This window comes from Streptomyces sp. NPDC033221 (genome assembly GCF_055577005.1).
The window spans coordinates 115,343-173,013 of record NZ_JBVIQN010000018.1 but is presented as its reverse complement, the minus strand read 5'-3'; the positions used below and the strand labels follow the sequence as shown (position 1 = coordinate 173,013).

The 57,671-nt window shown below is 72.3% G+C and carries 40 protein-coding genes and 2 pseudogenes (1 of these 42 cut by a window edge); 26 read left to right on the top strand and 16 right to left on the bottom strand.

The window, feature by feature from the left end; all coding sequences use genetic code 11:
• A protein-coding gene (locus tag ACZ53K_RS23760; protein WP_468840045.1) for a LysR family transcriptional regulator crosses the window boundary here: on the bottom strand, positions 1 to 403 show its beginning. 503 nt of this gene lie to the left of the window's left edge; the window shows 403 of its 906 coding nt (coding positions 1-403); the start codon lies at positions 401 to 403; the stop codon falls past the left edge of the window.
• A gap of 155 nt (positions 404 to 558) precedes the next feature.
• On the opposite strand from ACZ53K_RS23760, the gene ACZ53K_RS23755 reads away from it, so the two are divergent.
• Positions 559 to 1,560 (top strand): NADP-dependent oxidoreductase, encoded by a 1,002-nt coding sequence (locus ACZ53K_RS23755; protein ID WP_468840043.1) that lies wholly within the window; start codon positions 559 to 561, stop codon positions 1,558 to 1,560.
• 16 nt (positions 1,561 to 1,576) lie between these two features.
• Here ACZ53K_RS23755 and ACZ53K_RS23750 read toward each other — a convergent pair whose 3' ends face one another.
• Positions 1,577 to 3,112, bottom strand: coding sequence for an ABC1 kinase family protein (locus ACZ53K_RS23750; RefSeq protein ID WP_468840041.1), 1,536 nt, complete (start codon positions 3,110 to 3,112; stop codon positions 1,577 to 1,579).
• A 675-nt stretch (positions 3,113 to 3,787) separates the two neighbouring features.
• Between ACZ53K_RS23750 and ACZ53K_RS23745 the strand changes: the two genes are divergently transcribed.
• From ACZ53K_RS23745 to ACZ53K_RS23725, 5 genes are all read left to right on the top strand, one after another.
• A complete protein-coding gene (locus ACZ53K_RS23745; protein ID WP_468840039.1) occupies positions 3,788 to 4,072 on the top strand; it encodes a hypothetical protein in 285 nt (94 codons plus the stop codon).
• Positions 4,073 to 4,090: 18 nt separating this feature from the next.
• Positions 4,091 to 10,063 (top strand): SDR family NAD(P)-dependent oxidoreductase, encoded by a 5,973-nt coding sequence (locus ACZ53K_RS23740; RefSeq protein WP_468840036.1) that lies wholly within the window; start codon positions 4,091 to 4,093, stop codon positions 10,061 to 10,063.
• A 38-nt stretch (positions 10,064 to 10,101) separates the two neighbouring features.
• On the top strand, positions 10,102 to 12,360 hold the full coding sequence (locus tag ACZ53K_RS23735; RefSeq protein ID WP_468840033.1) for a 3-hydroxyacyl-ACP dehydratase: 2,259 nt from the start codon (positions 10,102 to 10,104) through the stop codon (positions 12,358 to 12,360).
• Positions 12,357 to 13,955: a PfaD family polyunsaturated fatty acid/polyketide biosynthesis protein gene (locus ACZ53K_RS23730; protein WP_468840031.1), complete on the top strand. Its 1,599-nt coding sequence runs from the start codon at positions 12,357 to 12,359 to the stop codon at positions 13,953 to 13,955. The genes ACZ53K_RS23735 and ACZ53K_RS23730 overlap by 4 nt, the downstream gene beginning before the upstream one ends.
• Positions 13,956 to 14,056: 101 nt before the next feature.
• Positions 14,057 to 15,274: an aldehyde dehydrogenase family protein gene (locus tag ACZ53K_RS23725; RefSeq protein WP_468840028.1), complete on the top strand. Its 1,218-nt coding sequence runs from the start codon at positions 14,057 to 14,059 to the stop codon at positions 15,272 to 15,274.
• On the opposite strand, the gene ACZ53K_RS23720 is transcribed toward ACZ53K_RS23725, so the two are convergent.
• Positions 15,228 to 15,740, bottom strand: a complete 513-nt coding sequence (locus ACZ53K_RS23720; protein WP_468840025.1) for a class I SAM-dependent methyltransferase — start codon at positions 15,738 to 15,740, stop codon at positions 15,228 to 15,230. The genes ACZ53K_RS23725 and ACZ53K_RS23720 overlap by 47 nt on opposite strands.
• Before the next feature lie 114 nt (positions 15,741 to 15,854).
• Here ACZ53K_RS23720 and ACZ53K_RS23715 point away from each other — a divergent pair, with 114 nt between their 5' ends.
• Positions 15,855 to 16,619 (top strand): AraC family transcriptional regulator, encoded by a 765-nt coding sequence (locus ACZ53K_RS23715; protein ID WP_468840022.1) that lies wholly within the window; start codon positions 15,855 to 15,857, stop codon positions 16,617 to 16,619.
• Between the two features lie 63 nt (positions 16,620 to 16,682).
• Here the strand turns inward: ACZ53K_RS23715 and ACZ53K_RS23710 are convergent, their stop codons facing one another.
• Positions 16,683 to 19,340, bottom strand: coding sequence for a SpoIIE family protein phosphatase (locus ACZ53K_RS23710; RefSeq protein WP_468840019.1), 2,658 nt, complete (start codon positions 19,338 to 19,340; stop codon positions 16,683 to 16,685).
• Positions 19,341 to 19,489: 149 nt separating this feature from the next.
• Positions 19,490 to 20,305 carry an ANTAR domain-containing protein gene (locus ACZ53K_RS23705; RefSeq protein WP_468840017.1) on the bottom strand — a complete coding sequence of 272 codons (816 nt, stop codon included), beginning with the start codon at positions 20,303 to 20,305 and terminating at the stop codon, positions 19,490 to 19,492.
• Positions 20,306 to 20,441: 136 nt separating this feature from the next.
• Here ACZ53K_RS23705 and ACZ53K_RS23700 point away from each other — a divergent pair, with 136 nt between their 5' ends.
• Positions 20,442 to 20,810, top strand: a complete 369-nt coding sequence (locus ACZ53K_RS23700) for a helix-turn-helix transcriptional regulator (RefSeq protein ID WP_468840014.1) — start codon at positions 20,442 to 20,444, stop codon at positions 20,808 to 20,810.
• A gap of 49 nt (positions 20,811 to 20,859) precedes the next feature.
• Here ACZ53K_RS23700 and ACZ53K_RS23695 read toward each other — a convergent pair whose 3' ends face one another.
• Together ACZ53K_RS23695 and ACZ53K_RS23690 are read right to left on the bottom strand one after the other, a co-directional pair.
• Entirely contained in the window at positions 20,860 to 21,459 is a 600-nt protein-coding gene (locus ACZ53K_RS23695) for a TetR/AcrR family transcriptional regulator (protein WP_468840011.1), read from the bottom strand.
• Between the two features lie 37 nt (positions 21,460 to 21,496).
• A complete protein-coding gene (locus ACZ53K_RS23690; protein WP_468840008.1) occupies positions 21,497 to 22,459 on the bottom strand; it encodes a quinone oxidoreductase family protein in 963 nt (320 codons plus the stop codon).
• A gap of 387 nt (positions 22,460 to 22,846) precedes the next feature.
• Between ACZ53K_RS23690 and abc-f the strand changes: the two genes are divergently transcribed.
• The 5 genes and pseudogenes from abc-f to ACZ53K_RS23665 all read left to right on the top strand — a co-directional run bounded on the left by abc-f (position 22,847) and on the right by ACZ53K_RS23665 (position 28,446).
• The gene (abc-f, locus tag ACZ53K_RS23685) at positions 22,847 to 24,481 is read left to right on the top strand and encodes a ribosomal protection-like ABC-F family protein (RefSeq protein WP_468840005.1); all 1,635 of its coding nucleotides are present in this window, start codon (positions 22,847 to 22,849) and stop codon (positions 24,479 to 24,481) included.
• Between the two features lie 78 nt (positions 24,482 to 24,559).
• Positions 24,560 to 26,310, top strand: a pseudogene (locus ACZ53K_RS23680) (ABC-F family ATP-binding cassette domain-containing protein).
• Positions 26,311 to 26,352: 42 nt separating this feature from the next.
• Positions 26,353 to 26,907 carry a CGNR zinc finger domain-containing protein gene (locus tag ACZ53K_RS23675; RefSeq protein ID WP_468840002.1) on the top strand — a complete coding sequence of 185 codons (555 nt, stop codon included), beginning with the start codon at positions 26,353 to 26,355 and terminating at the stop codon, positions 26,905 to 26,907.
• Positions 26,908 to 27,108: 201 nt separating this feature from the next.
• Positions 27,109 to 27,303 carry a hypothetical protein gene (locus ACZ53K_RS23670; protein ID WP_468839999.1) on the top strand — a complete coding sequence of 65 codons (195 nt, stop codon included), beginning with the start codon at positions 27,109 to 27,111 and terminating at the stop codon, positions 27,301 to 27,303.
• 156 nt (positions 27,304 to 27,459) lie between these two features.
• Complete coding sequence (locus ACZ53K_RS23665; protein WP_468839996.1) at positions 27,460 to 28,446, top strand: alpha/beta hydrolase family protein; 987 nt, start codon at positions 27,460 to 27,462, stop codon at positions 28,444 to 28,446.
• On the opposite strand, the gene ACZ53K_RS23660 is transcribed toward ACZ53K_RS23665, so the two are convergent.
• The 3 genes and pseudogenes from ACZ53K_RS23660 to ACZ53K_RS23650 all read right to left on the bottom strand — a co-directional run bounded on the left by ACZ53K_RS23660 (position 28,430) and on the right by ACZ53K_RS23650 (position 30,784).
• Positions 28,430 to 29,284: a hypothetical protein gene (locus ACZ53K_RS23660; RefSeq protein WP_468839993.1), complete on the bottom strand. Its 855-nt coding sequence runs from the start codon at positions 29,282 to 29,284 to the stop codon at positions 28,430 to 28,432. The genes ACZ53K_RS23665 and ACZ53K_RS23660 overlap by 17 nt on opposite strands.
• Positions 29,281 to 30,079 (bottom strand): annotated as a pseudogene (locus tag ACZ53K_RS23655) (MerR family transcriptional regulator). The gene ACZ53K_RS23660 and the pseudogene ACZ53K_RS23655 overlap by 4 nt, the downstream one beginning before the upstream one ends.
• A gap of 84 nt (positions 30,080 to 30,163) precedes the next feature.
• Positions 30,164 to 30,784, bottom strand: coding sequence for a 2'-5' RNA ligase family protein (locus ACZ53K_RS23650; protein WP_468839990.1), 621 nt, complete (start codon positions 30,782 to 30,784; stop codon positions 30,164 to 30,166).
• A gap of 142 nt (positions 30,785 to 30,926) precedes the next feature.
• Here ACZ53K_RS23650 and ACZ53K_RS23645 point away from each other — a divergent pair, with 142 nt between their 5' ends.
• From ACZ53K_RS23645 to ACZ53K_RS23635, 3 genes are all read left to right on the top strand, one after another.
• A complete protein-coding gene (locus tag ACZ53K_RS23645) occupies positions 30,927 to 31,121 on the top strand; it encodes a YxD-tail cyclophane-containing RiPP peptide (protein ID WP_468839988.1) in 195 nt (64 codons plus the stop codon).
• Positions 31,114 to 32,304, top strand: a complete 1,191-nt coding sequence (locus tag ACZ53K_RS23640; protein WP_468839985.1) for an FxsB family cyclophane-forming radical SAM/SPASM peptide maturase — start codon at positions 31,114 to 31,116, stop codon at positions 32,302 to 32,304. Before ACZ53K_RS23645 ends, ACZ53K_RS23640 begins: the two co-directional genes overlap by 8 nt.
• A gap of 92 nt (positions 32,305 to 32,396) precedes the next feature.
• Positions 32,397 to 32,819 carry a DinB family protein gene (locus ACZ53K_RS23635; RefSeq protein WP_468839982.1) on the top strand — a complete coding sequence of 141 codons (423 nt, stop codon included), beginning with the start codon at positions 32,397 to 32,399 and terminating at the stop codon, positions 32,817 to 32,819.
• Here ACZ53K_RS23635 and ACZ53K_RS23630 read toward each other — a convergent pair.
• Entirely contained in the window at positions 32,780 to 33,067 is a 288-nt protein-coding gene (locus ACZ53K_RS23630; RefSeq protein WP_468839979.1) for a hypothetical protein, read from the bottom strand. The two genes, ACZ53K_RS23635 and ACZ53K_RS23630, sit on opposite strands and share 40 nt — an antisense overlap.
• Positions 33,068 to 33,307: 240 nt before the next feature.
• A complete protein-coding gene (locus ACZ53K_RS23625) occupies positions 33,308 to 33,640 on the bottom strand; it encodes a hypothetical protein (RefSeq protein WP_468839976.1) in 333 nt (110 codons plus the stop codon).
• Positions 33,641 to 33,893: 253 nt separating this feature from the next.
• On the opposite strand from ACZ53K_RS23625, the gene ACZ53K_RS23620 reads away from it, so the two are divergent.
• Positions 33,894 to 36,830 (top strand): AfsR/SARP family transcriptional regulator, encoded by a 2,937-nt coding sequence (locus tag ACZ53K_RS23620; protein ID WP_468839973.1) that lies wholly within the window; start codon positions 33,894 to 33,896, stop codon positions 36,828 to 36,830.
• 521 nt (positions 36,831 to 37,351) lie between these two features.
• Here ACZ53K_RS23620 and lanKC read toward each other — a convergent pair.
• From lanKC to ACZ53K_RS23605, 3 genes are all read right to left on the bottom strand, one after another.
• A complete protein-coding gene (gene lanKC, locus ACZ53K_RS23615) occupies positions 37,352 to 39,901 on the bottom strand; it encodes a class III lanthionine synthetase LanKC (protein ID WP_468839970.1) in 2,550 nt (849 codons plus the stop codon).
• 12 nt (positions 39,902 to 39,913) lie between these two features.
• Positions 39,914 to 41,131, bottom strand: coding sequence for a S1 family peptidase (locus tag ACZ53K_RS23610; RefSeq protein ID WP_468839968.1), 1,218 nt, complete (start codon positions 41,129 to 41,131; stop codon positions 39,914 to 39,916).
• 521 nt (positions 41,132 to 41,652) lie between these two features.
• Complete coding sequence (locus tag ACZ53K_RS23605) at positions 41,653 to 44,916, bottom strand: BTAD domain-containing putative transcriptional regulator (RefSeq protein WP_468839965.1); 3,264 nt, start codon at positions 44,914 to 44,916, stop codon at positions 41,653 to 41,655.
• A 230-nt stretch (positions 44,917 to 45,146) separates the two neighbouring features.
• Between ACZ53K_RS23605 and ACZ53K_RS23600 the strand changes: the two genes are divergently transcribed.
• From ACZ53K_RS23600 to ACZ53K_RS23580, 5 genes are all read left to right on the top strand, one after another.
• The gene (locus tag ACZ53K_RS23600) at positions 45,147 to 46,703 is read left to right on the top strand and encodes an FAD-dependent monooxygenase (RefSeq protein ID WP_468839962.1); all 1,557 of its coding nucleotides are present in this window, start codon (positions 45,147 to 45,149) and stop codon (positions 46,701 to 46,703) included.
• A 68-nt stretch (positions 46,704 to 46,771) separates the two neighbouring features.
• The gene (locus tag ACZ53K_RS23595) at positions 46,772 to 47,434 is read left to right on the top strand and encodes an SGNH/GDSL hydrolase family protein (protein WP_468839959.1); all 663 of its coding nucleotides are present in this window, start codon (positions 46,772 to 46,774) and stop codon (positions 47,432 to 47,434) included.
• A 275-nt stretch (positions 47,435 to 47,709) separates the two neighbouring features.
• The gene (locus ACZ53K_RS23590) at positions 47,710 to 48,411 is read left to right on the top strand and encodes a helix-turn-helix transcriptional regulator (protein WP_468839956.1); all 702 of its coding nucleotides are present in this window, start codon (positions 47,710 to 47,712) and stop codon (positions 48,409 to 48,411) included.
• A 163-nt stretch (positions 48,412 to 48,574) separates the two neighbouring features.
• Complete coding sequence (locus ACZ53K_RS23585; RefSeq protein WP_468839953.1) at positions 48,575 to 49,282, top strand: Pvc16 family protein; 708 nt, start codon at positions 48,575 to 48,577, stop codon at positions 49,280 to 49,282.
• Complete coding sequence (locus ACZ53K_RS23580) at positions 49,279 to 51,336, top strand: ATP-binding protein (protein WP_468839951.1); 2,058 nt, start codon at positions 49,279 to 49,281, stop codon at positions 51,334 to 51,336. Before ACZ53K_RS23585 ends, ACZ53K_RS23580 begins: the two co-directional genes overlap by 4 nt.
• A 30-nt stretch (positions 51,337 to 51,366) precedes the next feature.
• Here the strand turns inward: ACZ53K_RS23580 and ACZ53K_RS23575 are convergent, their stop codons facing one another.
• Positions 51,367 to 52,761, bottom strand: coding sequence for a hydrolase (locus ACZ53K_RS23575; protein ID WP_468839948.1), 1,395 nt, complete (start codon positions 52,759 to 52,761; stop codon positions 51,367 to 51,369).
• Positions 52,762 to 53,070: 309 nt separating this feature from the next.
• On the opposite strand from ACZ53K_RS23575, the gene ACZ53K_RS23570 reads away from it, so the two are divergent.
• The 4 genes from ACZ53K_RS23570 (at position 53,071) to ACZ53K_RS23555 (ending at position 55,829) form a co-directional block, all read left to right on the top strand.
• Positions 53,071 to 54,666: a phage tail sheath subtilisin-like domain-containing protein gene (locus ACZ53K_RS23570; RefSeq protein ID WP_468839946.1), complete on the top strand. Its 1,596-nt coding sequence runs from the start codon at positions 53,071 to 53,073 to the stop codon at positions 54,664 to 54,666.
• A 64-nt stretch (positions 54,667 to 54,730) separates the two neighbouring features.
• A complete protein-coding gene (locus tag ACZ53K_RS23565; protein WP_360136505.1) occupies positions 54,731 to 55,174 on the top strand; it encodes a phage tail protein in 444 nt (147 codons plus the stop codon).
• Positions 55,174 to 55,674 (top strand): hypothetical protein, encoded by a 501-nt coding sequence (locus ACZ53K_RS23560; RefSeq protein WP_468839943.1) that lies wholly within the window; start codon positions 55,174 to 55,176, stop codon positions 55,672 to 55,674. The genes ACZ53K_RS23565 and ACZ53K_RS23560 overlap by 1 nt, the downstream gene beginning before the upstream one ends.
• The gene (locus ACZ53K_RS23555; protein WP_468839941.1) at positions 55,671 to 55,829 is read left to right on the top strand and encodes a DUF6760 family protein; all 159 of its coding nucleotides are present in this window, start codon (positions 55,671 to 55,673) and stop codon (positions 55,827 to 55,829) included. The genes ACZ53K_RS23560 and ACZ53K_RS23555 overlap by 4 nt, the downstream gene beginning before the upstream one ends.
• The last annotated feature ends 1,842 nt before the right edge of the window (positions 55,830 to 57,671 follow it).

Here is a 57,671-nt window from a genome sequence, read left to right as displayed (position 1 = left end):
CGATCTCCCGTACGATCCGCACCTCGGGCGTGAGACCGGGGTGGCGGGCGGCCAGCCGCTCCAGGACGGCGGGCAGCAGGTGGGCGGCCGCGCTGCGGAACGCCGCGATGCGCAGGGGGCCCGTGACAGCTCCGTCCCGCGCGCCGCGCACCTCCGCGCCCATCGCCTCCGTCAGCCGTACGATCCGCCGGGCGTAGGCGACTGCCCGTTCGCCGGCCGCCGTCGGCCGGGCGCCGTGCCGGCCACGGTCGAAGAGTACGGCGCCGAGTTTGCGTTCACAGGTCCGTACGGCATGCGAGACGGCGGACTGGGTCATGCCCAGGCTGGTGGCCGCCGCGGTGAACCCCCGCTCCCGCTCGACGGCGATCAGGATGCGCAGTTCGTGCGGCGCGAGGTCGTTCATGCGACGGAAGTATTCCATGAGCAGTTTTCATGGAAGGCGGGTTTCCATCGACGGCGGCCCCTGCCCGGGCCGCCGGGCGCCTCCTACGGTGATCACATCGCGGCAGGTGATCATCTGCGTACCGCCGCGCCACACCTTCACTCCCAGGAGTACCGATGTCCGGCACGGCCGCCCGCTTCGTCCACCAGACCGCCCGACCCGACGGCTTCCCGACCGCCGCGGACTTCACCTTCGTCGAGGAGCATCTGCCCGACCCGGCACCCGGCCAGGCCCTGGTGGAGAACATCCACCTCTCCGTCGACCCGTACATGCGGGAGCTGATGGACGGCGGCTGGGACCTGCACGCGCCGCTGGAAGGCCGGTCCATCGGGCGCGTCACCGCGTCCCGCACGCCGGACCTGGCCGAAGGCACGCTCGTCTTCCACCGCAAGGGCTGGCGCACCCACGCCCTGGTGACACCGGACGAGGTACGCGTCCTGCCCCGCCACCGCGGCGTTCAGGCCCGCTCCTACCTGGGCGTCCTCGGCGGTACGGGGCTGACCGCCTATGTCGCCCTGACGCGTACGGTGCGTCTGCAACCCGGCGAGAGCGTCTTCGTCTCCGCGGCGGCCGGCGGAGTGGGCAGCGCGGCGGGTCAGTTCGCCCGGCTGCTGGGCGCGGGCCGCGTGGTCGGCAGCGCCGGCTCGCCGGCCAAGGTCCGCCGTCTGACCGGGGAACTGGGCTTCGACGCGGCCTTCGACTACCACGACGGCCCGGTGGGTGAGCTGCTGGCCGAGGCCGCGCCGGACGGAGTCGACGTCTATCTCGACAACGTCGGCGGCGATCACCTCGAAGGCGCCATCCAGGGACTGCGCGAGTTCGGGCGGATCGCATGGATCGGCGCGATCGCGCAGTACCACAGTGCCCAGCCGCCCGCCGCGCCCCGCAATCTCTTCGACATCGTCGAGAAGAGTCTGCGCCTGGAGGGCGTTCTCGTACGCAACCACCGCGATGTCCAGGGCGAGCTGGAGGACTTTCTCATCCCCCACCTCCAGGCGGGCCGCGTCGTGGACGCGCAGACGGTGGTGCACGGTTTCGACGGCGTGGTGGACGCCTTCCTCGGCATGCTGGGCGGCGGCAACACCGGCAAGATGGTCGTGCAGGTGGGGGCGGAGTAGCCGTACGGGAAAGGGTTCACCGGCCTCCGGGCCGACGGCGGTTCAGCATCCACAGCAGGGCCGCCGCGCCCAGCAGCCCCCGTTCGAGGCGCCGGGTGCGGGCGTCCGCCCGGTGGTCGACCAGGGAGAACGGGCGGGTGACGGCCGCGTGCTGGACGGTCAGGCCGCCGCCGGCGAGGCCCCGCCCCACGGCGCGGGCCTGGGGCAGCATGGTCTCCAGGCCGGAGAGCAGCTGCAGAGCGGTGTAGGCCAACTGCGGTTCGGACAACGTCTGCCGCGCGTTCTCGGCCAGCACCCGCCGGCTCTGGCGCACCAGGACCTCGGTCACCGACAGGTGCGGGGCCAGGTAGCGTACGGCGCCCTCCATGTTGGCGAAGGACTTGCCCAGGATGCCGATCATGGGGTTGATCCGGATGCCACGCCGGCTGGAGAGCCGCAGCAGGGTGGCCAGGGACGTGCCGAACTGCAGCCGCTCCAGCGGGACCGAGGCGATGCACGGCACCACGGCGGCCATGTCCTGTTCGAACCCGCCGATGTCCGCCCAGGCGGTGGGCCGGCCCATCTCGGGCCAGGTGTGGGCGACCGCGTGGGCGTCGTTGTTGGCGAGGGCGAGCAGCGTCATCATCAGCGTGAGGCCCAGGTGCCGGTCGATGCGGCCGACCATGCCCCAGTCGATCAGCGTGGTCGGTCCGCCGGGGCAGACGAAGACGTTGCCCGGGTGGGGGTCGGCGTGGAAGCGGTGGTCGATGAAGTAGCCCTGGTACATGACCGTCAGCAGGTCGGTGCCGATGCGCTCGCGCTCGTCGTCCTCGAAGTCTTCGGGTTTCGCGTCGCGGATGCTGGTGCCGGGGGCGCGACGCTGGATCAGTACGTGCCGCGTCGCGTGCAGCACTTCCGGTACCTCGACGTCCGGCATGGCCGCGACGGCGGCCCGCGCCTCGTCCATGTTCGCCGCCTCCAGGGTGAAGTCAAGCTCATGGCGCATCGCTTCGAAGATCACGCCCAGCATGGCGTCGAACCCGGTGGTCTCGCTCAGGACCGGCGTCCGCCTGGCGAGCGTCCGGCTCATCCCGCGCACCAGCCGCATGTCGGTGGCCATCAGGGCGGTGATGCCGGGGCGCTGGACCTTCACGACGACGGGCCGGCCGTCGGAGAGGGTGGCCACGTACGCCTGGGCCAGGGACGCGCAGCCCAGCGGCCGCCGGGTGTCGAAGTCGCGGAAGCGCTCGCGCCAGCCGGGGCCGAGGTCCGCTTCCAGTACGGTCGCCATGCGGTCGAAGGGGCAGACCTCCGCCCGGTCGTGCAGCTGCTCCAACTCCTGCGCCAGAGCGGCCGGGACCATGTCCTGCCGTGTGGAGAGCACCTGGCCGACCTTGATGTAAAGGGGGCCGAGCCGCTCCAGGGCCGTACGGATGCGTACCGCGCGCTCCTCCTGCGATCTCGTGCTCCCTTCCGGGCCGGGTGGCCCGCCCCGCCGCCCGGCGAAGCGGGCTTCCTGGGCCAGCAGGTTCGCAGCGACGGTGAACAGTAGTCGGCCACGCTCAGCGAGCACCGGCACCTCCAGTGAGCAGCGAACGCCCGGCCCGCCGGACGGGTGCGGGGGACGGTGCGCCCGTGCGGTGCGGGCGGCTTCGTCCACGTGGGGAACCGGAATGGCGCGTCGGTGCGCCTCTGGGGAGATGTGCGACGGGTCGGGGCCGGACATCCCCTAGGTAGCTGCTCGCACCTCCGGTGTTGAAACCTGGTGAACCACTGATATGCGTACGCTGAACATTGCCTGGCGCACGGGTGGCCATACCGCGTGTGAAACCACTCGTACGGGCACTGTGGACGTGCATTTACGCGGTCGTCGGAATGGCGCCCGCAGCGCACTTCCCGCGCATTTCCCGCGGGTCTGCCGCATATGACGGAGCAGGGGCGCTCACAGGGCGTGCACGAACGCTCCGCGCACCAATCGCGTGTCGCGAGGTCTTGCGCACATCCCGCCGCGCGGTTCACCGTGAATGGGTCGGACAGCGGCAACCGGTCCGAGACAGCGGGACGGCGCACGGCTCTCCCGAAGGCACCACGCGGACCGGCCCCGCGCAGGAGGCACGGCACCGCATACCGACGCCCGGCCGATGGCGGCCCGGCAGCTCAGCGGTCCTTCCGTCGCCGTGATCCTCCCGCCCCGCACGCCGATCCCCCACTCGCTCCGAACCGGACACGGGAAGGACCCTGACGCGCCATGCCCATGCATCAATTGGGACGTATTCTGCACGAACTCGTCTCGGAAACAGCGGATTTCCTGGACGACGTCATTACCGCGTTCGAGAAGTACGAAGGCGTCGGCGCGGCCACCACCACCTCCGGCGACACGGCCCGGACGCCCGCGGCGGCCGAGGCGGACGACCGGCGGGCCGACCGGCTCGACAAGCTCCGCGCCGAACTGGACCGGTTGCGTGCCGCCGTCGAAGAGGCCGCCGCACAACCGGCGTCGGGCACACCGGCGGCCACCGCCGACCATTCCTGAGATCCGAGGTACTCCGTGGTGGATTCACCGTCTTTCCGACTGGCCGGGAGTCCCGTCGCCATCATCGGCCTGGCCGGAATGTTCCCGCAGGCCGCAGACGCCAGGGAGTTCTGGCGCAACATCGTGGCGGGCCGCGACTGCGTCACCGACGTTCCGGAGAGCTCCTGGAGCCTCGCCGACCATTACGACCCCGACGTACGGGCCGAGGACAAGACGTACGCCCGGCGGGGAGGCTTCCTTCCGCCCGCCGTTTTCGACCCGTCGGAATTCTCCATGCCGCCGTCGACGGTGAATTCCACCGGCCTGGTGCAGCTGCTGAGCCTCCAGGTGGCACGGGCCGTTCTCGACGACGCCCGGTGCCGGGAATCGGCGTGGTACGACCCGCGGCGGACCGGCGTCATTCTCGGGGTGTGCGGCCAGAACAGCACGCTGTTCCCGCTCGCGGCCCGCTTGGTGGCTCCCGACGTCCATCAGGCGGCGCTGAGCTGCGGGCTCCCCGAGCAGGACGCGGAACGGATCGCCCGCAGGTTCGCCTCGGCGTATCCGGCCTGGACGGAGGACAGCTTTCCGGGAATCCTTTCGAACGTCGTCGCAGGGCGTATCGCCAACCGGTTCGGGCTCGGCGCCGCCAACTGCACGGTCGATGCCGCGTGCGCCAGTTCGCTGGCGGCCCTGCGGATGGCGGTGAGCGAACTGGTCGAGCACCGCGCGGACCTCATGATCACCGGTGGCTGTGACGCGGACAACTCGGTCTCCACGTTCGTGTGCTTCAGCAAGACCCCGGCCCTGTCCTTCAGCGGAAACGTTAAGCCCTTCGACCGCGACGCCGACGGCACCCTGCTCGGCGAGGGCATCGGCATGCTCGCCCTGAAACGGCTGGCCGACGCCGAACGGGACGGCGACCGCGTCTACGCCGTACTGCGTGGCCTCGGGGACTCCAGCGACGGGCGGACCGGCAGCGTCTACGCACCGAACGCGGACGGGCAGGTCACCGCGCTGCGCCGCGCGTACACAGACGCGGACGTGGCCCCCGGGTCGGTCGGACTGATCGAGGCCCACGGCACAGGCACCCGTACGGGCGACACCGCCGAACTCCAGGCACTGCGCACCGTGCTGGGCCCGGCCGGAAACGGGCCGCGGACCGCGATCGGCAGTGTGAAGTCCCAGATCGGCCACACCAAAGCAGCGGCCGGGGCGGCCGGCCTGATCAAGACCGCGCTGGCGCTGCACCACAAACTCCTGCCGCCCAGCATCAACGTCGACACCGTGACCGACGCGGCCCACGACAGCGGTGTGTACGTGAACACCCGCGCCCGGCCCTGGGTCCGCGACCCTCGGCAGACCGCGCGCCGGGGCGGTGTGTCCTCCTTCGGGTTCGGTGGCGTGAACTTCCACGCCGTACTGGAAGAGCACCCGCCGTCCGACCCGCACGCCCGGCCGCTGCACCGCACCCCGCAGGCGCTGCTGTGGCACGCCCCCGCCCCCGACACACTGCTGGCCGTGTTGCGGGACGGCACGGCGCCCGCCGACGGCGGCCCGGTCCCGGAGGGCCACGCCCGTCTCGGCATCCTGGCGGAGGACCCGGCGGACCGCGACACACTCCTTTCCGAAGCCGTGGCACGACTCGCAGAAGGGCCCTCCGAGGACAGCTGGAGCCTGCGCGGGCGGGTGCACTACCGGCGTACGGGACTGCCCTCCGGGACGAAGGCCGCGGTCCTGTTCGCCGGGCAGGGCAGCCAGTACGTGGACATGGGCCTCGACGCCCTCCTCGGTATACCCCCGGTCCGCCGCGCCTTCGACGACGCGAACGCCCTGTGGGCGGACGAGGAGGACACACTCGCCGAGGTGGTCTACCCGGAACCGGGGCGCCGGGACCCGGCCACCGACACGGCCCGGCTGCGGCGCACCACGTACGCCCAGCCCGCGGTGGGCGCACTGGCCATGGGACAGTACGCCTTCCTCAGCGCGCTCGGCTTCGTGCCGGACGCGGCGCTCGGCCACAGCTCCGGCGAGGTCACGGCTCTCTGGGCCGCAGGGAGCCTCTCCGACGCGGACTGCCTGCTGCTCACCCGGCGGCGCGGCCAGGCCATGCAACCGCCGCCGGGCGCCGAGGGCGCCGGGGCGATGGCAGCCGTACGGGCCACCGCAGAGGAGTGGCGGGAACAGGCGCCCGCGCACCGCGAACTGACGCTCTGCAACATCAACGCGCCGGACGAGCTGGTGGTCGGCGGCCCGGTGCGGGCCGTCGAAGCCCTGGTCGCCGAGTCCCTGCGGTGTGGCGGACCGACCGTACACCGGCTGCCGGTCGCCACCGCCTTCCACACGCCCCTCGTCTCCCACGCGGTGGACGTCTTCGCCGAAGCCCTGGCACAGGCCGACATCCGGCCGCCGGTCATCCGGGTGCCGGCCAACACTCCGGGCGCTGCCTACGGTACGGACGCCGATGCCAACCGGCGCGTGCTGGCGCAGCAGATCGTGCGGCCGGTGGACTTCGCCGGCCGGGTGCGGGAACTGTACGCCGACGGCTTCCGGGTGTTCGTGGAATGCGGTCCCAAGCAGGTGCTGAGCCGTCTGGTACTGCGCACCCTGGGCGACGACGCCGTGACGGCCGTGACGGCCGACACCGGCCCCGGCACCAGCAGTGCGACGGCCCTGAAGAACGCCGCGCTGCGGCTCGCCGTGCTGGGCTTCCCCATCGAGGGCATCAACCGCCACGACGCTCCGCCGCCCGCTCCGCGTCCCGAACCGTCCTCTGTGGCGCGGCTGCTGGAGGGCCCGTCGTTCGCCGTGGCGGCGCGGCGGGCGGCCTGCGAGGCGGAGCGCGCGATGTCCGGCACCGATGCGCGAGCTTCCGATCCGCAGGCCCCCGTCACGCAGGCTTACGACCCGCCTCCCGCCGCAGGCACAGCGCCTCCCCCGCCCGCGCTCACCGCTCCCGCGACCACCGCCCCCGGGGCGCTGGCCAGCGCCGCAGCCGCCCAGCTCGACCTGCACAGTCAGTTCCTCACCGGCCAGTTGGCGACCGCCCGGAGCCTGGCGCAGGCGCTGGCCCGGGACGACGGGCAGCCGCCGGGCCCGGCCCTGCTCGCCTGCGTCGAGGCCGTACGGGAGCACAGTGCCGCGCTCGGCCGGGCCCACATCCGCAGTCAGGAGATCCTCCTCGAACTGGCCCGTACGGGGCTGGATGAGGGTCGGCCACCGGCTCCCGAACCGGACCTCACACCCACCCCCACCTCTGCCGCCACTTTCACCTCCCCCTCCCCCTCCCCCTCCCCCTCCCCCTCCGTCTCCGAAGACACCACCCCTCCGGACCCACCCGCCCCGACACCGACCGCCCTCTCCGCGCCGCCGACGGACGCGGCGGAAGTCGAGCGCATCCTGCGGGAGCTGGTCGCGGAGAAGACCGGCTACACGGTCGACATGGTCGATCCGTCCCTCGACATCCAGACGGATCTCGGCATCGACTCGCTCAAGCAGGTTGAGATCGCTTCCGAGGCGTGGCGCCGTTACCCGTTCCTGCCTCGCGAGGAGATCTACCGTTTCGCCCAGGCGCGGACCGTCGGGGAACTCGCCGGGCTGATCACCAGCGTGGACGTCGCGCCGGCCGACCAGCGGGCGGAACGGACCCCGGTGGCCTCGGGCCGGGCCTGCTTCGGTCTGCGTACGCTGCCCGCCGTCGACGTACTCGCCGACGCCTACGCGCCCCGGCCCGTCGCGCTCCTGCTGGACGACGGCACGGCGCTGGCGGACGCCCTGGCCGGCTCCCTGCGGAACGAGGGCTGGGCCGTCCAGCGGCTCGCGCTGCCGGGCGTGACCGTCCGCGAGCCGGCCGGACAGTTGGCGGACTGGCGCGAGGAGACACTACGGGACCGGATCGGCGAGGCCCTGCGGCCGGCCGGCCGGCTCGACCTCTGCCTGATCGTCGCCGGTCACGGGCCCGGCCCGGACGCCGGCACCGCCTCGGCCACGGCCGCCGCCCGCCTCGGCCACGCCGTGCTCGTCGCCAAGCACACCGTCCCCTCGCTCAAGGCGGCTGCCGGAGCCGGGCACCGGGCGGGTTTCGTCGCCGTCACCCGGATGGACGGTTCGCTGGGGCTCGCCGGGTCCGGTGGCCACCCCGGCCAGGCGCTGTACGGAGGACTCGGCGGCCTGGTCAAAGCGGTCGGCGTGGAGGAACCGGACCTGTTCTGCCGGGCCGTCGACATCGCTCCGGACCTTGGTCCCGTACCGGCGGCCGAGCAGGTGCTCCGCGAGGCCGCGGACGCGGCCCCCGAGCGGGAGATCGCCTGGGACGGCGCGGTACGCCGCACACCGACACTGGCCCCGGACCCGGCCGGCCTGCTGCCGACCGGTCTCGCCACCGCTCCCCCGGGCTCCGACGACCTGCTGCTCGTCACCGGCGGAGCGCGCGGTATCACCGCCTGGTGCCTGACCGCGCTCGCCACCCGATATCCGTGCCGGTTCCTGCTGCTGGGGCGCACGCCGCTGGAGGAGCTCCCGGCCGGCGAAGCCGTCGAGGCGCACGCCCAACGGCTCGACCGGCAGCGGGAGATGCACGAGACGCTGCGGACGCTGCGCCGGCTCGGTGCCGGAGCCGAATACGTCAGTGCCGATGTCGGCGACGCCGACGCGGTGCGCGCGGCCCTCGCCCCGTACCGGGCCCGGGTCACGGGGGTCGTCCACGGCGCCGGTGTCCTGGCCGACCAGCCGCTCGCGGCCAAGGGCCCGCGGGACATCGAGCTCGTGATCGGCACCAAACTCACCGGTCTGCACCACGTGCTGGACGCCCTCCCGGCCGACCGGCTGCGCCATCTGGTGCTGTTCACCTCGGTGTCGGGTATCTACGGCAACGGCCGTCAGTCGGATTACGCGACGGCCAACGAGGCCCTGAACCGTTTCGCCTGCGCCTGGAAGGCGGCGCACCCCACCACCCGGGTCGCCGCGCTCGCGTGGGGCCCCTGGCGCGGCGGCATGGCGTCCGGGCGCGCCCAGGAACTCTTCCAGCAGATGGGGGTGCCGCTGCTGACCCGCGCGGAGGGCTGCGCCCACTTCGTCGGGCAGTTCGCCCCGGAACGCAGTGACGACCTGGTCACCGTGCTCGGTCCGCTCTCTCCGGTCCTTCCGCTCAATCCGCTGCCCGCCGGCGGGGCCGTGCTGCTGCGGGACCTGTCCGGTCTCGCCGGCGAACCGCTCCTCGGCGACCACCGTATCGACGGCATGCCCGTGCTCCCCATGGCCGCGGCCATCGGCTGGGGTGTCCACACCGTGGAACGTACCGGCGCGGGCCGGCCGGTGACGGAGGTACGGAATTTCAGCGTCCGCAAGGGCCTCGTGCTGAATGGCGCCCACCCGGCCCGCGCCCGGGCGGTCCTGCGGGCACGGCCCGACGGCGGTGTCGCCGTGGCCGTGCACGATGACGGCGCGGCTCAGAGCGCTCCCCGTTACGAGGGTGTGTTCGGCACCGATCCGGACGTGTGCGGTACATACGAGCCGCTCCCGATCCCGGCCGCCGCTCCGCCCCCGTACCGGCGCCATCCCGCGTACGACGACGGCTTCCTCTTCCACGGCCCCCTGCTCCAAGGCCTCGGCCCGGTGCTGTACGAGGACGACAGCCGTCTGACCGTCATGGCGCAGATGCCCGATCCGCCGTTCGCCCACGGTGCCTACGCGGGGGCACGTTACAGCGCGGCTCTCGCCGACCTGCTCCTCCAAGTCGCGGCCGTGCTGAGCCGGCGCGTCTGCGGTCACCGGTGCCTGCCCGTGGCGGTGGAACGCGTCGAACTCCTTAGCCCGCTCCCCGATGACGAGCCCTTCGTCATCGCCGCGGAACTCCGTGACCACAGCCCGCTGGAGCTGATCTGCACCGTGGTGGCCTGCCGCCCCGACGGCTCCGTCCTCCAGCGCTGGTCCGGCCTGAAGGGCATCGTGGCCGCTCCACAGCTCGGCAGCCGGGCCGCGTGGCCCGCCGAAGCTCCGGGCACCACCCGGTGACGGCCCCGCACTCATCCGCCCCGGAACGGACGGCAGCCATGGACGACCTCGCATTCGACGGCCCGGCCGGTGTCATCCCGTGGTGGCCCGAGGAGGCGCCCGGCCCCGCCACGACGGCGACGGCCGACGCCCCTCCGCCTACGGTGGCTCCGGGCGGCGGCGTCCCCTCTCCCGACCTCGCCGAACTGACCCACGCGGCGCACCGAGCCACCCTCCGCGCCCACCAGATGCTGCAGAACTGGATGCTGGCGGGCACCGGACAGCCCACCGGGAATGGCGTCGGGCCGCCCACCACTGATCACCTGCCCACCGGTACAGCGACAGCGGCCCTCGACGCCGGTGAACGCGCCGTCGCGCTGAGCGATCCGGCGCAGCCCGGGCCCGTACGCATCCGGCTGACCTGGCACCAGGAGCCGCCAAGGACCGCGGACAGCCTCCAGGTCCGGCCCCGTTCCGGCCCGGTGTCGCCCGGTTGGGCCATGCGGCGGGACGGCAGCCTCCTCGCCGAGGCACACCGGACAGCCGTCCCGGAGACGGACGACCAGCTGCCCTCCCCCGCTTGCCCTCCGCAGTGGCGGCCACTGGCCCGTACCTCCCGCCACCGCCTGACCCGCGCATATCTGACGGCGCTCGCGTCGGGGCGGATCGCCGAGGTCTTCGGTGCCGCCCACGGGCCGGAGGATCCGGCCGTCCACGCGGGCTGGTGCGAACTGACCGGGCTGCACCTGCTCGGCGAAACCGTCCTGTCGGGCACCGGGACCGGCCGCCACGGCCTCGGGCACATCACGGCCGCCGTCCCCCCTGCCCGCGGCACGGTCCGGAGCTGGGCCGACCTGGCCGGTGCCGCCTGGCAAGCCTTGCAGGTGCACGCCCTGCACGAGGGTCTGCACCTGTGCCTGCCCGCTCCGTACGTCCATCCGCTGCTCGGCGCGCCGGCCGACGTCCGGATCACGGACCCCGCCGGGCTCGCCGGACCGCTCACGCTGGAGGCCGATGTCACCGCGGTCGGGCTCGTCCCGCGTCCCCACCTCGTGGCCGATGTCCGGCTGACCGGCACGCCCGGCGCCGTGGCCGAGGTGCGCGGCGCAGGGGTGTCCCTCCGGGAAGCGCCGGGCTCCGCCGTCACTCCTACGGGCACCGCCGGTTCCGGCCGGCGTTCCAGTCTCGGCGAGCCGACGTACGCGCATGAGCTGCACATGGCGCACTCTTCCGACGGCGACCTGGCCGTCGCGTACGGGCCCGCCGCCCGGTCTTCCGCCGCACGGGTGCGTCCGCGCCTGCCGCGCGGCGACATGCTGATGCTCGACCGCCTGGTGACCGTACCGCCGCCCACGGGCAGTTACCCGGTCGGTACGGCCTGCGTCACCGAGTACGACGTTCCCGGAATCCCTTGGTACGTACGGGAGAACGGCGGCGCCTTCCCCTGGTTCGCCCACATGGAGAGCGCCCTGCAGGCGGCGGCGTTCTTCGGGGCCGCGCTGGGGGCCGGGCTGGCACACCCCGGCGAGGATTTCACCGTCCGCAACCTCGACGGGCACAGCCGCCTGCTGCACCCGGTCGAACTGTGCGGACGCACCGTACGCCAGCGCACCACCCTGCTCGCGCACACGCCGGTGCCCGGAGCGGTGCTCCAGCGGTACGCCTTCGAGCAGGAGGTGGCGGGTGAGGTCTTCCAGCGCGGGGAGACCGTGCACGGCTTCCTCACCCTGCCGTTCCTCGCGGAACAGCAGGGGCTGGACGGCGGTCAGCGGGTCGGACCATGGCTGTCCGGCCGGGAAGCGCCTCCTCCGGGAGCACGGCACCTGGACGCGGGGGCCGGGGCGCGCCCGGCGCACGGCCGTCTCGCGCTGCTGGCCGGTGCCACCTGCACCCTGGTCCCGGACGGCGGACTGCACGGGCTCGGCTACCTCCACCTGACCAAGGCCGTGGACGCGGACGACTGGTACTTCGGGCAGCACTTCCGTGACGACCCCGTGCTGCCCGGGTCCTGCGGGGTGGAGCTGCTCTGCCAGGCGCTCGGCTTCCACCTGGTGCACTCCGGAGCCCTGTCCGAGGACCAGGCAGCCGGACTCGTCCCGGCACCCGGGGCGGAACTGCGCTGGACGTACCGCGGCCAGGTCATGTCCCACCATCAGGAGATCCAGGCAGAGCTGCACGTACGGGAACTCCGCCGCGGCCACGACGGCCTGGTCGCGGTGGCCGACGGCAGCGTCTGGCGCGACGGCCTGCGCATCTACGCGGTGCACGGCATCGCGCTGCACACCCCCGGCCACCAGGACGAGGAGGCTCGCGCATGACCGGGGCGCAGGTCGACCGTGCCGGTATCCGCGGGGCCCTGGCCACGCTGGACCGGCCCTGCTACGTGGTACGCGTACAGGGCCGGATCGGCGCCACCAACCAGCGGCCGCGCCCCGGTTCGGGAGTCGACGTCCTCGCGGCGGCGGCACCGGCCGACCCCCGGCTGCTGGGATCGGCCGCCTTCCTGCGGCGCCACGCGGTGCGGCAGCCCTACATGGCAGGAGCCATGGCCGGCGGCATCGCCTCGGAGCAGTTGGTCGTGGCCCTGGCCCGGGCCGGCTGCCTGGCCTCCTTCGGCGCCGCCGGACTGGAGCCCGCGCGCGTCGAACGGGCCGTACGCGAACTCGGGCGGCAGCTGCCGGGAACTGCCTGGGCCGCCAATCTGATCCACCAGCCGGCCGCGCCCCGCGCCGAGCGGGAAACCGTCGACATCTACCTGCGCCACGGCGTGTGCTGCATCGAGGCGTCCGCGTTCCTGGCGCCCACCGTCGACCTGGTGCGTTTCCGCGCCGCCGGTCTGCGGAGCGGCCGCGACGGGGCCGTGGCGGCGGAGCACCGGGTGATCGCCAAGGTGTCCCAGGCCGCCACGGCCGCGTTCTTCCTGCGCCCCGCGCCCGCCGAGCTGGTAGCCGAGCTGGAGCGTCAGGGCGCGCTGTCGGCCGAGCAGGCCCGGCTGGCCGCCCGCGTGCCCCTGGCGGACGACATCACCGTCGAAGCGGACTCGGCCGGGCACACCGACCGCCGACCACTGGTGACGCAACTCCCGCTCATCCTGGCGCTACGCGACGGGGAGGCCCGCGCCGGCCGGCCCGGCGGCGCGGCGGGCGTCGGCGCGGCAGGCGGCATCGGAACACCCCAGGCCGCCTTCGCCGCGTTCGCGCTGGGCGCCGACTACATCGTCACCGGATCGGTCAACCAGGCATGCGTGGAAGCCGGCACGTCCCCGGCGGCCAAGGCGCTTCTGGCCGGTGCCGGGGTCAGCGACTACATCATGGCGCCGTCGGCCGACATGTTCGAGATGGGCGTGGACGTCCAGGTCCTCAAGCGCGGCACGCTCTTTCCCGGCCGCGCCGCATGGCTCCACCGCCTCTACCGCGAGCACGCGTCCCTCGAAGACCTCCCCGCCCCGGACCGCTCCCGGCTCGAACGCGACGTCTTCCGCAGCCCCCTGGACGCGATGTGGCCCGAGGTGTCCGCGTACCTGGAACGCCACCGGCCCGAACGGGCCGAGCAGGCCCGGTACGACCCCCGGCTCCGTATGGCGCTGCTCTTCCGCTGGTACCTGGGGCTCTCCTCCCGCTGGGCGACGAGCGGAGACGGGGACCGGCAGGGCGACTTCCAGATCTGGTGCGGCCCGGCGATGGGAGCCTTCAACGAGTGGGTACGGGACACCTCGTGGAGCGCGCCGGAGAACCGGCACGTGGCCGAGGTGGCGGACGCGCTGCTGCGGGGAGCGGCGTACCACAGCCGGCTGGCCCAGCTGCGCTTCGCGGGCGTACACCTGCCATCCTGGTGCACCGACCCGCCTCCGCCGCAGACCGTGGACACCACCCTGCGGGCGCCCGGCCTCGTCACCACCGGCAGGCCGTCCTGATACCCCCTCACGCACTGCACCAGTTGCTCAGCCCGTCACTGCCGATGCCGCGGGCCCTGGCCGACTGCGGTCTCAGCGTCACAGCCGAAAGCCGTGCTCAGGTGACCGACGCCTTCTCCGGGCAGCCTCTGCTGTGGGTACCGCTGTCATCACCCCGTCAGGCGCGCGCAGCGGTCGTACGGGCCCGGCAGGCGGGCCGGTCGTGGAGCATGGTGCCCGCAGCCGAGCGGGCACGCTGGGGCAGGCGATTCCGGGAAGCCGTCACTGCCCGTCGCGGCTCTTTCCTCACCGTCCTGTCGCCCTTGTGCGGCCTGGGCATTCCGGACGCCGAACCCGAAACAGACCACTTCGTACGGTCATTGCGCGCCCTTGCCACAGCTGCCCGCCCACGGGCGGGCCGTCGGCGCCACACCCCGAACAGCCGGACGCCACGTCCGGCGGTGGTCGTCTCGGACGTGGACGACGCCCGCCCACTGGTATCGCTCCTCGAAGGAGCACTTCCCGCACTGCTGAGCGGCGTCGCGGTGGTCACCGAGGCCGACCACCGCAGCGCGCTGCTCGCCCTGGCGGTTCACAGAGCGGCCCGGGAGGCCGGTCTCCCGTACCACGTATGGCAGTTGGCGGTACACGACGCAGCCGATGACGCGCGCGCCGATATCCACGCGGTACTCGCCGAGCACGCGGACGCCGTGGCACCGCGGTGCTGCCCCGGGGCGACCGTTCACCCACCCGGCCTCCTGGTGCTGCGACACGACGGAAACGCCAAGACCGCCGCACGGGCAACGATCGACGCCTGCTTCACCCGGGCAGGCCGCGGATGCACTGCAACTCCCCTGGTGGCGGTGCACAAAAGCCTCATGCCGCAGTTCGTACATCACCTCACCCGCGAGACCGAGGATTTTGTGCCGGTATCCGTACTGCCCGAGGAACTGCAACGCCACCGCTACCTCGCCTGGATGAACTCCGCCCCAGCCCGGGGCGCATCAACCACCCGGGGACACTCCCCGCGCCCGCAGACACCTCACCCCACGCAACCCGTCATCCTGCGCGCTCCCCTGAACAGCTTCCCGCACCTGCTCCGCACTCCCGTCGGCCCGAGTGCCACGCTCCTCGCATTCACGGCCTGGTCGGAAGCCTTGGAACTGGCCCGCCGGACCGGCCCGCACCTGAGCGTCTTCACCCGCACCGCCCCGGCACAGCTACGCCCGCAATGGGCCGGCCTCGCCGCGCTCAGAGTCGACATCAACCGGGGCCCGGCACGCGTGGACCCGCTCAGGCCCGTACGGCGCGGAATCGGAACCTGCCCTTTCCAAGGGTGACCTCGGCCTCGCCGAACCCGGCGGCGCGCAGCCGCCGGGGCAGGGTTTCCGGCGGTACGGGTACGTAGGTGTCGCCCAGGTGCAGCAGACGGAAGGCCGTACTCGCGCGGCCGTCGCAGCCGGCGAAGACGCCGCCGGGGCGCAGCACCCGCCGGGCCTCGGCGAAGAGGCGGTCCTGCTGTTCCGGGGACGGCACGTGGTGCAGCATGGTGAAGCACACGACGGCGTCGAAGGTGTCGTCGGGGAACGGCATCGACGAGCCGTCGCCGTGGACGACTTCGACCTGCCCCCCGTACGTGTTCTGAAGTTTCTTGGCGAACTCCGCGTCGACTTCGAGGACACTGAGGTGACCCGGTGCGCGGCGCGTGAGGACGCGCGTGGTGGCGCCGTAACCGGGCCCGATCTCCAGGGTCCCGGTGCCGAGTTCGACTCCGTCGAGGGCCCAGGGCAGCAGGTTCTGCTCCACCCCTCGTGCCCACCTGTCGGAACTGCAGATCCACTGGTGCAAGCGATTCATGGAGGCCATGCGGCGATGCTAGAAAGCGCGGACGACGTCCACCACGAGGTAGGGCGACACATCTTGTCGCGATACGGACATCTCGTACCGGGTGACGGGGTTCCGGAAGCGGCGGTGGTCGTCGGCAGCTTCGTGGTCGACGACGGCCAGTGGTACGGGCGGCACTGGCATGCGACACACCAGCTGGCCTGGGCGGAAGAGGGAGTCATCGCCGTACGCGCCCGGGGCAACGCCTGGGTCCTGCCGCCGACCATGGCGCTGTGGATACCGGCCGGCACCGAACATGCGACGGGCGCTTCCGGACCGGTCAAGGGCCGGAGCCTGTATTACGCGCCCGGCAGCTGTCCGGTGCGCTGGTCGGCCCCCACCGTCGTGGGCGTCTCGCCCCTGTTGCGCGAGCTGATCGCCTACCTGGCGGACGAGGGCCTGCCGGCAGAGTCCCGGGAGCGTGCGGAGGCGGTCGTACTCGACCAGCTGCGCCCGGTGTCGGTGGCGACGGTGCTGGCGCCGCTGCCCCGCGACGACCGGGCACGCCGCGTCGCGGACGCCCTGCGGACGCGTCCGGCGGACGACCGGACGCTGGCGGAGTGGGGCACGGAGGTGGGCGCGAGCGCGCGGACGCTGGCCCGCGCGTTCACCGCGGAGACCGGGATGCCCTTCGGGCAGTGGCGCACCCGGACCCGCCTCCAGACCGCGATGCCGCTGCTGGCGGGCGGTGCGACGGTGGCGGCGGTGGCCTCCCGGGTGGGGTACGCGTCACCGAGCGCGTTCGTGGCGGCGTTCCGGCGGGTGGTCGGGGTGCCGCCCGGGGTGTATTTCTCACCGTGAGCGGGGGGCGGGAGGGGTAGCGGAATGGTGACCATCCGGCACCCCGTCGCCCGCGGCCCCCGGTCAGTCGCGTGGCACCGGGCGGAAGGCGAGCAGCGCGATGTCGTCGTCGCTGTCGGCGCTCAGGGCGATGAGCAGTTCGTCGCAGAAGACGTCGAGGGGTTCGTCCGCCAGGGCGGCGGCGTGCCGGCGGAGCCGGTCCATGGCGTGGTCGAGGTTCTCGTCGCGGCGTTCGATCAGACCGTCGGTGTAGAGCAGGACGGTGGCGTGGGCCGGGATCGGGTCGGTGGCGCTGGGGCGGGGCATGTCGGGTTCCATGCCCAGCAGCAGGCCCGAACCCGCCTCCAGGTAGCGCGCCTCGCCCTCCCTGGTCGTCAGCAGCGGCGGCAGGTGCCCGGCGGAGGAGTGGTGCAGCTCCCAGGGCCCGTCCTCGGAGCCGGTGACCAGACCGTAGATGCAGGTGGCGGTGGCCTCCTGGGACAGGCTGTGGTTCGCGACGTCCAGACGGCGCAGGACTTCTTCGGGCGGTTCCTGACGGTCGATGGCGATGCCGCGCAGCATGCTGCGCAGCTGGCTCATGGCGACGGCGGCCTCCAGGTCGTGCCCGGTGACGTCACCGATGACCACGGCGGTCCGGCCGCCGGGGACGACGAAGCTGTCGTACCAGTCGCCGCCGATCTGCGCGGTGGTGGAGGAGGGCGCGTAGCGGGCGGCCATCCGCAGGTGCTGGATCTCGGGCAGTACGGGCAGCAGGGAACGCTGGAGACGCTCGGCGATGTGCCGGGTCTCCTGGTACAGGCGGGCGTGTTCGACGCCAAGCGCGAGGCTGCGGACCAGGTCGCCGATGAGCGGCAGCGATTCCTCGGTGAACGGCCGTTCCGCGCCGGTGCGGATCAGGGTCAGGGCGCCGAAGACGGCTCCGCGGGTCCGCAGCGGGGCGATGACCGCGCTGTTCGCCCCCACCTGTTCGAACAGTTCGCGGTCGTGGGCGTCGAGCTTGCTCTCGGACCGGCTCGGCGACGGGCCTTCGAGCAGCAGCGGTCCGGCTCCGCGCAGCACCCGGGCCAGCGGCCCCCGCGCGGCCCCGGTCACCGGGGGCAGCCTGCCCGCGTACGCCTCGGCGGGCAGTTCCGTGGAGCTGTGGTGCGCGACGCAGTACCGCTCCAGCAGGTCGCCTTCGTCGAGCAGGTCCACCACGCACCAGTCGGCCAGTCGCTGGGTCAGGATCTTGCAGACGCGTTGCAGGCCCTCGTCCAGGTTCGGGGTGCTGCTCAGTGACTCGCCGATGTCGGCCAGCAGCCGGCGTTCCCGGGCCGGGCTGTCGGCCTCGTCGCCGCCCCGTGCCGTGACGCGCTGCGGGTCGTCGGGCAGCTCCGGACCGCCGGACTGCTCCGGTCCGTCAGGCTGCTGCGGGGCAGTGGCCTGGCTCTCTCCGACCAGGGCCAGGGGCGCGGGGACGGGCGGGGCGGTCCTGGGGGCGAGCTGGGCGACGTAGACGGTACGGCCGTCAGCCGTCACCTGGGTCTGGATGAACAGCCGGATGGGGACCAGCCGGCCGTCCCGGTGCAGCGCCGGAAGCGGTACGGAGCGGCCGAGGATGTGCGGCCGGCCGGTGAGCAGCAGGCGGGTGAACGCCTCGACGTGGCGTTCCCTCAGGTGCTCCGGGATCAGTACGGTGAGCCGCCGGCCGACGAGTTCGTCCTCCTGCCAGCCCAGCATGTCGACGGCCGGACCGTTGGCCACGATGATCCGGTTCTCGTCGTCGGCCGCGATGGTGGGCACCCTGCTGGCCCGTACATGGCTGGCGTCCCAGGGCACCAGTTCCGAGGGGCTGGCGCTCGGTTCGCGGGGGACCATCGTCCAGGCGGTGCCGGCCCCGCCGGTGAGCCGGCGGATGATCTGGTCGAGCAGCCAGCGGCGGAAGACGCGGATCTGGGGGAGCGACGGCCAGGTGAGGAGGCGCTCGTCCCGGGCCGCTTCCTCGGCCACGTCGAGCACGTGCCCCAGGGTCCGTACGGCCCGCGCGATGCCCGCCGGGAGGGCGACGCTCAGCGAGTGGACGTGGGCGACCGAAGACTGCTGCCCCTCCAGCGCTTCCGACACGGCGGCGCTGATCACGTTGTGCACATCGTGTGCGGCGGCGAGGTCTTCGGGGTGTACGCCGATGTCCTCCCCGGCGGACGCGGCGAGCGTCAGCTCGTTCAGCAGTGCGTACTGGTGCTTCCGGGACGCCAGGTACAGCGTGCCGGGGAGGTCGACGAGCGTCACCGTACGGGTCGGGCCGCAGGACGGCGTGGCCGAGTGCCAGGCGGAGGGCGGAGGCGGGCGGCCGTCGCGCCACAGCTCGAACCAGACGGTCTTGCGTTCGTCGTCGGTGTCGACGCCGTACCGGGAGGCCAGCTGTTCAACGACGGCCAGCCCCTGTCCCGGACCGGGGTACGTGCCGGACTCCCCCGGCGTCAGCCGGCGGCACGGCCGCCGGTCACCGACGCGTACGTGCACCTCGTCGCCGCACGTCCGGACCGACACCTCGGCCTCCGTCCGCGCATGGCGCACCACATTGGCCACCAGCTCGCTGACCAGCAGTTCAGCGGCCTCCACCACATCCGGCGCATGGTCGGCCAGAACGGCCCGCACGAAGCGGCGGGCCCGCGCCGCGCTCTCCGGCCGCGGCGGGAACCTCTGCGAGGGCGCCGCCCCCGGCTGACTGGTGTGGTCCATGCCGCCAGTGTGCGGTAACGCGGCTTCGCGGGCGGCTGTCCGCACCGGACATGACACAGGAAACCCGGTACGGATGCTGCATTCGGAGGTACCGGCGGGCCGTCGCGGCGGCACGGCATCGGCCGCGTACCCACGCGAACCGCCGGAGGTCAACGATGCGGCTGGTGCCGGCCGCCGTCGACACGCCCGTCCGTCCACTCCGGCGCCGGAGCCGCCCTCGCCTTGGCGACCGCGGCTCCCAACTGCCCCTGGACCACTTCGGGCAATGCGGAACCCTGCACACTGTCGACCAGGTCTTGAGCGAGACGGTGCAGCTTGATGTTGGTGTTCTGGGACGCGCTGACCAGTACGGCCCAGGCAGCCTCCGGGCTGAGCGTGAACGTGGCCATCAGGATGCCGCGGGCCAGGTCGATGGCCGGGCGGGTCTGCATGGCACGGCGCAGCTGGGCGTTCTCCGTGGGCAGATCGGCTGCGGAAGCCTCGTACGGGACCGAGCCGTCGACGGCGAAGAGCGCCAAGTGGCCACTGTACGAGTCCGGGTGCGGGCCCGGTTTCGCGTGCCCACCGGGTTCGGCCGGCGCGAACAGCTCGCGGGCCTCGGTCAGCTCCAGCAGCCGCTCGACGGCCCGGCTGCCGGAGCGGATGACGACGGTCTTGTCCTGCGCGCCGGCCCGGGCACGCAGTCGTAGCAGCATGTTGAGGCCGCCGCAGTCGCAGAACGATACGGCGTCGAGGTGCAGGTCGATGCCCCGGGACGAGCGACTCAGGGCTTCGTGCAGATCGTGTTCGATCAGCCGGCAGGAGTTCAGGTCCAGGTCTCCTCGCACCGCCACGCCCACGCGGCCGCCCTGGAAAGGGTCGACCAGCGACAAGCGCGACGGGGACCCGGCGGCCGCCCCGTCGCTCCCGTTGCCTTCGGCGGCGTCCTCGGGGAGGCACGCCGCCCAGTGCCTAGCTTCCGGCATGGCCTTGCTCTCCCGTCGTTCTCGGCTCGTTCGCCGTCCATCTCAGGCTCGCCCATCGACAGACACCCGTCAACTAATACACGAAAATCATTGCGTGTATCGAGACGCGTGAATGCCCGGTCGGTAGAGTTGGAGCATGGATGGACTGACCGAATCGAACAACGGGGTGCCCGAACCTCACTCAGGCTGGACGTTTGTGACCAATCACGCCCGGGTGCTGGCGGCCATCGCCGACGATCACAGCGCCCGCATCCGCGACATCGCGGCGCACTGCCGGCTGACCGAACGCGCCGTACAGAAGATCATCGCGGACCTGGAGCGCGACGGTTACCTCTCCCACACCCGTGAGGGGCGCAGCAACACCTACCGGATCGACCCGAGCAAGGTGCTGCGCCACCCGGCCGAAGCAGGCCTGACCGTGGCGTCACTGCTCTCCCTGCTCGTCCAGGACGAAGCGGACCGCACCACGCTCCCCGACGAGCAACGCCACCACAGCACGGCCTGAGCGCGGCGGCCCCCGCCCCGGCCGGTGGGCGGGGCGGGCCGCCGAGGCATCACACCTCGGCCACCCTACGGCGCAGGAACGCGATGCCCTGGTCGAGAGCCGCTTCGAGGTGCCCGATGCCGCCGGTCGTGATGTGGATCAGCACCCCGCCCTGAATCCCTGCCAGGAGAGCCCGGGCGGCGAGATCGGCGTCCAGGGCGGCGTCGATCTCGCCCTGGCTCTGCATACTGCGGATACCGGCGGCCAGTTCGCCCTGCCACTGGGCGTACAGCTCTTTCACCACGGCCCGGGCACCCTCCGTCGTCGGACCGAGCCGGCCCATGACCGCGTTGACCGGGCAATTGGGGCCCTGCTTGCGATACCGGTCGACGACCTTGTCACGCCAATTCCGCCAGGCGTCCCACGAATGCAGCGACCCCAGCTCCGGCTGCTGGTCGCTGATCACGCCGGAGGCCTCGTACCGGGCCACGGCCAGCAGCAACTCGTCCTTTCCGCCGGGGAAATAGTGGAAGAGCTGGCTCTTGCTGGTCGCCGTATGCCGCATGACGTCTTCGAGGGTCACGGAGAAGATGCCCAGCCGACGCATCTCGGATGCCGCGCCCTCGACGATGCGCTGTCTGGTGGCAGCTCCCTTGCGGGTCAACGGCATGCTGTTCTCCCTGTCGTCTGGATGCCGGGCGGCGCGGTCAGGGTACGAGCAGAAGCTTGCCGGTGGTCCGGCGGGACTCGATATCGGCGTGCGCCCGCCCGGCGTCCGACAGTGCGTAACGCCCTCCGATCCGCGGGACCAGCCGTCCTTTCCGGACCAGGTCGAAAACCTCGCCGCTGCGCCTGACCAGCGCCTCACGGGTGGCCACATGATGGTGCACCACGGGATACGTCAGAAAGATACTGTTGGGCAGGTCGGTCGGGGCAATGGACGGAACACCCATGAAAGGCCCGTAGTAAGCGTGCACTCCGTGCGGGCGCAGGGCCCGCTGCGAGGAAAGGAACGTCGAGGTGCCGCCACCGTCGTACACCACATGCGCTCCCTCGCCTCCCGTCAGCTCCCTGACCTGGTGCTCGAAGCCGCCTCCGCTGGAGACCAGCACATGATCCGCGCCGGCTTCCCGTGCGGCAGCCGCCTTTTCCTCCCGGGACACCAGCCCGATCACCTGACCGCCACGGGCTTTGGTCATCTGCGTCAGCAGCAGTCCGACACCACCGGCCGCGGCGTGCACGACAGCGGTGTCCCCGGCCCCAATGTCGTATGTTTCGGAGGTGAGGTGATGGGCCGTCAGGCCCTGCATCATCACCGCGGCAGCGGTCTCGTCGGACACTTCGCCGGGCACCTTGACCAATGAGCTGCCGGGAATGGCGAGCAGCTCGGCATAACTGCCGGGGTGGTAGAACCAGGCGACACGGTCCCCCAAGGCGAATTCCTCGACGTCGTCACCGAGGACCGCCACATACCCCATTCCCTCGGCTCCGAGGACCGCGGGCGCATCCCATCCGGGGCCGCCGGCCTTCCGGGCTCCGACATCCATGAAGTTCACCCCCGCAACGGCGAGCCGTACGAGCACCTCCCCCTTTCCGGGAACCGGGTCGGGGAATTCGCTCCAGTTCAAGACCTCGGGGCCGCCGTGCCGGTCCATGTGTATGGCGCGCATGGGACATGCCTTTCTCGGAGACTGGGCGGGCGGGGATTCCCGTCGCGGCTACCAGCTGCGCGCAGCCTAGGAAGGCGAAAATGGACCTGCAAGTCCACTTTCGGGGAGCGGGGGCAGGACCCTGCGCCTGCCGTTCCGACGCCCAGCTGGGGATTAATCGCGCCCGGCGGTCGGGTACGGGTGTTAGCCTGGCGATGACGTGATCTCGGATCGAGGAGCTGCAGCCGTGGCGGGTGACGACGACATCTCCGGGTGATACCCGGACCTGACGGCCGCCGGCCGGTGCGTGGACGCACCGCCGTGGTGGCTGCCTTGTCGTGCCCTCCCGCTCGCCCTTCCCGGGCACCGGTGTCTGCCGTGCCCGTGGCATTTCTCCGAGGTATCCCCATGTCCGACGCTTCTGTCGTCTGCTCGAACCTGTCCTTCGCCTGGCCCGACGACACCCCCGTCTTCCAGGACCTTTCCTTCACCGTGGGCACCGGCCGCACGGGTCTGGTGGCGCCCAACGGCGCCGGCAAGAGCGCCCTGCTCAAGCTGATCGCCGGTGAACTGCGGCCGGCCGACGGGTCCGTGACCGTGACCGGCGTCCTCGGCCACCTCCCGCAGAGCCTCCCCCTCGCCGCCGGCCTCACCGTCGCCGAGGTGCTGGGCGTGGCCGAGGTGATCCGTGCCCTGGACGCCGTGGAGTCCGGCGACGTGGGCGAGGAGCACTTCGCGACCATCGGCGACGACTGGGACATCGAGGAACGCACCCGTGCCCAGCTCGACCGGCTCGGCCTCACGGACCTGTCCCTCGACCGCGGCCTGAGCACGCTCAGCGGCGGCCAGATCGTCTCGCTCGGCCTGGCCGCGCAGTTGCTCAAGCGGCCCGATGTCCTGCTCCTCGACGAGCCCACGAACAACCTGGACCTCGACGCGCGCCACAAGCTCTACGACGTGCTGGAGGACTGGCACGGCTGCCTGCTCCTGGTCAGTCACGACCGTGCGCTGCTCGACCGCATGGACCGCATCGCCGAACTCGACCCGCGCGCGCTGCGTCTGTACGGCGGCAACTTCACCGCGTACGAGGAGGCCGTACAGGCGGAGCAGGAGGTGGCCGAGAAGAACGTCCGCAACGCCGAGCAGGAACTCAAGCGCGAGAAGCGGGAGTTGCAGCAGGCCCGCGAGCGCGCCGAGCGCCGCGCGAGCAACGCCTCCCGCAACCTGAAGAACGCGGGCCTGCCCCGCATCTTCGCCGGGAACATGAAGCGCGGCGCCCAGGAGTCCGCCGGCCGGGCGGGCCAGATGCACGCCTCCCGGGTCGGCGAGGCCAAGGCCCGCCTGGACGAGGCGGGGCGTGCCGTACGCGACGAGCAGCGCATCACGCTGGACCTGCCCGACACCAACGTGCCCGCGGGCCGCAACCTGTTCCTGGGCGAGGGCCTCCAGGTCAGCCGGGGCGAGCGTCCCCTGTTCGCCGCCGACGGAGTGGATCTGACGATCCGGGGACCCGAACGCATCGCGCTGACCGGCCCCAACGGCGTCGGCAAGACCACGCTGCTGCGCCTGCTGCACGGCGGCCTGGAACCCGAGGCGGGGCAGATCAGGCGGGCCGACAGCCGGATCGCCTACCTCTCACAGCGCCTTGACGTGCTCAGCCTCGACCTGACCGTGGCCGAGAACTTCGCCGCGTTCGCCCCGCACCGTACGGAGGCGGAGCGGATGAACCTGCTCGCCCGCTTCCTCTTCCGCGGCCCCCGGGCGCACCTGCCGGTACGGGCACTGTCCGGCGGCGAGCGGCTGCGCGCCACTCTCGCGTGTGTGCTGTGCGCCGAACCGGCCCCGCACCTGCTGCTCCTGGACGAGCCGACGAACAACCTCGACCTGGTCAGCGTCGGGCAGCTGGAGAGTGCGCTGGCCTCGTACCAGGGGGCGTTCGTCGTGGTCAGCCATGACGAACGCTTCCTCGCCCGGATCGGGACCGACCGGTGGCTGCGGCTGGCCGGCGGCGAGCTGCGGGAGACGGCAGCCCCTGAGATGTGAGGCGCCGGACACGTCCTGGCCCGCGTCCGAGGTGCGTCCCGGCGGGCCGCGTACAGCGCTCACACCAGGTGGACCGCCATGCCCCGACCTGCTCTGCTCGCCCACGACCTCGTCCGCACACTGGGGACCCGACGGGTCCTCGACGGCGTCTCCCTCACCGTCTCCCCCGGCCGGCGCGTCGGGCTGATCGGCGAGAACGGCGTCGGCAAGTCGACCCTGCTGCGCCTGCTCGCGGGGGTGGACGAACCCGACGCCGGGCAGGTCACCCGCCCGTACGACCTGGGCTTTCTGCAACAGGAGATGCCGTTCGACAGCGGCACGACCATCGCTCGGGTGCTGGACGACGCCCTGCGCGAGGCGCGCGTCGACCTGGCCGAACTCGACCGGCTCACCCGGTTGCTCGCCGACACCCCGGACGACCGCCCCGAGTACGCCGACCTGCTGGACGCGTACGGGCGGCAGCTCGAACAGGCCCAGGAGCGCGAAGTCTGGGACGCCGACCGGCGAGCCGCGATCGTCCTGGACGGGCTCGGGCTCGGCGGCTTCGCGCACGACCGTACGCTCGGGTCCCTGTCCGGCGGGCAGCGCGGCCGGCTGGCCCTGGCCGCGCTCCTCGTCCGCCGGCCCGCCGCGCTCCTGCTGGACGAACCGACCAACCACCTCGACGACGAGGCCGCCGCCTTCGTCGAAGGGCAGATCCGCGAACTGCCCGGGGCCGTCGTGGCGGCCAGCCACGACCGGGCGTTCCTCGACGCCGTCTGCACCGACCTGATCGATCTCGACCCGGCCGTGAACGGTCCGGTTCGCTTCGGCGGTAACTACAGCGCCTATCTGGCCGAGAAGCTGGCGGAGCGGGAGCGCTGGGAACGGAGGTACGCGGAGGAGCAGGAGGAACTGGACGCGCTGCGCCGCTCGGCCGGGGTGACCGCGCGCCGGGTCGCCCCGGACCGCGGGCCACGGGACAACGAGAAGATGGGGTACGGCCATCGGGCCGGCCGGGTGCAGCAGCAGGTCTCCCGGCGGGTACGCAACGCCACCCGCCGCCTGGACGAACTGGAGCGCACCCAGGTCGGCGAGCCGCCCCGCCCCTTGCACCTGCACACGACCGCGCTCGCCGCCGATTCCGCGGAGGAACCGGCGGACGTATCGGCAGCGGGGCCGGTGGCGGATGCGTCGGCGGTGACAGGGGCGGCGGGGGAGTCGGCGACGCGCTCGACACCCGCATCGGCCCGCGAGCCGGAGGACCGCAGTCTCGTCGCGCTGCGCGGCATAGGGTGCCCGGGCGGCTGAGCATCGCGCGCCTGGACATACCGCCAGGCGATCGGCTCCTGATCACGGGAGACAACGGGGCCGGCAAGTCCACGCTCCTGTCCCTGTTGGCCGGGCGGCTGCACGCCGAAGGCGAAGTGAACGCGCGGCCGGGTCTGAGAGTCGGACTGCTGACGCAGGACACCGTGTTCCAACGCCCCGACCGCTCGGTGCGCGACACGTACACGCAGGCACTGGGCGCCGAGCGGGCAGCGGCGGTGCCGCTGAGTTCACTGGGGCTGCTGAGCACCACGGATCTCGGCAAACCCGTGGCACAGCTGTCGGTCGGCCAGCGCCGCAGGCTCGCGCTGGCCCTCCTGATGGCGTGCCCGCCACACCTCCTGCTGCTCGACGAGCCCACGAACCACCTGTCCCCGCGCCTGTGCGACGAGCTGGAGGACGCCCTCGGCGCCGGGCCGGGCGCGATCGTCGTGGCCAGCCACGATCGATGGCTGCGCGGACGCTGGCAGGGCCGCCGCCTGCACCTGGGCCCCGGCCGGGCGCGCCCGGGCGGCGGGTGACGCGCCTTGTCGCGCCGATGGTCACTCGCCAGGATGGTGACCGTGAATCTCGACCATGTCTTCGTCTGCGGACACCCCGCCCTCGACTTCGCCGCGACCCTCCGCGCCCGGCGCTCCGTGCGCTTCGAGATGTTCGCGGCGCCGGACCGGCTGGACGCGTGGTATCTGGAGTCGGGGACCGTGGACTCCCTGACGCCCGCCCGGCCGTCCGACGTCGCGCGCGCGAAGGCCGTACGGGAAGCGGTCTACGAACTGATCACCGCGCGCCGCCTCGACGAGCCGTTCGGCGCCCGGGCCCTGGACGTACTCAACGAGGCCGCACGCAAGCCCTCCGCCGCCCCGCAGCTCACGAGCGCCGGGCGCCGGACGCACGCCACCGCCGGGGAAGCGCTGTCGGCCGTGGCCCGCCAGGCGGTGGAGCTGCTGAGCGGGCCGGACGTACCTCTGCTCAAGGAGTGCGAGAACCCGGAGTGCACCCGGGTCTACGTCGACCGCTCCCGGGGCGCGCGGCGGCACTGGTGCGGCATGGAGTCCTGCGGCAACAAGATCAAGGCTGCCGCCTATCGCGCGCGTAAGAAGAGCCAGGTCACCTTGTAAGAGCCAGGTCACTGCGCACGCCCGAATGCTGCCCGCCGGGCAGGCGGCTGACATCGACGCGTGCATGAGCACACCGAACTCCTCCGTCCCGCAACCACGTTGCGCCGGACTCCCCCGCGTCACCGCCTTGACCGGTGACGCGCCGCCTGCCAGAGTCACCCCACACCCACCCGGGCAGACCGGCGCATCGGAGGACACCACATGACCAACGGGCCCACCGCCTCAGCACACGCCCCCGCCCCCCGGCAGGCAAAGTTCGGCAAGCTGCCCGAGCGCATTCCCTACGAGGACATGGTCACGGAGAAGGCCTCGCCGGAGAGTCGCGCACACGACGCGTATCGCCCCGAAGGGTCCTGGAACCACTTCTCCTGCCTGGCCCTGGATCTCGGCCTATAGGGGCCGGACGAGGGGTCATTGACAAAGCGGAACGCTGTTCCATATCGTACCGGAACGGCGTTCCGCTTCGTTTCCGTCGAGCGGACGACCCTGCCCGCCTCCCCGGGAGCCGGTCAACCAGCCCCGGACCAGAGGCCGTTGAAGGGAATGCGCACCATGAAGGAATCAACCCGCCCGGCTGACCACGCAGCCGGCATCCTCGGCTCGCCCACGCCCGTCCTCTCGGTCGGCCCCGTGGCGCTCTCCGTCCCCGGCCGGGCCGTCGATCTCCAGGTACGGGTCTCCGCGCCCGTGACCGGGAGCGATCTGCCGGTCATCCTCCTGTCGCACGGCCAGGGCCACTCGAACCACCTGTCCTCGCTGAACGGCTACGCCCCCCTCGCCACCTTCTGGGCGTCGCACGGTTTCGCCGTGATCCAGCCCACCCACCTGAGCTCCCGGACCCTGGACCTGGCGCCCGACACCCCCGGCGCGCCTCTGTACTGGCGCTCGCGGGCCGAGGACATGTCCCACATCCTCGACCGGCTCGACGAGATCGAGGCCGCCGTCCCGCAGCTCCCCGGCGCCCTGGACCGGAGCCGGGTCGCCGTGGCCGGACACTCGATGGGCGGGCACACCGCGAGCATGCTGCTGGGCGCCCGGCTCACCGATCCGCACGACGGAACCGAAGTGGACCTGACCGACCCCCGGATCACGGCGGGCGTCCTGCTCGCCGCGCCCGGCAGGGGCGGCGACGCCCTGACCGAGTCCACGGCCGAGGCTTTCCCGTTCTTCCTGACCATGGACTACGCCAAGATGGCGACGCCCGCACTCGTGGTCGCCGGTGACGCGGACGACTCCGCCCACCTGACGGTCAACGGCCCGGACTGGCACGCCGATCCGTACACCCTCGCCCCCGGCCCCAAGTCCCTGCTCACCCTGTTCGGCGCGGAGCACGGGCTCGGCGGGGTCTCCGGTTACGACGTCGCCGAGACGACGGACGAGAGCCCCGAGCGGGTAGCCGCGGTCCAGCGGCTCACCTGCGCCTACCTCCGTTCCGAGCTGTACCCCGGCGACCCGGCCTGGCAGGCGGCATGTGACGCGCTGACGACCGGCCCCGACCCGCTCGGACACGTCGAATCCAAGGTCACCGATCACTCATAGCGGGCTTGGCACGCGCCTTCAGCGCGGCGACGGCGGCCGCGGGGCTCTCGGCGTAGAAGCGGAAGGCGCGGGCCTCGGCCGGTTTACCCAGGGCGCGCAGATAACGCACCGGCTCGGTCACCTCGACGATGACCGTCGTCTGGCCTGCCACGGCCATGTCGGCGACGCCGTTGCCGTCCACGACGGCGAGCTTGCCGTCCGGGAACTTCCGGTCCGTACGGACGGAGGCCATCCGGTCGGCGGGGATACGGATGTCCAGCAGGGCGCCGTAGCGCAGGCGCAGTGAGCCGTCGGCCCCGATCACGTGCGGCCGCACCACGCAGGAGGAGTGCAGCGCGATGACGAAGTAGCAGCCCCAGATATCGAGGACGAGGGTCGCGGCGTGCACCACCGGCCACGGGATCAGGAAGGCGAGGCCCACCGTCTCGACGACGCAGACGAAGAGGAAGCCGTACATGGTCGCCGTCTGACCCGGGGCGTACGCGACGGGCAGGTCACCGTCCCGTACCCCGTGCGGGCCCCGGCGGGCCACCCAGCGCAGGAAGCTGGTGGAGAGGAACAGCTCGTGTGCGGTCAGCTTGCGCACGGCCGCCGGTACGGCGTCGGCGATCGCGGCGAGGAAGGCGGAGCGCGGGTCGAGGCCGTCACGGCGGTGACGGCGGTGGTCGAGAGTGATCAGGGTGGCGGACACGGCCGCGAGCACGAGCGTGGCCGCTTCCGTCGCCGACCGAGCCGCCGGGGGAAACCCCGCTCCCCCGGCCACGCACAGAACGAGCACCAGCTCGCCGGGTACGAGAGCGGCGAACGACCAGCGCACGGCCTTGCGCAGCGTCTTCATCCGGCACGCTCCCTGAGCAGCTCGATGGCACGGCGCACGGCGGCGGCCTGGGCGGAGGAGAATTGGGCGAAATAGGCGCCCGCGAAGCCGTCGCCCTCCCCCGCGCCGTCCCCGTCGTCCGGGATGGTCATCGCCCGTAGCGCCTCGTCCGGGACACTGGCGTCGATGGCCCGGGCGGTCTGCTCCACCCGCGGATCGTCCTCGGCGGCGTCGGCCAGCTCGTCCAGCTGGGCGTAGACCGCGTACGCACGCCGCATGGCCGCCGGGTCGGCCCGGAGGCTCTGCGTCATGGCGTCGAGCCAGCCGCGGTCGCCGCCCGGCGAGCCGGTCTCCAGCAGGGCGAGCAGCTGCCGCTCCTTGGCCGCCATCGCCGGCTCCGGGCCGGGCACCCCCGCCGAGGCGCGCCATGTCCTCGAAGATGACCGCGAGTTCGGGTGAGACAGGAGCATCGGCCGGGAGCCGCCCGGTCCGCCCGGCCTGTTCGAGAAGCTGGGCGATGCGGGCGCGGCGCCGGCGGATGTCCTCCTCCTGCCGTGCCAGATCGGCGTCCAGCTCGGCCAGGATCTCGACGAGGTCCTTGCCCGCGTCGTCCGCCAGCACGTCCTTCACCTCGTCCAGGCTCAGGCCCAGCTCGGTCAGCCGGCGGATCCGGGCCAGCTCGACGGCGTCCCGCAGCGAGTACTCACGGTAGCCGTTGGACTGTCGCGGCGGCTCGGGCAACAGCCCGGTGCGGTGGTAGTGCCGTACGGCACGGGTGGTGATGCCGACGATGCCGGCGAGCTCTCCGATTCGCATGGCTTCAGTAGAAACGTTGTCGCTGCGACAAGGTCAAACGACACGGGACGGCCAACGGCGAGGGGCGGCCGGGGGCCCGTCCCGTCACCGGTCCCGCGCGGCCAGACGATATTCCGCCCGGTCCTGCCAGCGCCGGCCGTCCCAGGCGATGAGCTGGACCGCGTCGACGGAACAGCTCAACGGCAACGAGGGGGCCAGCTCGGCCTGCAACGCGTCGTACGCCGCGTCCTGGGTCGCAGGCCCCTCGTGGTTCGCGATCGTCAGGTGCGGAGCGAGCCCCGCACCGCCGAATATTCCCCGGTAGGGCAACGCTTCGGGCCAGCGCCGGGTGAGGTCCCTGGTCAGCGCGGTGACCGGGGCGTGGGGCCACGGGTCGAGACAGAGCACGCCGGGATACCGGTCGAACGCGTCGAAGGTCAGCGTGAAGGCGTCATGCCCGGCGAAGAGACCGACCAGCGCGTCGTGGGCCGCAGCATCAATGCGACTTTCATTTAGGAACGGATACAGAACGGTCACGTGCGCGGGGAACCCGGCCCGCATCAGCGGGTCGGCTTCGGGGACCTTGATGGTGAGGGCGGTATCACCCGGTACGTCCGGCCAGCCGGCCGACGCGGGCTCATCCTCCACCGGATTCGTCTGCACATCCAGATCCGGGTGCGGGCCTGCGTCCGCCGCGTACGGGACTACGTCTGCCTCTGCATTCATCGCCCGTCATGATCGCATCACCGCACCACCGCATCGCCGGGCGCCCGCACCCACCGACGCGGTGTTGGCCGGAACGATGCGATGGATTCGCTGTCGGCCCATGGAAACCTGGGGAGGACCGACGAGCGAGAGAGGCCCTGGCATGACCAAGACCTGCCTGCCCGTACAGCCGAGCGACACGCGACTCCCCGATTTCACCGGCCTGCCGCTCAGTGAGCTGGCGGCTCACACGGATCACCCGGTGCTGAGCACGCTGCTGCCCGGCGTACGCGCACGCATGGACAGCTCGGACACGGTCGCCTTCTACGACGACGCGCCCCCTGTCGTGCATGAGTGAAGCGGGCCGCCCCGTCCCTTTCCGGCAGTTCGTGGTCAAGGTACACAGCAGGTGCAACCTCGCCTGTACGTACTGCTACGTCTACGAGGGGCCCGATCAGAGCTGGCGTGAGCGCCCTGTCCGGGTGTCCGGGACCACCATGCACCGCACCGCGGAACGCATCGCCCAGCACGTCACCACCCACGGGCTGCGTTCGATACGCGTCGATCTGCACGGCGGGGAGCCGCTCCTGGCCGGCCCCGCCGCGCTGATCGGCTACGCCCGGACCGTCCGGGACGCCCTGCCCGCGCACTGCGCCGCGGCCATCTCGGTCCAGACCAACGGCACGCTGCTCACCCCGGACACCCTGAGGCAGCTCGGCGAAGCCCGCATCACCGTCGGGCTGAGCCTCGACGGCGGCAGCCCCCGGCTCAACCACCGGCGCGTCGACCACGCCGGCCGGTCCTCCTGGCCCGCGGTACGGCGAGCGGCCGGCCTGCTGGCCGGCACACCCGGCATCTACGGCGGTCTCCTGTGCACCATCGACGTACACACCGACCCCACAGAGGTCTACGAATCACTGGTCGCCCTGGGCCCGACCAGCCTCGACCTGCTCCTCCCGTACGGCAATTGGAGCGAGCCGCCGCCCGGCATCGGCCCGTTCACCGAACCCACGGGCCGGACAGCGCGCCCCGTTCCCTACGGCGCATGGCTGGCGCGCGTCTTCGACCTGTGGTGGGACACTCCTCCAGGCCAACCACACGTACCCGTACGACTGTTCGCCGAGATCGTGGCGTTGCTGCTCGGCGCGGCGAGCAGGACCGAGACGGTGGGGCTGTCCCCCTTGGCCGTGGTGGTGATCGACACCGACGGTTCCCTTCAGCGCCTCGACTCCCTCAAGACCACCTATGCGGGCGCACCCGACCTGGGCATGAACGTCTTCCACCACGACTTCGAGGACGCCCTGAGCCACCCGCACACCGTTGCCACTCAAGCGCGAGGGCTGGACACACTCTGCTCAACCTGCCGACACTGCCCCGTCGCCGGCGTCTGCGGCGGCGGCAGGTACACCGACCGCTACCTGAACGGCTCGGGCTTCGACCACCCCTCGGTGTACTGCGCAGATCTGGAACACCTGATCCGCCACATCGGCAACCGGCTCCAGCAGACCGTACGCACGGCGCAGCCTGTACGACACTCCTGACCCTCAGCGGGCCGCCAGCCGTCCGATGCGGGCGAGGGTCCGGTGAGTTCGAGCGGCAGGCGCTGGCAGCTCTGCAGGGTGAGGTTGTCGACATGTATGACGACGGCCAGGCAGAGCGTGACCAGTCCATCGCCCGGGGAGCCGCACGGCCCTTGGCGGAGCTGTATGAGGAACTGAGACTGGCCCAACGGGCTCTGGAAGATACGTGGAGCCGGCTGACGGCAGCGGACTGGCGGCGCGCGGGCCGGTTCCGCCATGCCACGGTGCTGGATACCGTGCTGGCGCGGCGGCGAGAGGCCGAGATCCATACCGTTGACCTCAAGGTCGGCTATCGCCCTCGCGATTGGCCGGTGGACTTCGTCCTGCACGCTCTGGACTTCCTGTCGGGGCGTACCCCGGTAGGTATGCGGCTGGTCTTGCGGGCCACGGATGAGGAGTTCACCCGCGTTCTGGGAGAAGGGAGGACAGAAGGGCTTCACCGGCTCGGTGAGGAGCCGCGTGTCCGGGATGGGTGAGGGGCGTCGGGGGTCCCGGAGGCGCCGACGGTGCGACGGGCCGCCTGGTCGAGGACCAGCCAGACCACGGGGGTGACCAGCGCGGCCACTTCCGCGTATCCGAAGCCGAGCGGTTCGCGCTGCCGGCCCCGCCGGGTGAGGGTGCGGATGACCCGGTCGTCGTCGAACTCGCGCAGGCCATCGACGAGCGGCAGCTCGTGTGCCGCGTGCTCCGCCACCACTTCGCGCACCAGATCGCGTACGTACACCGTGAGCAACCCCCGTCAGTCACCGGCCCGTTGGGTCCATTGGAGTACAATTCGCCTCAGGAGAAATGTCCGCGGACCGATCGGATGCGGAAGTGGTTCCATTTCCGCCAACGGCTGCCACGCGGCGCCCCGATGCCCACCGCGGGGCGGCCATCGGCACGGACGGCATCCAGTGCGACGACAGGGCCGGGCCCCGGGGACCCTGACGGGCCTCCCGGGGCCCGCGCCGCCGCCCCGGCGCTACTTCTGTGCGGCGCGGCGGCACCCGTCGAAGGCGACCTTCGCCGGGACGTAGTCACGCCGCAGCTCGGTGTAGCAGGCCCGGTGGCTTTCCTTGGTTCCCTTGGCGCCGAGGAGGCAGGCCCGTTCGGTCACGTCAGGGTCGGCGTCGGGGTGGTGCTCCATGACGTAGTAGAAGCAGCTCTGCGGGGTCGCGTGGACGGCCGGAGCGGCGGCCACGACTCCGCCGAGTACGAGGGCGAGGCCGCTGAGGGTGGCGGTGAGACGTGAGGCGAGACGCATGGTGGTCTTGTTCCCTTCGAGGCAGCACACCGAGTCGGTTACCCAGCGCACGTGATCCACTGCGGACAGTGCCCAGGGTGATGCTCGGCGACGCCCCGGAGTGCGGGGCGCGAAAGGCGAAGGGCAGGCGCACGAAGAGCGTTCTTCCGGGCGGGGCGTACTCCCGGCGCGCGGCGTACGGGCCAGGGCCGCGCCGACGCTGTCAGCGCGGCCTGTTTTGAGCCATGGCCGGTTTCTGGTGTGTCGAGTGGACGGCGCGCTGCGTAGCCTGATGAAGATCATTGGCGCGGCCTGGGGAGATGCTGTGGAGTTTCGGCTGCTGGGTGGAGTCGGGGTGGCGGGCGAAACGGGGCCACTCCCCCTCGGCCCGGTCAAACGGCGCAGTGTCCTCGCCGCGCTGCTGCTGCAGTCGAACGCGGCGGTTCCCGTGGACCGGTTGATCGACATGATCTGGGAGGAGGAGCCGCCGGCGAACGCCCGTACCGTCATCCAGGGGCATGTCTCGCGACTGCGCGCCCTGTTCGCCGGAGCCGGGGCCGAGCGGCACGGGGTACGGCTGACCACACAGGGACCGGCGTATGTGCTGGAGATGCCGGACCAGCTCCTCGACGTACACCGCTTCAAGGAACTGGTGCGGCGCGGGCAGCGCCAGGAGCGGCCCGAGGACACGGTGCCCGTGCTGCGCGCGGCGCTGGCGCTGTGGCGCGGCCCCGCGCTGACGGGAACCGCGACGACCGCCTCGCTCTGCGCCGCGGCCCAGGCTCTGGAGGAGACCCGTCTGGTCACGGTCGAGAGCCTGGCGGACGCGTACGGGCGGCTCGGCGACCATACCCAGGCGGCGGCGCTGCTCAAGGCCGAGGCGGTGGCGTACCCGCTGCGGGAGTCGCTGGCGTCGGCGCTGATGACGGCGCTGTGCCGGGCCGACCGGCAGTCCGACGCCCTCGACTGGTACCACTGCATCCGCGGCCGGCTCGCGGACGAGCTGGGGATCGATCCGGGTCCCGGGCTGCGTGCGGCGTACGAGCGGATTCTGCGGGGGGACCTGACGGGTGATCGACCGCCGGCGGCGGCCCGTACGGCTCCGGTCGTCCAGCCACCGCGGGCGGAGCCGCCACGCGCGGCCCCGGCCGGGGAGAAGGGGGCGGGAGCGTCCGCGGATCCGGAAGGGACTGCGGAGTCAGGAGGGGCCGCCGAGCCGGACGGTGGGGAGCAGACGCACGAGGAATCGCCGCAGCCGAACCCCACTCGACCGGGTGCGGGAGCCCTGCGGCTGCCCGTACGGCAAGCGCCGGATGACGGTGGCGCGGCGGAGGGGCCGCCTCCTTCCAAGCGGCCCGTGCCGCGTCTGCTGCCGCGCGCGGCGCGTGGTTTCCACGGCCGGGGCGAGGAGCTCACGGCGCTCGACACCATCACGGGGGACGGTGCCATCGCCCTGGTCACCGGCGCCGCCGGGGTCGGCAAGACGGCCCTCGCGCTGCACTGGGCGCACCAGCGGCGGGAAGCGTTCCCGGACGGGGTGCTCTTCGCGGACCTGCGGGGATTCGGCGGCGAGCCCGTGCGACCCGACGAAGTCGTCAGGGATTTCCTGATCGCGCTCGGCCTCCCGCCGCGCGAACTGCCCGAGTCGGCGGTGGCGGCCGCCGCCCTCTACGGCGACCTCACCGAGGACCGCGCGCTGCTCGTCGTCCTGGACAACGCCCGCAGCGCCGACCAGGTACGGCCGCTCCTGCCGTACGGAGCGCGCACGGCCACGCTGGTGACCTCGCGGCTGCGGCTGGGCGGGCTGATCGTCGACGAGCTGGCCCGCCCGGTGCCGCTGGACGTTCTCGGGCCCGCCGACGCCACCGAGTTGCTCGCCGCCGCGGTCGGCGGCGGACGGGTGGCAGCCGAGCCGGAGGCGGCGGCCCAGCTCGTCACGCTGTGCGACGGGCTGCCGCTCGCGATGCGCATCACGGCCGCCCAGCTCGTGACCCGGCCGGACTGGCGGCTGTCGGACCTGGCTTGCGAACTCGCCGACGAGCAGCGCCGGCTGTCCCTGCTTGCGCTGGACGACTGCGAGGAGTCGGGGGTCGCCGCGGCCCTGCGGCTCACGGTGCAAGGGCTGCCGCCCGCTGCGGCGCGGCTCTTCGCCCTGCTCGGCGGACTGCCGGGCCCCGACCTGGACCGGTACGCGGCGGCGGCGCTGTGCGACTGCGATCCCACGGCGGCGGGTGCGGCACTCGACCGTCTCACCGGAGCCCACCTCGTCACCGAGTACGTTCCCGGCCGGTACTCCCTGCACGACCTGGTCCGGCTGTACGCCCGGGGACTGGCCGCCGACGAGGGGGCGTTGCTGCGGCTCCTGGATCACTACATCGCCGGCGCGCTCGCCGCGGCCGCCGCCGCGGTACCCGACGACCAGCCGTGCTGCTCGTTGCCCGACGACGCCTGGATCCCGTCGGCGACACGGCGGTTCACCAGCCGTGACGACGCCATGCGGTGGTACGCCGCCGAGCGCGAGAACCTGAGTGCCGCCGTCGCGGCGGCCCGCCGTGCGGGCCACGACGACCGGGCGTGGCGCCTGGTGATCCTGCAATGGCCCTACCTCACCTGGAATGTGCGGGACGGCTGGGTCCCGCTGCTCCAGGAGGCGCTGGCCGCGGTCGAGAACCTCGGGGACCCGGATGCCGAAACCCGCGTCCGGGCGCTCCTGGGGTGGGTCCTGACGGAGGAGGACCGACTGCCGGAGGCACTGGTCCACCTGGAACTCGCCCCGGCCCTGGCGGCCCGTGCGGGCCACGCGTCCAGTGAGGCGACCGCGCTCGTGAATCTGGCGGTGGCGATGGACCGCGGCGGCGTCACGCCGGCCTCGCTCGCCCATGTGGCTCGCGCGGCCGACCTGGCGCGCGGCGTCGGCGACGCCCTCACGGAACTCCTCGCGGTGGAGGTCAGGGCGCGCCAGCTCCTGGCACGGGGCGAGATCATGGAGGCCGAGCGGTGTACGGCGTACGGGCTGACGGTGCTGGGTGCGGGGACGGGGCTCACGGCGATCCGGCATGTGCTGCTCCGGCTCACCCGCGGCGAGGTCCTGCTGGCGCTCGGGAAGCCGGAGGCGGCCGTGGCCTGTGTCCGCGAGGCGCTGGCGGAGGCGGAGCGGCAGCGGCACAAGGAGGGCGTCGAACGGGCCAGGGCGCAGCTCGCCGAGCTGGCGGTACGGACCCGGGGGTGGGCCCCCGCGGAAGCCGTGGTGCGTGCCATCTGAACCTGCCGGTGGGTCGCGGGGGCGGGAGGGGCCCTCGGGCCCGGTGAGACTCGATCGGTGCTCGGTCGAGGCCCGGTGGGGCCGGGTTGGTCGGGGCTCGTTCGGTTCGGGAAAAAGGCGGGACAGGCTGCGGGTCGGGACCCCGCAGCCTGTCCTGGTCCGTGATCGGACCGTCATCGGCCATTCTGAGCGGGTGTGTCACCCGTGGTTCAGATGGTGATGTGGCACTGGAAGCTGGCGGAGCTGCCGAGCAGCACCTCACCTTCCTCGGGGCCCTGGAGCTGCTGCAGGCTGAGGATCGACATGGCGTGTCACCTCCTTTCATGGATCGGGATCGCACTGGACCGGAAACGGGTCACCGGCTCAGATGGTGATGTGGCACTGGAAGCTGGCGGAGCTGCCGAGCAGCACCTCACCTTCCTCGGGGCCCTGGAGCTGCTGCAGGCTGAGGATGGACATGGCGTGTCACCTCCTTTCGTGGGTCGGGGTGGCGCTGGGCCGGGAACGGCGCAGCGAGTCTTTTAGGCGGCGGTCGTCGGTGCCGGGCCGCCGAGCAGGGGCAGGAGATGGTCGGTGCGGCGGTGGGCGGCGTCCATCGCCAGGAGCACTCCGGCCGTTCCGGTGGCGAGGTCCATCGACAGGCGGACCAGGTGTTCGCCGGGGAAGGCCAGGCCGTCTCCGTGGGGAACGGCGTGCCACCACAGGTCGTGCAGATGGTCCCGGAGCGCGTCGGCGTCGGCGTCCTGGCCGGCGGACGTCAGGAAGTGGAGCAGTCCGGCACGGCCGTCGAGCAGGCCGGGGAAGACGGTGAACCGGCAGTGTGCCGCCTTGCGGATCGCGCCCAGAGCATCGTCGAGACCCGCGTCGGTGCGGTGCCGGAGGAAGGCTGCCAGGGCGAGTCCGATGCCGGTCGATCCGGTGCCGAGGTAGATCACGGATCGCCATCCGTCGTTGACCTGGAGGGAGTCGTCGACGTACACGCACTGTTCGAGGTCGCGGCGCAGTGCCTTCTCGGCCAGGTCGAGGTGGCTCGGTTCGCCGGTCCGTTCGTGGAGGCGGACGAGGAACAGGGCGGCTCCGGCTGCCCCGGACGTGAGGCCCGCGCCCGGGTGGCTGCCGGCCGGCCGGGCGAGTGCGGCCTCGATGCGGCCGGCGATGCGGTGGGCGTGGTCGAGGTGGCCGTTGTCGCCGCTGCGGGCGTGGAATCCGAGGGCGGCCAGTCCGGTTCCCGGCAGTCCGGTCAGCAGGCCGAGGCTGGTCGGCTCGGCGGTACGGGCGAGGGTCCGCTCCAGGAGGTCGGTGGCGTCGTCGTGCCGCCCCAGGAGGTCGAGGACGGTGGCCACGCCGCAGGAGCCGTTGAACAGTCCGACGGGCGCGGTGGGGAAGGTGCGCCGGGTCGCTTCGGTGAGCCAGTCGGTCCAGGCGGGATCGATGGTGTGGCCGGTGGCGTGCAGGGCGTACAGGACACCCGCGGCGCCGTGGGACAGGTTGGTGCCGCCGCCCTCCCGTGATCCTTCGGGGTCGTTGGGGAAGAGCCGGTCGTCCCGGTCGGGGGTGGCCGAGGCGGTGAGCGCCGCGACGATGCGGGCTCGGTTCTCCTCCCAACCGCCGTCGGACGGGGCCCGCTTCGCAGGTGCCGAGGGGGTGGTCCCGGCGATCGTCGCCATGGTGGTGGCGGCATCGTGTGCGTAGCCGGCGGGCAGGGGGAAGCGTTCGTGTGCCCATTGTGCGCACTGGCCGGGCTTGGCGGGGTCGAGCCCTGTCATGGCTCCCAGCGGGATGAACTGGCCCAGCCGGAGGGCGGCCAGGCCGTACGCGTCGATGTCGGTGCCGGTGACGTGGGCGGGCGCGGCGAAGCCGGGCGCGCCGAGGAGGCCGGTACGCAGTTCGCCGGCCGTGTGGGCGGCTTCCAGGTCGATGAAGGTGACGGAGTTGTCGGGGCGCACGATGATGTTGTTCGGGTGCAGGTCGCCGAAGACGATTCCGGTGCGGTGGATGACGGCCGTGGCCGCGGCGACCTTGTCGAGGATGTCGAGCGCCCAGTGGGTGTACTCCTCGTACATGCCGGGTGTGGCGCCCGGCCGCACCAGGGGCAGGCGCAGCACGGTGGCCTTGGCCAGGGAGTCGCCCTCGATGTACTCCTGGATCAGGAAGTGGTGTTCCCAGTACGTCCGGTAGCCCAGCACGCGCGGGACGAGGCCCGTTCCGGCCAGTGCCGTGAGCATCCGGTGTTCCCGCTCCAGGCGGGCGACGGCGTCGAGTCCTTCCGCGTCGATCCCGGCCAGCGGGCGCGCTTCCTTCAGTACGACCTGGGTGCCGTCCGCCGGGTCCTTGGCGAGGTAGACCCCGCCGCCGTTGGAGAAGTGCAGCGGTCGCACGATCTCGTAGGGCAGGTCCACCCGGCTGATGGCCGTGAAACGTTCGACGCGTTCCCGGATGAAGTCGGGTACCGGCGCCCAGTCGGGCGGGGTGAACGCGGCGGTGCGCGGGTCGCGGACCGGTGTCCCGTCCGGCCGGGCGATGGCCAGGACAGGGGCGTCGCCGCCGTCCTGGGCCCACCGCGCGGCAAACGCTCCGTAGCGTACGAAGACCGGACTGCTGTCGCTCCAGCGGAGGTCGGACAGGATGTAGGGGCCTTGTTGTCCGTCCAGCGCGGCGGTGAGGTCGTCCAGCAGCACCTTGAGTTCCGCGTCGTCGGCGGGGTAGACCGTGAGGAACTTCCCCGAGGAACCGCGGTGGGCGTACTTGGAGTTGAACACCGCCAGCAGCCGGCCGCTGCGCAGGTACTTGAAGGCGGCGCGGTGGCGGGTGCAGACTTCGGCGGCCGCGTCGAGGACGCTCTGGGCGGCGGAACCCTCGGCCGATACGTGGATCTTCCAGCCCTGCAGCGGCAGGGGCCGGCCGAAGAACACCCGCACCCACACGTCGTCATCGTCAGCGGAACGGGTGCCGTCTCCCACCGGCGGCGGCACCCAGCGGGAGCGCGCGTCCTGGATACGCTGCGGAGCGTCGAAAAACAGTGGGTCGGCGAGACAGTACGCGTCCATCTGGGCCAGATTCACCGCGCTCACCCTTTCCTTAGGTCAGGGCTGTCGCCAGTTGAGGACCGTGGTGTTGGTCCTTTTGAGAATCGTGCCGATCGGCTCCACGTAAAGGGTCGCGTTCTGTTCGTTGCCGCCCACGACGGTGCCCACGGCCTTGTCCTCGAACTTCACCGCTCCGCCGCTGTCACCGGGCCCCGAAACGATGTTGATCACCTTGAGGAGGTTCTTCGTCTTGTTGCCGTCGCCGTCCGTCCATGTTTCATCGGCATCGCCGTCCAGCACCTTGCCGCAGGTGTATTTGGTCTTCACACCCGACTTGCAGACCCGCTTGCCCCCCGCGGGCGCCGCGGTGCCGTCGTAGGACTCCATCTGGCCGTCGTACCTGTTGATCCACGTTCCGAACGGATGGAAGGACTGCGGCTTCTCGACTCCGATCAGCGCGAAGTCGTTCTCGGGGAATTCGAACTGCGTGACGATGCCGATGCGCGTCTGCTCCGGATCGTCGCGGGTCACCGTCTCACCCGACTTCTTCACACAATGGCCCGCGGTGACCACGTAGGTCGCGTTGCCTTGCTGCACCATGATGCCCGCCGAGCACGTGCCCCTGGGCGCTTTCAGACCGTCGCCGCCGATCAGTCCCGTCCGGGCACTCGTTCCCCGGTGGTACTCCACCTTCACCCGTGCGGCATCGGCGGCATCGAGTCCGGCCTGCGCGAGGAACGACTCCAGGGCCTTCGTGCCCCGCGCGCTTTCCGGCAGGTCCACCACAACACGGTTGTCCTGCGCTCGAGTACCCCAGGAGGAGTCCTTCGGGGGGCGGGCCACCTTGTCCAGCGCCGCCTTGACCCGCCGCAGGTCGCTCAGCGCGTACCGCGCCTGCCGGGGCACCGCGCCCGCCTTGCGGATCTCGGCGGCCGTCGCCTCGTCGGTGGCGTTGGCGTACACGGCGTTCGCCTCGCCGTCGATCCATACGCCCGCGTACCGGTTGCCCAGCTGCTTACGGAGGGCGTTCGCCTCGTCCGACAACCTGTTCTCGCGCTTGAGCACCGTGATGGCGCGGTCCTTCGACATTCCCGTCGTGGACTGCACCGCCTCCGCCATCGCGTCCAGGCTCTGCGAGGCTCCCGCCATCGCCAGGTTGAGTCCCTGGCCGGCGGCCGGCTCTCCGCCCGTGTCGGCGTGCGCGGCCACCGCGGCGACCGACCCCAGCAGGGTGAGCGCCACGGCCAGGCGCGGTATTTTGCGAATCTTCGCCATCGTTTTCTCCCGATCCTGCGTCACCGGTAAGGGCCGCATTCCCGCGGCGGAACACACACTGCCTGCTCGCCCTACCGCTCAACTAACGCACTGCGCGCAGCCGCTAACGCACCGGACAAGTCTGCTGTCGACTTGCCCGGGGCGTTAGCGCGTAGAGGAAGAGGCACCGGCGGTGGAACCGCGCAGCGACAGTTACCGGATAGGCGATCGGACAGGAGATCGGGTGGAAAACCTGATGGGAGATCGGGTAGCCGACCGGATTGCCGTCAGGAGGCCTCGTCCGTCAATTGCAGTGCGGCGCATTCCCAGTCCGCCCAGATAAGACGGGAAGTCCACCGCTCCGTCAGCGTCATGAACCCCGATTCCAGCCACGGATCACATGGTGAGCAGGAGAGTTGGCTCTCCCGCGGAGGGAGACATGAAGGTGGGGTCATGGACGGCGGCACCCTTTACCCGATCGGTGAGCTGGGTCGGCGCACCGGGCTGACGGTCACGACGATTGTTCGGCTCCGGTTGCCGGTTCAGCCGGGTTCCCGGCGCAGCCGGGCCGGGTCGGCTGTGGTCGCGGCCGTCTTCCCGTCCAGCTCCCAGCCCTTCCCGTACGCCACGGCGAAGGCTTCCTCGCCCAGCGCGGCCCGCCCTCGGCGGGTGAGGTCGCGGACCTGCCGATCGGTACGGTCGTGTGCGCCGCGCAGCCGGGAAGCGGTGCCCAGGAGGACGGCCGACTCCTGATGCCACCCGTGCGCCTCGGCGAGCGCGGCCGCGTTCACCGCCACCACTGCCAGGATGGGCAGGTCCCGGGCTTTCAGCGCCATCGCGTACGCCTTCGTCAGCGCCTTCTCCGCGCCGGCCGGGTCGCCCAGCTCCAGGTGGAGCGAGGCCCGTACGCTGCCGACCAGCGTCCGCGTGTGGTCACCGGGGAACGGGACGTCGCCGTGCAGGCCGCGCTCGGCTCGGTCGAGCAGTTTCCGCGCCCGGTCCAGGTCGCCGAGCCGCATCCGCAAGAGGGCCTCCCACACGTCGACCAGGGCCGGCATCACCGGCGAGTCCATGCGCAGCGCCCGTTCCCGGGCCGAGTCGAGCACCGCGATCGTCGCCTCCGTGTCACCCCGCCGCAGGTGCAGGTCGACCCAGCGCAGGTCGCTGAACACCTCGTCGCCGAGGCTGAGCGGGCCGAACTCGCCGGCCAGCGACCGGGCCTCGCGCAGATCGGCCAGCGCGCCGTCGAGGTCGTCGTACTGTCGCAGCTTGGCGCGCATCAGCAGTACGTCGGCCTGGGCCCAGCGGTCGCCGACCTGCCGGAAGCAGGCCAGTGCCGCCTCCACATCGGTGCGTGTCCGGTCCAGTTCGCCCACGTTCTCGGCGTACTGGGCCCGGAACATACGGGCCAGCCCGGACAGCCATACGTCGTCGCCGTCGGCCAGCCGCTCGATGATCGCGGGAGTGGTCCTCTCCTCCTGCCGGAACGTGAGCGGGAGCGCGGTGAGCGCGGCGTAGAGGCCGGGCAGTTCCGGGTGCGCGAGGATCCGGTCGGCCAACTCTCCTGTCCCGGCCCGGTCGCACGCGGATCGGTCATACTCAGCCCGGTCGTACGCGGCCTCGTCGGCGGTCGTCCCCGGCCGGGTGCCGTTCCGGTTGAGCAGGTGGATCGCGTGGGCGCAGTCACGCTCGGGCGTCGGCTCGCCGCCGGGCACCGCCAGTGCCTCGCCCAGCCAGTAGGCCGCGTCGGAGTGCCGGCCGAACATGTGCCAGTACCAGGTCAGGTGGAGGGCGAGGGCGAGCGCGCCGGGGGCGTCGCCGGTGTCGCAGCGTCGGCGCAGGGCGGCGAGGGTGTTGTCGTACTCGGCGCCGATGACGCGCATGGCGGCCAGTTGGCCGGGCCCGCGCAGCTGCGGGTCGTACCGGGCCATCAGCCCGGCGAAGTGGTTTGCGGCCAGGTCGCGTACGGCGTCGAGGGTGCCGGTCTCCGTCAGGCGGTCGGTGCCGTATTCGCGCAGTGTCTCCAGCATGCGGTAGCGGCCCGGTTCGGGCCCGAGTTGCAGCAGCGACCGGTCGACCAGGGCGGCCAGCAGTTCGGGGATCTCGGCGGCCGGCACCGCGGTGCCGGCGCAGACCGCGGTGGCCGAGGCTCGCGTGACGCCGCCGGGCAGGACCGCGACGCGCTCGGCGACCGTACGCTCGTACGCGCTGAGCAGGTCCCAGCTCCAGGCGATGACCGCGCGCAGCGTACGGTGCCGGGGCAGCGCGGTGCGGCTGCCGGTGGTGAGCAGCCGGAACCGGTCGGAGAGCCCGTCGGCCAGCTCGGGCAGTGACAGGGTCCGCAGCCGGGCCGCGGCCAGTTCCAGGGCCAGCGGCATCCCGTCCAGACCGCGGGTCACCCGCCGGACCTCGGGCAGCGTCGTCGCGTCGAGGGCGAAGCCGGGACGTACGGCCGCGGCCCGCTCGGTGAACAGGCGTACCGACGCCGCCCGCCGGGCCTGTTCGACACCGTCGTCCGGCCCGGGCAGCGCGAGCGGGCCGAGCGGTACGAGCGCCTCGCCGTCGACCGCGAGGGGTTCGCGGCTGGTGGCCAGGACGCGCAGTCCGGAGCAGCGGGACAGCAGTGCCGCGACCAGGTGGGCCACGGCATCGATCAGGTGCTCGCAGTTGTCGACGAGCAGCAGGCTCTCCCGGCCGCCGAGCTGGTCGACGAGTACGTCCAGCTCGTCCCCCTCGATGCGGGTCCGTGCCTCGAACGTCGCGCCGCCGCGCAGCCCGGTCCCGGCGAGCACGGCCGCGCCGACCTTGGCCGGCTCGGTGACCGAGGCGAGGTCGGTCATCCAGGCGCCGTCGCGGTACGCGTGGCGGTGGCGGCGGGCGGCCTCGACGGCGAGGCGCGTCTTGCCGGCGCCGCCGGGGCCGAGCACGGTGACCAGGCGCCCGGCGGCGAGCAGCGTGCCGATCCTGGCGAGGTCGTCGTCGCGTCCGATGCAGCTGGTCAGCGGCGTGGGCAGGTTGCCCGGCCTGGTCTGCGCGGCGGCTGGTGCGGGCAGTCCGGCGTGCAGCAGACTCAGGTGGCGCCCGCGCAGGGCCGCGCCCGGGTCGGTGCCGAGGTCGTCGGCCAGGGTTGCGCGGACCCGCTCGTACAGGGCCAGGGCCTCGGCCTGGCGCCCCTGGGCGGCGAGCGCGTCCATGAGCAGCGCGGCCGCCCGCTCGTGGACGGGGTGTTCGGCGAGCAGGGCGGTCAGGCGGGCGGCGGCCGTGTCGGCGCGGCCCAGGGACAGCTCGGCGTCGGCGAGTGCGGCGACGGCTTCGACGGAGGCGTGGGCCAGCCGGGTCGCGACGGCGGGCGCCACCGCGGCGACGGCCGCGGGCTCGGCGCCGGGACGGTCGCCCCACAGCGCAACGGCCTCACCGAGCACGGCCGCCGCGGCATGCGGGTCGCCGGAGCGCAGGCGGTCACGGCCGGTGGCGGCGAGCCGCTCGAACCGCAGCGCGTCCACGTCGGCCGCGTCCACGGCCAGCCGGTAACCGCCCCCGGCCTGCATGACATCGTCGGCCGAGCCGAGGATCCGGCGCAGCCGTGAGACGAGGGCCTGCAGGGCGTGCGCGGGGCCGGCCGGCGGGTTCTCGGCCCAGATCGCGTCGATGAGGCCGCTCTGCTCGACCGCGTGCCCGCCGGCGAGGGCCAGCCGTACGACCAGAGCCTGCAGCCGGGCACCCGGCACGGGCAAGGGGGTGTCCCCGCGAAACGCCTGCAGGGCCCCGCCGAGCAGCGTGACGCGAAGCCGCGCATCCTCATTCATCTTCCCATTTTCGCGCGCGCCGCCACGGGGCCGGTCCAGGGCCGCGCTGACACGTCACAGGGCGGGACGTACCGGAGACGGGTGGGCCCTGGGCCGGACCGCACGTGAGGCGGTGCCAGCGCCGTGTGTACCGCTGTCAGCGCCGTGTGCGCCCGGTGTGAGCGGCCCGCGTCAGTCTTCGAGTGCCTGACATTCCAGTCGTCCTGACTTGCCCGTCGTAAGGAGTTCTCATGCATGACGTAGTGATCGTGGGCGCCGGCCCGGTCGGACTGTTCCTCGCCTGCGAGCTCGGCCTCGCGGGCTGCTCCGTCCTGGTACTCGAACGGGAGCCGGAGTCCCGTTCCCCGTGGAAGGCGGAACCGCTCGGGATGCGGGGCCTGTCTCCCGCGTCGGTCGAGGCGTTCCACCGCCGCGGGATGCTGCACCAGCTGCTGGCAGCCTCGGGCGTCCACGACGGTCCCGGCACGTACCCCGGTCCGGGCCCCGGCCCGGCCCCCGATGCGTCCCCCGATGCGGACGAGCCGGCGCCCCCTCGTGGCGTGGGCCACTTCGCCGGCATGGTGCTCGACCCGGCCAGGGTCGACCTCGCCGCGCTGCCGTTCCGGCTTCCTGGTCCGGCGACGGAGAGCATGATGACGGCCCTCGAAGCGGTCGAGACGGTGCTGTCCGAGCGGGCGTCCAAGCTCGGCGTGGAGATCAGGCGCGGCGTCCCGGTCACAGCCGTCGCGCAGGACGACGAGGGCGTCATAGCGCACGCCGGCGAGCACGCGTACGCGGCGCGCTGGCTCGTCGGCTGCGACGGCGGACGCAGCACGGTGCGCGGACTCGCGGGCTTCGCCTTCACCGGCACCGAACCGCTGTTCACGGGCTACGTCATGCTCGCCACCGTCGCCGACCCCGACAAGCTGGACCCGGGAATCAACCTGACGCCGACGGGCATGTACCTCCGGATGCCCACCGAGGGCCACATCGGCGTGCTGGACTTCGACGGCGGCGCGTTCGACCGCTCGCGGCAGCCCACACCCGGCCATCTCCAGGCGGTGCTGCGCCGTGTGTCCGGCACCGATGTGACGCTCAGCGACGTCCCTCTCGTCTCCAGCTTCACCGACCGGGCGATGCAGACGACGGCCTACCGGCTCGGGCGCGTCCTGCTCGCGGGCGACGCCGCGCACATCCACTCCCCCCTTGGCGGGCAGGGACTCAACCTCGGCATCGGCGACGCCATGAATCTGGGGTGGAAGCTCGCGGCGACCGTACACGGGTACGCGCCGGAAGGACTTCTCGACACCTACAGCCGCGAGCGGCATCCGGTCGGCGCTCAGGTGCTCGACTGGACGCGCGCCCAGGCGGCGGTGATGCGGCCGGACCCACATGGCCAGGCCATCCAAGGAGTGGTGCGCGACCTGCTCGGGACCCGCGACGGAACGACGTACGCATACGAGAAGGTGTCGGGATCGTCGATCCGCCACGATCTCGGCAGCGAGCAGCCGCTGGTCGGCCGCAGCGCCCCGGACTTCTGTTTCGACGACGGCACCCGCCTCGGCGAGCTGTTGCAGGACGGGCGAGGCGTCGTGCTGGAATTCGGCTCCGGCCACCGCCTGCACGACGCGGTGGCGGGCCGCCGGCGCCACCTGCGTTACGCGGCCGGGGCGGCGAAGAACGACTTCGGGCTGGGTGCCTTGCTCGTCCGGCCGGACGGCATCGTCGCCTGGGCGGGCGATCGCGATGTCGACCGGGAGGCATTCGAGCGGGCCGCCGACCGCTGGTTCGGCGATACGGATATCTGAGCTGCCGTTCCGTTCCTGCTCAGCCTTCTCTCTTTCCCATCCACATCCCCTTTTTCCCAGGAGTAGTTATGACGATCACCCTCCGCCCGGGAACCACCGTCCTGTTCACCGGCGATTCGATCACCGACTGCCAACGGCTGGAGAGCGAGGACGGCCTCGGCTTCGGCTATCCGCTGCGCATCGCGGGCGAGTGGGGCCTGCGGCACCCGGACCGCCCCGTGACCTGGCTGAACACCGGGATCGGCGGCCACAAGGTGCGGGACCTCGAAGCCCGCTGGCAGACGGACGTGCTCGACGCGCGCCCGGACGTGGTGTCGATCCTCGTCGGGGTCAACGACATGGGCTGGCACACACTGGATCCGCAGGGGTACGTGATTCCCGCGGCGGAATTCGAAGCGGGTTATGACCGTCTGCTCGCGCCTCTCGCCGAGGCGGGCACGGAATTGATCCTCATCGAGCCGTTCCTGCTGCCGATCCACGGCGTCGTCGAGGCCGGGGCCGCGCTCGTCGGTGTGCAGGAGCGAAGGGAATGGCGCGCCGATGTGGACCCGAAGATCCAGGCCGTGCGGAAACTCGCCGGTGAATACGGTGCCCAACTGCTCCGCGCCGACGCCATGTTCGCCGGACTCGCCACGACGACCGGACCGGAGTACTGGGCCGAGGACGGCGTACACCCGACACCGGCGGGCCACGCCGCACTTGCGGAGGCATGGCTGCGCCTGGTCCTGTGAACGGGCCCCGCGGCGCCGCTTCGCTGCCCTGGACGCTCCCTGGTCTGCCCTCCCGTCTCTTTTCCCCCGAGGGGCGCGGGGCCTAGACAGGAATCCTCCGCCGTCGCGGCCCCGTGGGAAGCGGTCACCCTGCCCGACGCCGGAATACGTAGGGGCCCGGCTACGTAGTTCTTGCCGATGCGGCGTTCCCCTCCCCGGCGGCATGGTCTGTACCGCAGTCAGGTACCGCTCCAAGCGGACTGCACCGACGACGAAGACCGGCGCCCGGGCCGGCCATGTGCCGACGGCGACGCGGTTCGCCCGCAGAACAGGGGAATCACTTGCTCAGCTCGCATCCGGCCCCCACAGCTCCCCTACCCACCGCGCGCCGGGTGCGCGTGGTGGTCACGGCATCCGATCCGATCAGCCGCGAGGGGGTCCTCAGCCAGCTGCGCCGCCATCCGGAGGTCGACCTGCGGGAGGATTCCGGTTCCGCCGCAGTGGCCGTGCTCGTCGAGGACGTACTCGATGAGGCCGCGCTCGCCCGGCTGCGGCGGACCGTGCGCAGCGAGGGGGCGCGGGTGGTGCTCGTGGTGGGGACCATCCGGGAGAACGAACTGCTGGACGTCATCGAGTGCGGCGCGGGAGCCATCGTCTGGCGCCGCGAGGCCACCGCGCACCGGCTGCTGCAGGCGGTGCTGACCGCGGCCGAGGGCGGTGGCGATCTGCCTCCGGACCTGCTGGGCCGGCTCATCAGCCAGGTGGGTCGCCTGCAGCGGGGCGGCGCCGACCATCCGGGGTCGTTCCTGGGCCTCACGTCGCGCGAGGTGGACGTGGTGCGGCTGGTGGCCGAGGGGCTCGACACCTCGGAGATCGCCACCAAGCTGTCGTACTCCGAACGCACCGTCAAGAACGTCATGCACGGACTCACCACCCGCCTGCATCTGCGCAACCGCTCGCACGCGGTGGCGTACGCGCTCCGCGAGGGCTACATCTGACCGGACGGGCGGCCGGGGCGGCCCCTTGAGGCACCGGCGCTGCCCCGTCGCCGTCCCCGGCGTGCCTGCGCACCGGGCGGCGCAGGGACCACGATCGGCGGCAGGGCCGCGAACAGCCGGCGCCGGGAGCCAGCCGGGGCGGCCGGCAGGTGGGAGCACGTACGTGATTCATGAGGTGGACGAGGTCGTCAAAAGCCTCATCGGCGGCGGGGCGCTGGCCGGGTCCGGTATCGACGTGTCCTTCGAGGTGCCCACCCGCGACTGGGCGGCCCGGCGCAACGCGCCCGTGGTCAACGCCTACTTGTACGACGTCCGGGAGGACGTGTCCCTGCGGCAGCGCGGGCGGACGGGGCTGCGCGACGACCGGGACGTCGTCGTACGCCACCGTCGCCCGCCGCGCTGGTTCCAGCTCTCCTACCTGGTGACGGCGTGGACGAAGACACCGCAGGACGAGCACCGGCTGCTGTCCGCGGTGCTGGCCACGCTGCTGCCGCACGAACTGATTCCCGCCGAGGAGCTTCCGGAATCGCTCGGGCGCCTCGGCCTGTCGGTGCCGGTGACCGTGAGCGGCACCCGGTCGGAGGCCCGCTCCCTCGCCGACATCTGGTCCGCGCTGGGCGGCGAGCTCAAGCCGTCTCTGGATGTCGCGGTGACCGTGCCGTTCCCGGCGTACCCCGACTACGACGCGGGGCCCCCGGTCACGGAGGGTGCGGCGGTGCGGGTACGCGGTGTGGAGGGCAGCCCGCCGCGGTCGGAGGAGCGCGCCCACCGGCCCGGTCACCTCGCGGCGGCCCGCGCCGCGCACGAACAGGCGGCAGCAGCCCGTACCGCGCACGAGCAGGCGGCGGCCCGCCGCACGGAGCAGACATGAACGCCACGCCCCTGGACGACCTGCTGCACACGGCAGCCGAGCCCGGGGACGCCGGTGCGGCCGGTCCGGCGCGGTCGCTCCTCGCACGCCTGGCCGGGCTGCGGCACGCGGTGACCACGCTGATCGAACACCGCTCCGCCGACGACCCCACGGCTGACGATCCGCTGCGCGGCCTGCACCTGTCCGGGGAAGCCGTGGGTCATCTGCTGCGCACCTGGCCGCACGCGGTGCCCGATGCGGTGCGCGGGACTGGTGTACGGCCGGGAGCGCCGGCGGAGTGGCCGGGGGACCGCGACGACCGTCTGGCCCGGACGGCCGCCCGGCTGCGGCTCACCGAGCTGGACACCGCCGTGCTGCTCATCGCCCTCGCCCCCGACCTCGACCGCACCTTCGAACCGCTCTACGGCTACCTCAACGACGACGTGAGCCGCCGCCGCGCCACCGTCGGCCTCGCCCTCGACCTGTGCGGGCTGCCCGCGCACCTGCCGGAGGCCCGCGCCCGGTTCCACCTCTCGGCACCGCTGCGCGCCCTCGGTCTGCTGACCGTCGAGGAGGCCGACCGGCCGCTCCTGACCCGCTCGTTGTCCGTGTCCGACCGGCTCACCGCCCACTTGCTGGGTGACGACACTCCGGATGCCGTGCTCCTGGGCCAGCTGCGGCCGATGCCGGACCTGCTGCCCTGCGCGGAGCACGACGAGGGCTTCGTCCGGCGGCTGGCCGTCCGTCTCGGTGACGGGCCGTTCACCGCCTACCTGCGGGAACACCGTGAGGGCGACGCTTTGGCCGCCCTCACGTCCGCACTGCGCGAGGCGGGTCTCGACGCGCTGCGATTCTCCGGGCCCCCGGAGCACGTCACGGAGCTGCTGCGGGAGGCGCGTCTGACGGGCCGGGCCGTCGTGGTGTGCGGCCTGCCCGGGCAACCGGTCGCGATGGTGGCCGAGTTGACGGCGGCCACCGATGTGACCGTACTGCTGACCGACTCCCGCCCGTACGATCCACAGTGGTCGGCGCACGACCCGCTGGTGCTCCAGGCGCCCCGGCGGCCGGCCGGGAGTACGGCCTCCTGGCGCACCGCGCTGGGGCCGGCGGCCGACGGCTTCGACCTGGCCGGCACCGTGACTCCGTACCACTTGGGCGGTGAACGCATCGCCCGCGCCGCCCGCGCCGCGACGGCGCTCGCCGCCTTCGACGGGACTCCGCTCACCGCCGACCACGTACGGCTCGCCGCCCGGCAGCAGTCGGCCTCGGGCCTCGAACGGCACGCCCGCCGGATCCGGCCGGCGGTGGACTGGCGTGATCTGGTCCTGCCCGACGGGCCCCTCTCCCAGCTGCGGGAACTCGCCCTGCGCGCCCGCCATCGCGACCGGGTGCTCGGCGACTGGCGGCTCAGCGCGGGCGGCGGCCGCGGGCGCGGCGTCCTCGGTCTCTTCGCGGGCGAGTCCGGCACCGGCAAGACACTGTCCGCCGAGGTAATCGCCGCCGATCTGGGTGTCGACCTGTACGTGGTCCAGCTGTCCTCGATCGTGGACAAGTACGTCGGCGAGACCGAGAAGAACCTCGAACGGATCTTCACGGAGGCAGACCGCACGGACGCCGTGCTCCTCTTCGACGAGGCCGACGCCGTCTTCGGCAAACGCTCGGAGGTCAAGGACTCGCACGACAGGTACGCCAACATGGAGAGCGCCTACCTGCTGCAACGTCTGGAGTCCTTCGACGGCATCGCCCTGCTGACCACCAACCTGCGGGCCAACATCGACGACGCGTTCACCCGCCGCCTCGACCTGGTGGTCGACTTCCCCTTCCCGGACGCCGGACAGCGTCTCGCGCTGTGGAAGCACGGCCTGTCGCATGTGCCCCGCGCCGGGGACATCGACGTGGCCGCCCTCGCCCGGGACTTCGAACTGGCCGGCGGCTCGATCCGCGGCGCGGTGGTCACCGCCGCCTACCTCGCGGCCGGCCGGGACGAACCGGTCGCGGCGGACGACCTGTGGGAAGGCGCCCGCCGCGAATACCGCAAGGCGGGGCGGCTGGTCCCGGGTGAAGCGAGTTGGTGACGCGCAGAGTCCGGCCCGTCCGGCGCGTGGTCACACGGTGAAGCGGACCGCCTCCAGTTGGAGGTTCCATTCCATGGCGCTGCCGCCGTACCTCCACTTGCCGGGCTCGGTGCACCCCTTGCCCAGCCAGTTCCGGTCCTTCACATAGGCCTCGTGGCACACGGAGCCGTCGAAGACCTGAAGAGTGAACCCTTCCATCGGGGGATCGGCGCTCTCGGTGCTGCCGAGGACCAGGTCTTTCCCATCGTCCTCCTTCCGCCACGCGTCGCCCTTGCGCCAGCCCTCGCCCGCGTAGGCGCTCGCGCCGGTGACGCCCTTGGTCTCGGACACCGCGATGTTGAGGGCCTTGATCGGCTTGCCCTGGCCCACCGTGCCGGCCTCGGCCCCGTCGCACACCGGCTCCTGCCAGCCGTCGTCCTGGACGAAGGCGCGGTAGCAGATGTGGCGGCCCGCGCCGCGGGCGACGAGCTCGCGCACCGCGGTGGCCGCGGTCCGCTCCTCGGGCTCCTCCTTGGGCTTGTCCCCGCCGCCGCCTTCGTCCTTCGGCTTCTCCTGCCCGCCGCCGCCCGGCTTCTCGGACGGGCCGTCCGACTTCTCGGGCTTGGGGGGCGGGCTGCTGATCGCCGGGGACGGACTGCTCGGCGCGAGCTGCCCGGCCTTCTCGGGCTTCTCCCGCGCCACGCTCTGCACCTGCGGCCGGTACGCCAGCCAGATCGTCACGAAGGCGATGGTCAGGGCGAGCAGCAGACCTCCGGTGGTGGCCAGCCAGCCCGGCAGGATGCCGCGCTGTACGAAGGTGCCGTCCACGTCCACCGGCTCGGTGCCGGAGCGGCGCAGGACCAGCGCGTACGGCTGCTCCTGCTTGGACCCGAACCAGGTGATCTGCCGAGGACGCAGCGTGACCTTCACGAAAGCGGCCCGGCCCGGCTCGATCTGGACGTTGCCCGGCTGGAGGTCGTACGACAGCCGTTCGCCGGTGTCCTTGCCGCTGAGCGAACCGGTGACCTTGGTGTTGCCGAGGTTGTCCACGGCCAGCCGCGGCCGCCCCCGGAACCGCCCCTTGACCGTCGGCGGTACCAGCTCGGCGCGCACCTCGCTGAAGGGGGTGATGGTGAGGTTGCCCTCGGGGACGGTGACGGCGTCCGGGTGTTCCGTCGGCGTGACCCGTACCGCGTACGGATTCGGTCCTGCGGTCGCGTCCGGCGTACGCGGCGGCGCGAACGTCAGCTCCACCGTGCCGGTCGTCCCCGGATAGAGCCGCAGCGCCTGCGGCTCCACCGTGGTCCACGGCGCGAGATCACCGACCGGTTCGAAGCGGTACTCGTCGACGATGTCTCCGGTGTTGCGCACCCGCAGCCGCACCGTGGTGGTGCTGCCGGGGTCGACGGTTGCGGAGGCGGGTTCCAAAGAGGTCCAAGGGCTCACGCCACGACGCTAGGAGAGGCGGCGGACACCGTCAGGAGCCCTCCGGGCAGACCCGGCTGCCCGGACGGGCGGTGTCGAGTGCCCTCGGCCCGCGGCACGGCACCCCGGTCGCCGCCGGCGTCGGTCCGACGCGCCCGGCGGCTCCGGCGCTCCGGGCGGGAAGCCGGCGCCGGCCGGCCGCGGAGGCACGTCGGCGCGCCCTTGGGGGCAGCGGCCTTGCCCAGGGCCCGGCACCTGGGGACGTTTCGGCGGCGAGGGGGCTGCGCGAGGGTGAGTGCGTCCCGTCTCGTACCCCGAGGAGAGCAGAGCATGCCGTCCTATCTGTCGCCCGGCGTCTACGTCGAGGAGGTGGCCAGCGGATCGCGTCCGATCGAGGGGGTGGGCACCTCCGTGGCGGCCTTCGTCGGGCTCGCACCGGCCGGGCCCCTGAACGAGCCCACGCTGGTGACCAACTGGACCCAGTACGTCGCCTCCTTCGGTGACTTCACCGACGGGTACTACCTCGCCCACTCCGTCTACGGATTCTTCAACAACGGCGGCTCTGCCGCGTACGTGGTGCGGATCGGCGGTTCCGCCGAGGGCGCTGCCGGGGACGGCGCGGCCCCCGCCGGGGTGACCGGCCGGGCCCGCCCCGCCGAACTGCCCGCCGCCGAGCCGAAGCAGCTCGGCGCGTTCTCCGTGGCGGCCATCGCCCAGGGCGCGAACGGCCCCCTGACCGTGGAGGTCGCCGACCCCGAAGGGGAAGGTCCGGCCGAACGGTTCAAGCTGATCGTCAAGGACGGCGACAAGCCGGTCGAGACGTTCGACGTGAGCGCCAAGAAGAGCAACCGGTCCTACGTCGTCACCCAGGTCAAGGAGCGCTCCAAGCTCATCACCGTGGCGGAGGCCGCGGCGGCGGCCCAGCTCGTCCGCCCGGAGAACCAGACGGTCACCCTGGCCGCGCCGCCCGCCCCGGCGCCTACGCCCACGCCCGCCGAACGGGACACGACCGCGAACCCCGGCCCGGCCCAGTACCTCGGCGACTCCGCCGACCGCACCGGCTTCGGCGGCCTGGAGGCCATCGACGCGGTGTCCACGGTGGCCGTACCCGACCTCATGGCCGCCTACCAGCGCGACGCGATCGACCTGGAGGCCGTCAAGGCCGTACAGCTCGGACTCATCGCCCACTGCGAGCTGATGGGCGACCGGGTGGCGGTCATCGACCCGCCCCCCGGCCTCAACGCCCAGCAGGTGCGGTCGTGGCGCCAGGAGACGGCGGGCTACGACTCCAAGTACGCGGCCCTCTACTACCCCTGGGTGAAGTCCTTCGACCCGGCCACCGGCCAGGCCCGCATGGTCCCGCCCAGCGGCCACGTCGCCGGCATCTGGGCCCGCAACGACTCCGAGCGCGGGGTGCACAAGGCCCCCGCCAACGAGGTCGTACGCGGCGCCGTCGACCTGGAGATCCAGATCACCCGCGGTGAACAGGACCTGCTCAACCCCGTCGGCGTCAACTGCATCCGCGCCTTCCCCGGCCGGGGCGTCCGCGTCTGGGGAGCCCGCACCCTCTCGTCCGACCCCGAGTGGCGCTACCTGAACATCCGCCGGTACTTCAACTACCTGGAGGAGTCGATCCTGATCGGCACCCAGTGGGTGGTGTTCGAGCCGAACGACCACGCGCTGTGGGCCCGCATCCGGCGCAACATCTCGGCGTTCCTGGTCAACGAGTGGCGCAGCGGCGCGCTGTTCGGCCAGCGGCCCCAGGAGGCGTACTACGTCAAGTGTGACGAGGAGACCAACCCGCCGGAGTCGGTCGACCTGGGCCGGGTGGTGTGCGAGATCGGTGTCGCCCCGGTCAAGCCCGCGGAGTTCGTGATCTTCCGGTTGTCGCAGTTCTCCAGTGGCAACGGCGAGTTGGAGGAGTAGGCCGCCCGCCCCCTCCCCCACTCCCGTACATCACCGTCACACAGCCCAGAAGGACAGCGAACCCATGGCTCTCATGCAGGGTGACTCCCTCACCTCACACAATTTCGGCCTGCAGATCGACGGTGTGATGGTCGAATACCTCTCGGAGGTCAGCGGCCTCACCATCGAACAGGACGTCATCGTCAGCCCGCAGAACACCGCGCAGGGCCACGTCGACATCAACATTCTGCCGGGCGTGCAGAAGAACGGGCAGTGCACCGTGGTGCGCGGCATGACCCAGTCGTCCTCGTTCACGCAGTGGATCAACGACTCGATCGCCGGCCGGATGAGCACCGCCCGCAAGAACGCCTCCATCATCATGATGGATTACGAGGACAATCCGGTGAAGCGCTACAACCTGCGCAACGCCTGGTGCAGCAAGATCGACGCCAGCACCCTGAAGGCCGGTGAGGCCGCCGTGCTCACCGAGACCGTGACCATCGTCTTCGAGGAACTGGTCGTCGAGTGATGCGGCGCACGGCTGCCGGTGCGCCGGGCGCGGCCGCGGCGGTACCACCGGCCCAGCAGACCGCGGCGGCGGAACCGGAGGCCCTCTCTCCGCCCCCCGCCGCCGCGCCGGCCGACGCGGCACCCCGCAGCCTGCGCACCGAGTTCCCGTTCCAACTGCCCCGCGGGTACGTCGACGAGGCGGGCACCGTGCACCGGGACGGCGTGATGCGGCTGTCGACGGCACGGGACGAACTGGTACCGCTGCGCGACGTCCGGGTCCAGGAGAACCCCGCGTACCTGTCGGTGGTGCTGCTCGGCCGGGTCGTCACCCGCCTGGGCACGCTGCCGATGGTGCACGACGGGATCGTGGAGAACATGTTCGCCTCCGACCTCGCGTTCCTCCAGGACTTCTACCGCCAGATCAACGCCGAGGGCCACACCCGCGCCGCGGTGGACTGCCCGCACTGCTCCGAGCCGTTCGAAGTGGACCTCGGCGGGAGCCGCCTGGGGGAATCGTGACGTACGCGACCGACCGGCTGCACGAGGAGATCGCGTACGTCGCCTACCACTTCCACTGGGGCCTGGAGACGATCCTGGACCTGGAACACCGCGACCGCCGCGCATACACAGGCCGGATCGCGTCCTTCGTGACGCGCGCCGGGGCGGAGGACTGAACCATGGGATTCCTGGACCGGCTACGGGGGCGGGGCGGCCGTGAGCGTGAGCGTGAGCGGGAGGGTGGCGGGGGCACGGAGGGGCGAATCGATTCGGGGGGCTCGGGGGCTTCGGAGTCGTCGGGGGCTTCGGGGTCGTCGGAGGTGTCGGGGGCTTCCGGCTCTTCGGGGGCTTCGGGTTCTTCAGGTTCTTCTGACCCGACCGGTGCCGTGCGCAGCGGTACGGCGCCAACGACCGCCTGGCGAACGCTGCCGTCCATCCAGCGGTCCGTCGCCGGCGGCCGTGCCGAAGTCGCGGACGCCGGGTTCGGCGAGCGGCTGCCGACGTGGCAGAACCCTTCGTTCATGCACGCGTCGTCCCGCCTCGGAATCCTCGACACCGCTCCCGCCGGCCTGCTTCCGAGGACGGTGACCAACACGGCCCGCCCGGTAACGGGGTTGGAACGACCCTCGAACACGCTCCCCTTCACACCGGTGGCACCGGAACCGGCCGCGCAGCGGGTACCTGTGGCGCCGCTGCGCGCCTTGCCGCCGTCGGTGGATTCTGCTGGCGGGGTTGGCAGGGGCGGTAGGAGCGGCGGGGCTGCCGCTCCGGTTCAGCGGGCTTCGTTGGGGCGATCCGTGGCCGGTGCGCCTCAGCGGTCCACGCCTGCTGCCACGCCTCGGCGCGCCCCGGCGGCTACCCGCCCCTCGGCCGCCGCAGCCACCGATGGTGCTCAGGGGAGCCCGGCAACGGCAGCGGCCGGGCGGGCGCGCCCTGCCGGGCCGTCAGCTCGGGCGGCTTCGGCTGTTCCGGGGGCTTCAGCTGTTCCGGCGGCTTCGGCGGCTTTGCCCGTCGCGACCGGCTCGTCCCCGGCGCCGTCCCCCGCGTCTCGGGACGCACATGCGCCTGCTCTGTCTCCGGCGCGCGGAGTCCGCGTGACGCCCGCCCAGCCCCGCCCGTCCCGGCTGCCTCTGACCAAGGCGCCGGCCGGGCCGGGCGTCGTACAGCGGCGGATTCATCCGGCGGCCCGGCAGGGCTTCGCGTCTGCTGGGGGAATAGTGGCGGGTGCGGGGGCCCCGGTGACTGGCGCACGTGCCACGAGCGGCGTACGGGAGCCGGGCGGTGTTCCCAGCGAGTCCGGCTCGGCTGCACCGACCGCACCGGCCGAGGACAGTCGAGGGGGAACCGACGCGGCCGCCCCGGCCGGTCCCCTCAGCCATCCCGCGCCGTCGACGGAGAGCACGGGTGCCGGTTCGCCCACGCCCAGCGGAGCATCTACGTCGGGCATGCGTGCAGAGCCCGGCGTCGCGGTGCAGCGAGCGGCCGTCCACCACGACCCCGCACCGGCAACGCCCGGTAGCGGAACGGCACTCGCCCCGCGTGGCGGAGCGACCGCCCCTCGCGGTAACGCCGTTTCCACCGGCACGGCAGGTGACAGGAGCGACGAGATGACCGGCGCCCTTCCCCCGGCCGACGATGTCCACGGCCGTCACGGCCGTCACGACACTGCGGCCACCGGCCCTGCCTCCGCCTCCGTCCCCGCCCCCGTGCAGCGGGCCACGGTCCAGCAGCGCGAGGCTGTGGCCCCCGCCCCCGCCCCCGACCTCGCCGACACGTCACCGACGCCATCCGCCCGGCGCGCAGTGGTGGCTCCGAGCGGTACCGAAGCTGTCAACCGGCAGCCGATCGTCGTATCCCGTCGAGTCAAGAGGGGGCAGGCCCCAACGCCTGGCCCTGCCGCTACGGCGGATGACGGCCCAACGCGCGACGCACGCAACGAGCCGGTACCCGCCCCGCGCGACGCCGGCACCGGTACCGGTGTCGCGGCCGTTGCGCCGCGCGCTCTCCCCCGTACTCAG

What these genes read in the sequence shown, in the direction of transcription:
- ACZ53K_RS23755 (WP_468840043.1), top strand. Translation starts at nt 559, where the DNA reads ATGTCCGGCACGGCCGCCCGCTTCGTCCACCAGACCGCCCGACCCGAC.
- ACZ53K_RS23745 (WP_468840039.1), top strand. Translation starts at nt 3,788, where the DNA reads ATGCCCATGCATCAATTGGGACGTATTCTGCACGAACTCGTCTCGGAA.
- ACZ53K_RS23735 (WP_468840033.1), top strand. Translation starts at nt 10,102, where the DNA reads ATGGACGACCTCGCATTCGACGGCCCGGCCGGTGTCATCCCGTGGTGG.
- ACZ53K_RS23730 (WP_468840031.1), top strand. Translation starts at nt 12,357, where the DNA reads ATGACCGGGGCGCAGGTCGACCGTGCCGGTATCCGCGGGGCCCTGGCC.
- ACZ53K_RS23710 (WP_468840019.1), bottom strand. Translation starts at nt 19,340, where the DNA reads ATGGACCACACCAGTCAGCCGGGGGCGGCGCCCTCGCAGAGGTTCCCG.
- ACZ53K_RS23705 (WP_468840017.1), bottom strand. Translation starts at nt 20,305, where the DNA reads ATGCCGGAAGCTAGGCACTGGGCGGCGTGCCTCCCCGAGGACGCCGCC.
- ACZ53K_RS23700 (WP_468840014.1), top strand. Translation starts at nt 20,442, where the DNA reads ATGGATGGACTGACCGAATCGAACAACGGGGTGCCCGAACCTCACTCA.
- ACZ53K_RS23695 (WP_468840011.1), bottom strand. Translation starts at nt 21,459, where the DNA reads ATGCCGTTGACCCGCAAGGGAGCTGCCACCAGACAGCGCATCGTCGAG.
- ACZ53K_RS23690 (WP_468840008.1), bottom strand. Translation starts at nt 22,459, where the DNA reads ATGCGCGCCATACACATGGACCGGCACGGCGGCCCCGAGGTCTTGAAC.
- abc-f (WP_468840005.1), top strand. Translation starts at nt 22,847, where the DNA reads ATGTCCGACGCTTCTGTCGTCTGCTCGAACCTGTCCTTCGCCTGGCCC.
- ACZ53K_RS23670 (WP_468839999.1), top strand. Translation starts at nt 27,109, where the DNA reads ATGACCAACGGGCCCACCGCCTCAGCACACGCCCCCGCCCCCCGGCAG.
- ACZ53K_RS23665 (WP_468839996.1), top strand. Translation starts at nt 27,460, where the DNA reads ATGAAGGAATCAACCCGCCCGGCTGACCACGCAGCCGGCATCCTCGGC.
- ACZ53K_RS23660 (WP_468839993.1), bottom strand. Translation starts at nt 29,284, where the DNA reads ATGAAGACGCTGCGCAAGGCCGTGCGCTGGTCGTTCGCCGCTCTCGTA.
- ACZ53K_RS23650 (WP_468839990.1), bottom strand. Translation starts at nt 30,784, where the DNA reads ATGAATGCAGAGGCAGACGTAGTCCCGTACGCGGCGGACGCAGGCCCG.
- ACZ53K_RS23645 (WP_468839988.1), top strand. Translation starts at nt 30,927, where the DNA reads ATGACCAAGACCTGCCTGCCCGTACAGCCGAGCGACACGCGACTCCCC.
- ACZ53K_RS23640 (WP_468839985.1), top strand. Translation starts at nt 31,114, where the DNA reads ATGAGTGAAGCGGGCCGCCCCGTCCCTTTCCGGCAGTTCGTGGTCAAG.
- ACZ53K_RS23635 (WP_468839982.1), top strand. Translation starts at nt 32,397, where the DNA reads ATGTATGACGACGGCCAGGCAGAGCGTGACCAGTCCATCGCCCGGGGA.
- ACZ53K_RS23610 (WP_468839968.1), bottom strand. Translation starts at nt 41,131, where the DNA reads ATGGCGAAGATTCGCAAAATACCGCGCCTGGCCGTGGCGCTCACCCTG.
- ACZ53K_RS23605 (WP_468839965.1), bottom strand. Translation starts at nt 44,916, where the DNA reads ATGAATGAGGATGCGCGGCTTCGCGTCACGCTGCTCGGCGGGGCCCTG.
- ACZ53K_RS23600 (WP_468839962.1), top strand. Translation starts at nt 45,147, where the DNA reads ATGCATGACGTAGTGATCGTGGGCGCCGGCCCGGTCGGACTGTTCCTC.
- ACZ53K_RS23595 (WP_468839959.1), top strand. Translation starts at nt 46,772, where the DNA reads ATGACGATCACCCTCCGCCCGGGAACCACCGTCCTGTTCACCGGCGAT.
- ACZ53K_RS23590 (WP_468839956.1), top strand. Translation starts at nt 47,710, where the DNA reads ATGTGCCGACGGCGACGCGGTTCGCCCGCAGAACAGGGGAATCACTTG.
- ACZ53K_RS23580 (WP_468839951.1), top strand. Translation starts at nt 49,279, where the DNA reads ATGAACGCCACGCCCCTGGACGACCTGCTGCACACGGCAGCCGAGCCC.
- ACZ53K_RS23570 (WP_468839946.1), top strand. Translation starts at nt 53,071, where the DNA reads ATGCCGTCCTATCTGTCGCCCGGCGTCTACGTCGAGGAGGTGGCCAGC.
- ACZ53K_RS23565 (WP_360136505.1), top strand. Translation starts at nt 54,731, where the DNA reads ATGGCTCTCATGCAGGGTGACTCCCTCACCTCACACAATTTCGGCCTG.
- ACZ53K_RS23560 (WP_468839943.1), top strand. Translation starts at nt 55,174, where the DNA reads ATGCGGCGCACGGCTGCCGGTGCGCCGGGCGCGGCCGCGGCGGTACCA.